40 protein-coding genes and 1 pseudogene are annotated in these 44,252 nt (G+C 64.0%); 20 read left to right on the top strand and 21 right to left on the bottom strand.

The window, feature by feature from the left end; genetic code table 11:
• The first annotated feature begins 263 nt into the window (after positions 1–263).
• From IVA82_RS14440 to IVA82_RS14430, 3 genes are all read left to right on the top strand, one after another.
• Positions 264–1,091, top strand: coding sequence for a TonB-dependent receptor plug domain-containing protein (locus IVA82_RS14440; RefSeq protein ID WP_346658759.1), 828 nt, complete (start codon positions 264–266; stop codon positions 1,089–1,091).
• Positions 1,060–2,118 (top strand): TonB-dependent receptor, encoded by a 1,059-nt coding sequence (locus tag IVA82_RS14435; protein ID WP_247493335.1) that lies wholly within the window; start codon positions 1,060–1,062, stop codon positions 2,116–2,118. The genes IVA82_RS14440 and IVA82_RS14435 overlap by 32 nt, the downstream gene beginning before the upstream one ends.
• Before the next feature lie 158 nt (positions 2,119–2,276).
• A complete protein-coding gene (locus IVA82_RS14430) occupies positions 2,277–3,401 on the top strand; it encodes a PepSY-associated TM helix domain-containing protein (RefSeq protein ID WP_256469647.1) in 1,125 nt (374 codons plus the stop codon).
• A 6-nt stretch (positions 3,402–3,407) separates the two neighbouring features.
• Here IVA82_RS14430 and ppx read toward each other — a convergent pair whose 3' ends face one another.
• From ppx to IVA82_RS14410, 4 genes are all read right to left on the bottom strand, one after another.
• Positions 3,408–4,910 (bottom strand): exopolyphosphatase, encoded by a 1,503-nt coding sequence (gene ppx, locus IVA82_RS14425; protein ID WP_247386920.1) that lies wholly within the window; start codon positions 4,908–4,910, stop codon positions 3,408–3,410.
• 15 nt (positions 4,911–4,925) lie between these two features.
• Positions 4,926–7,115, bottom strand: coding sequence for an RNA degradosome polyphosphate kinase (locus tag IVA82_RS14420; protein ID WP_247386923.1), 2,190 nt, complete (start codon positions 7,113–7,115; stop codon positions 4,926–4,928).
• 141 nt (positions 7,116–7,256) lie between these two features.
• Positions 7,257–7,934, bottom strand: a complete 678-nt coding sequence (locus IVA82_RS14415; protein ID WP_247386919.1) for a DnaA/Hda family protein — start codon at positions 7,932–7,934, stop codon at positions 7,257–7,259.
• A 91-nt stretch (positions 7,935–8,025) separates the two neighbouring features.
• Complete coding sequence (locus tag IVA82_RS14410) at positions 8,026–8,568, bottom strand: CDP-alcohol phosphatidyltransferase family protein (RefSeq protein ID WP_247386918.1); 543 nt, start codon at positions 8,566–8,568, stop codon at positions 8,026–8,028.
• Between the two features lie 154 nt (positions 8,569–8,722).
• Here IVA82_RS14410 and purM point away from each other — a divergent pair, with 154 nt between their 5' ends.
• Both purM and purN read left to right on the top strand, forming a co-directional pair.
• A complete protein-coding gene (purM, locus tag IVA82_RS14405; protein ID WP_247386917.1) occupies positions 8,723–9,796 on the top strand; it encodes a phosphoribosylformylglycinamidine cyclo-ligase in 1,074 nt (357 codons plus the stop codon).
• A gap of 3 nt (positions 9,797–9,799) precedes the next feature.
• Positions 9,800–10,453 (top strand): phosphoribosylglycinamide formyltransferase, encoded by a 654-nt coding sequence (purN, locus tag IVA82_RS14400; RefSeq protein WP_247386916.1) that lies wholly within the window; start codon positions 9,800–9,802, stop codon positions 10,451–10,453.
• Between the two features lie 93 nt (positions 10,454–10,546).
• Here purN and IVA82_RS14395 read toward each other — a convergent pair whose 3' ends face one another.
• Entirely contained in the window at positions 10,547–10,753 is a 207-nt protein-coding gene (locus IVA82_RS14395) for a cold-shock protein (RefSeq protein ID WP_007591938.1), read from the bottom strand.
• 377 nt (positions 10,754–11,130) lie between these two features.
• Between IVA82_RS14395 and IVA82_RS14390 the strand changes: the two genes are divergently transcribed.
• On the top strand, positions 11,131–12,300 hold the full coding sequence (locus IVA82_RS14390) for an autotransporter outer membrane beta-barrel domain-containing protein (protein WP_247386915.1): 1,170 nt from the start codon (positions 11,131–11,133) through the stop codon (positions 12,298–12,300).
• A 13-nt stretch (positions 12,301–12,313) separates the two neighbouring features.
• On the opposite strand, the gene IVA82_RS14385 is transcribed toward IVA82_RS14390, so the two are convergent.
• Complete coding sequence (locus IVA82_RS14385; RefSeq protein WP_247386914.1) at positions 12,314–13,354, bottom strand: LysR family transcriptional regulator; 1,041 nt, start codon at positions 13,352–13,354, stop codon at positions 12,314–12,316.
• Positions 13,355–13,425: 71 nt separating this feature from the next.
• Between IVA82_RS14385 and IVA82_RS14380 the strand changes: the two genes are divergently transcribed.
• The 5 genes from IVA82_RS14380 to IVA82_RS14360 all read left to right on the top strand — a co-directional run bounded on the left by IVA82_RS14380 (position 13,426) and on the right by IVA82_RS14360 (position 16,986).
• Positions 13,426–14,043, top strand: coding sequence for a hypothetical protein (locus IVA82_RS14380; RefSeq protein WP_247386913.1), 618 nt, complete (start codon positions 13,426–13,428; stop codon positions 14,041–14,043).
• Entirely contained in the window at positions 14,030–14,650 is a 621-nt protein-coding gene (locus IVA82_RS14375) for a GNAT family N-acetyltransferase (RefSeq protein ID WP_247386912.1), read from the top strand. Before IVA82_RS14380 ends, IVA82_RS14375 begins: the two co-directional genes overlap by 14 nt.
• A gap of 25 nt (positions 14,651–14,675) precedes the next feature.
• Entirely contained in the window at positions 14,676–15,239 is a 564-nt protein-coding gene (locus tag IVA82_RS14370) for an isochorismatase family protein (protein WP_247386911.1), read from the top strand.
• Positions 15,240–15,291: 52 nt separating this feature from the next.
• On the top strand, positions 15,292–15,444 hold the full coding sequence (locus IVA82_RS14365) for a hypothetical protein (RefSeq protein WP_247386926.1): 153 nt from the start codon (positions 15,292–15,294) through the stop codon (positions 15,442–15,444).
• A gap of 159 nt (positions 15,445–15,603) precedes the next feature.
• Positions 15,604–16,986, top strand: coding sequence for an aspartate aminotransferase family protein (locus tag IVA82_RS14360; protein ID WP_247386910.1), 1,383 nt, complete (start codon positions 15,604–15,606; stop codon positions 16,984–16,986).
• 236 nt (positions 16,987–17,222) lie between these two features.
• On the opposite strand, the gene rnd is transcribed toward IVA82_RS14360, so the two are convergent.
• Positions 17,223–18,371: a ribonuclease D gene (gene rnd, locus IVA82_RS14355; protein ID WP_247386909.1), complete on the bottom strand. Its 1,149-nt coding sequence runs from the start codon at positions 18,369–18,371 to the stop codon at positions 17,223–17,225.
• Positions 18,372–18,728: 357 nt separating this feature from the next.
• A complete protein-coding gene (locus IVA82_RS14350; protein ID WP_247386908.1) occupies positions 18,729–19,628 on the bottom strand; it encodes a LysR family transcriptional regulator in 900 nt (299 codons plus the stop codon).
• 103 nt (positions 19,629–19,731) lie between these two features.
• Between IVA82_RS14350 and IVA82_RS14345 the strand changes: the two genes are divergently transcribed.
• Positions 19,732–20,721 (top strand): zinc-dependent alcohol dehydrogenase family protein, encoded by a 990-nt coding sequence (locus tag IVA82_RS14345; protein ID WP_247386907.1) that lies wholly within the window; start codon positions 19,732–19,734, stop codon positions 20,719–20,721.
• 97 nt (positions 20,722–20,818) lie between these two features.
• Here IVA82_RS14345 and IVA82_RS14340 read toward each other — a convergent pair whose 3' ends face one another.
• The 5 genes from IVA82_RS14340 to IVA82_RS14320 form a co-directional block, all read right to left on the bottom strand.
• Complete coding sequence (locus IVA82_RS14340; RefSeq protein WP_247386906.1) at positions 20,819–22,150, bottom strand: ABC transporter substrate-binding protein; 1,332 nt, start codon at positions 22,148–22,150, stop codon at positions 20,819–20,821.
• A gap of 11 nt (positions 22,151–22,161) precedes the next feature.
• Positions 22,162–23,031, bottom strand: coding sequence for a carbohydrate ABC transporter permease (locus tag IVA82_RS14335; protein ID WP_148740927.1), 870 nt, complete (start codon positions 23,029–23,031; stop codon positions 22,162–22,164).
• Positions 23,028–23,978 carry a sugar ABC transporter permease gene (locus IVA82_RS14330; protein ID WP_247386905.1) on the bottom strand — a complete coding sequence of 317 codons (951 nt, stop codon included), beginning with the start codon at positions 23,976–23,978 and terminating at the stop codon, positions 23,028–23,030. The genes IVA82_RS14335 and IVA82_RS14330 overlap by 4 nt, the downstream gene beginning before the upstream one ends.
• 1 nt (position 23,979) lies before the next feature.
• Positions 23,980–24,828 (bottom strand): phosphodiesterase, encoded by an 849-nt coding sequence (locus IVA82_RS14325; protein ID WP_247386904.1) that lies wholly within the window; start codon positions 24,826–24,828, stop codon positions 23,980–23,982.
• A gap of 216 nt (positions 24,829–25,044) precedes the next feature.
• Positions 25,045–26,520 carry a protein adenylyltransferase SelO gene (locus IVA82_RS14320; RefSeq protein WP_247386903.1) on the bottom strand — a complete coding sequence of 492 codons (1,476 nt, stop codon included), beginning with the start codon at positions 26,518–26,520 and terminating at the stop codon, positions 25,045–25,047.
• Between the two features lie 208 nt (positions 26,521–26,728).
• Between IVA82_RS14320 and aspS the strand changes: the two genes are divergently transcribed.
• A complete protein-coding gene (gene aspS, locus IVA82_RS14315) occupies positions 26,729–28,501 on the top strand; it encodes an aspartate--tRNA ligase (RefSeq protein WP_247386902.1) in 1,773 nt (590 codons plus the stop codon).
• 107 nt (positions 28,502–28,608) lie between these two features.
• Here aspS and IVA82_RS14310 read toward each other — a convergent pair whose 3' ends face one another.
• Positions 28,609–30,582: a hypothetical protein gene (locus IVA82_RS14310; RefSeq protein ID WP_247386901.1), complete on the bottom strand. Its 1,974-nt coding sequence runs from the start codon at positions 30,580–30,582 to the stop codon at positions 28,609–28,611.
• Positions 30,583–30,828: 246 nt separating this feature from the next.
• Between IVA82_RS14310 and IVA82_RS14305 the strand changes: the two genes are divergently transcribed.
• Both IVA82_RS14305 and IVA82_RS14300 read left to right on the top strand, forming a co-directional pair.
• Positions 30,829–33,138, top strand: coding sequence for an NADP-dependent malic enzyme (locus IVA82_RS14305; RefSeq protein ID WP_247386900.1), 2,310 nt, complete (start codon positions 30,829–30,831; stop codon positions 33,136–33,138).
• 301 nt (positions 33,139–33,439) lie between these two features.
• Positions 33,440–33,892, top strand: coding sequence for a DoxX family protein (locus IVA82_RS14300; protein WP_247386899.1), 453 nt, complete (start codon positions 33,440–33,442; stop codon positions 33,890–33,892).
• 109 nt (positions 33,893–34,001) lie between these two features.
• Here IVA82_RS14300 and IVA82_RS14295 read toward each other — a convergent pair.
• The 4 genes and pseudogenes from IVA82_RS14295 to IVA82_RS14280 form a co-directional block, all read right to left on the bottom strand.
• A pseudogene (locus IVA82_RS14295) lies at positions 34,002–34,541 on the bottom strand (dihydrofolate reductase); the annotation flags it as partial.
• Between the two features lie 9 nt (positions 34,542–34,550).
• Complete coding sequence (locus IVA82_RS14290) at positions 34,551–35,552, bottom strand: polysaccharide deacetylase family protein (protein WP_247386898.1); 1,002 nt, start codon at positions 35,550–35,552, stop codon at positions 34,551–34,553.
• A gap of 163 nt (positions 35,553–35,715) precedes the next feature.
• Positions 35,716–36,282 (bottom strand): glutathione peroxidase, encoded by a 567-nt coding sequence (locus tag IVA82_RS14285; protein WP_247386922.1) that lies wholly within the window; start codon positions 36,280–36,282, stop codon positions 35,716–35,718.
• A 91-nt stretch (positions 36,283–36,373) separates the two neighbouring features.
• Positions 36,374–38,047: a L,D-transpeptidase gene (locus tag IVA82_RS14280; protein WP_247386897.1), complete on the bottom strand. Its 1,674-nt coding sequence runs from the start codon at positions 38,045–38,047 to the stop codon at positions 36,374–36,376.
• A 208-nt stretch (positions 38,048–38,255) separates the two neighbouring features.
• Here IVA82_RS14280 and IVA82_RS14275 point away from each other — a divergent pair, with 208 nt between their 5' ends.
• Positions 38,256–38,804, top strand: a complete 549-nt coding sequence (locus IVA82_RS14275) for a CreA family protein (protein WP_247386896.1) — start codon at positions 38,256–38,258, stop codon at positions 38,802–38,804.
• 4 nt (positions 38,805–38,808) lie between these two features.
• Here the strand turns inward: IVA82_RS14275 and IVA82_RS14270 are convergent, their stop codons facing one another.
• Positions 38,809–39,018, bottom strand: coding sequence for a hypothetical protein (locus IVA82_RS14270; protein WP_247386895.1), 210 nt, complete (start codon positions 39,016–39,018; stop codon positions 38,809–38,811).
• A 415-nt stretch (positions 39,019–39,433) separates the two neighbouring features.
• On the opposite strand from IVA82_RS14270, the gene IVA82_RS14265 reads away from it, so the two are divergent.
• Complete coding sequence (locus IVA82_RS14265; protein ID WP_247386894.1) at positions 39,434–39,595, top strand: hypothetical protein; 162 nt, start codon at positions 39,434–39,436, stop codon at positions 39,593–39,595.
• A 34-nt stretch (positions 39,596–39,629) separates the two neighbouring features.
• On the top strand, positions 39,630–40,001 hold the full coding sequence (locus tag IVA82_RS14260; protein ID WP_247386893.1) for a hypothetical protein: 372 nt from the start codon (positions 39,630–39,632) through the stop codon (positions 39,999–40,001).
• Between the two features lie 6 nt (positions 40,002–40,007).
• Here the strand turns inward: IVA82_RS14260 and IVA82_RS14255 are convergent, their stop codons facing one another.
• Together IVA82_RS14255 and IVA82_RS14250 are read right to left on the bottom strand one after the other, a co-directional pair.
• Positions 40,008–40,253, bottom strand: a complete 246-nt coding sequence (locus IVA82_RS14255; RefSeq protein ID WP_247386892.1) for a DUF6719 family protein — start codon at positions 40,251–40,253, stop codon at positions 40,008–40,010.
• A 68-nt stretch (positions 40,254–40,321) separates the two neighbouring features.
• A complete protein-coding gene (locus IVA82_RS14250) occupies positions 40,322–41,794 on the bottom strand; it encodes a PLP-dependent aminotransferase family protein (RefSeq protein ID WP_247386891.1) in 1,473 nt (490 codons plus the stop codon).
• A gap of 75 nt (positions 41,795–41,869) precedes the next feature.
• Between IVA82_RS14250 and IVA82_RS14245 the strand changes: the two genes are divergently transcribed.
• A complete protein-coding gene (locus IVA82_RS14245) occupies positions 41,870–42,595 on the top strand; it encodes a pyridoxamine 5'-phosphate oxidase family protein (protein ID WP_247386890.1) in 726 nt (241 codons plus the stop codon).
• Positions 42,596–42,649: 54 nt separating this feature from the next.
• Positions 42,650–43,927 (top strand): ArgE/DapE family deacylase, encoded by a 1,278-nt coding sequence (locus IVA82_RS14240; protein ID WP_247386889.1) that lies wholly within the window; start codon positions 42,650–42,652, stop codon positions 43,925–43,927.
• The last annotated feature ends 325 nt before the right edge of the window (positions 43,928–44,252 follow it).

The raw sequence follows: 44,252 nt of genomic DNA, 5'->3' as shown, positions 1-44,252 counted from the left end.
CCTTGCCTCGAACAAAGGAACTGCGCGGTATGAGGAGCAGGCGATGACGTAACCCTATCAACAGTTTCCAGCCGAGGTCTGCGAGAGGATAAGTAGAGATGGAGGATCGGTCTTCCGAGCGCATGCGAACACTGGTGACCCGGATGGCCCGTCGAGGCCTGTCCGTTAATGAGGTCGCACGCGCGCTGATATCCATGATGGTCCGGAGCAAAACAGCTCCAACTAGAGACCGGATACATTGATGCAAGACCGCTTACCACCAGATCGACGAACCTCTTGCAACGCACGGCCGGACGGGTCAAACCGGTGGCATTCTCGACTCTTTCTTCATCCGCGGCTTTCCGATCGGGGAGGGAAATGTCGGAGAAATTGCCTTCAACGGTGTCTATGGCGTTGCACCGAACTATCGTGTGTTCACCGATTACGTCGAACGCATCGAAATCATCAAAGGTCCGACTGCGCTGCTTTATGGAATGGCCCCAAACAGCAGCGTCGGGGGCACCATCAACATCGTTCCAAAACGTGCTGGGGATGTCGATCTCACACGGGTTACGACCGACTACGCGACGAACTCCCAGTTCGGCACGCACCTCGACGTGAGTCGACGGTTCGGTGATAACCGCGAATTTGGCATTCGTGTCAATGGCAGCTATCACAATGGCGATACACCGCTGGATAACCAGAGCCGGGAGGCGCATGTCGGCGCCGCGGCGTTCGACTATCGCGGCGAGAAATTCAGAGCTTCGCTCGACTTCATCGATCAGGAAGAAAAGTTCGACGCGCCCACGAGGCCGTTTCTGGTCGCAACAGGCGTAGCTGTCCCGACCGCGCCGGCTGGGAGGCGCAATGTCACGCAGGCCTGGGAATGGGCCACGGTTCATGACAACTCGCTGCTGGCGCGCGCCGAATACGATGTGACGGATTCAGTGACGGTGTTCGCCGACGGCGGCGGTGGCAGGACCCAGGTCGATCGTCTGTTCGGCACGCCGACGATCCTGAACGCGGCCGGCAACACCACGTCGACACCCGGACATTTCAAAATTCGATATCGACAGGAACGTGGCCGACGCCGGCGTACGCGCCCGGTTTGAAACCGGCGCGATCAGTCACGCCGTGAGTTTCCAGGGGAGCTACTACGCAGATCAGATATCACGAGGCTCTTTGTCCGGGACGCCGGTGTTGTCCAACATCTATGCGCCGATCGCCCGTCCCGAGCAGCTCGTTCCCGCTCCCGCGACCGTTCCGAAGCTTTCGGATACAGAATTGACCGGACTGGCGTTGGCCGACACTTTGTCGGTTTTCCAGGAGCGTCTTCAGCTGACCGTTGGCGTGCGGCAGCAGGGGGTCAGATCCAACAATTTCAGCACCACGGGATCGGTCGCTTCCTCCTATGACCAAACGGCGCTCACGCCGATGGTCGGCCTCGTCGTCAAGCCCTGGAGCAACGTTTCGTTGTATGCCAACTATATCGAAGGGCTCAGCAAAGGCGACATCGCACCGACGACTGCGAGCAATCAAGGAGAAGTTCTTGCGCCCTACTTCAGCAGGCAGCAGGAGGCAGGCGTCAAGATCGATTTCGGAATGCTGGCCACCACGATCAGCGTGTTCGAGATCACCAAGCCGTCGGGACAGTCGGGTGTCGACAAGGTCTTCCGGGCCGACGCCGAACAGCGCAATCGCGGCTTGGAGTTCACCGTGTTCGGAGAGGTGCAGCCGGGTATTCGAGTCCTTGGCGGCGTGACGCTGATCGACCCCGAGCTGACAAAGTCGAGCACGCCAGCCAATCTCGGCAAGACGCCGATCGGTGTGCCTCAGGTGCAAGCCAATTTGTCTGCCGAATGGGACACGCCGTTCGCACCTGGACTGACGCTGGTCGCAAACACCGTCTATACGGGACACCAATATCTGGATGCAGCGAACACGCAACTTGTTCCGGCCTGGACGAGGCTCGACCTCGGGGCCCGCTACAACACGCGGTTCAACAACCGGCCGGTCACGCTTAGGGCCCTGGTCCAGAACGTGTTCGATACGAATTATTGGGCGGGCGTGGCGAGCTTCTCTGCATTGTCGCAAGGCGCGCCGCAAGCCCTGCTGTTGTCGATGTCGACCGATTTCTGAACCAGTCGGCTTTGGCGCGTGCAGTGACGAGGTTGGGCGCGCCGAACGTCATCGAGGCCAGCTGCGGAGCTACGATCACGCGCAGACTGCGGGTGCTCTGAATGGACGAAAGAATCAGGGCGCCACGACGAGACGGCTCCGCGCCCGCCCGTTCGGGAATGCTGCCCGGGCGCGCGCGGCACGCGCTCCGATGGGCTCACCGATGGCTCGGATTGATCGGTGGCATCGTCGTGGTGCTGATAGGTCTCACGGGAAGCTTCATCGTGTTCTATCGGGAGATCGATGTTGCTCTGAATCCGGCGCTTTACGCCCCCGCTGACTGGGAACAAAAGGTCACATTGACGGAAGTGATGCGCGCCGCCGCAGCAGCGGATCCCGCGCCGATTGCCACGATCCTGGCGCCGGATCGGATCTGGCCCGTCTGGGTCGTGATACATGCGCACCAAACCGCGACAGGCCGCTACCCCAATCGTTGGACGACCATGGTCGATCCTTCGAACGGGAAGGTGCTCGGGCGGCGTGACTACGTCAACGCGTTCGCCCTCAAGATTTATCGTCTCCACTACACGCTGCTGCTCTATGAGTGGTGGGGCAACGAGCTGGTCGGCGTGGCCGGGTTCATGCTGCTCGGTTTGGCCATGTCGGGCCTATTCCTGTGGTGGCCGAGGCCGGGTCGCTTCTGGCGATCGGTATCGGTGCGCAAGGACGTTTCGCTGCTTCGATTTGCTTTCAACGTTCATGGCGCAGCCGGCTTTTGGGCGCTGTTCGCGCTGTTGATGATCTCAATCACCGGCGTCGGGATCATTTTTCCCGGCATGATACGGCCTGTCGTTGGCCTTCTCTCGCAACCGACGCCTGATCCCTCGCCGCGGATCGAAATGCCGTCTCCGATCGGGACGCCGCTGCTCCCGGCCGATGCGATCGTGCGAATCGCACAAGCGGCCAAGCCTGGCGTGGCCATCGCTATGTTCAACCCGCCAACCGCAACGCGCAGCACCTGGCGCGTGCAGTTCCGTCCCGACGGCGCTGATCCCGCCGTACGGGCACGGGGGGCGATCTGGCTTGATCCATGGAGTGGCGCAGTGGTGCATGACCGCACTCCAGGCACCATGTCGATAGGCGACCGCTATTTGGCCGAACAGCTCTGGCTCCATAACGGCGCGGCGTTCGGACTCGTGGGACGCCTGGTGGTTTTCACAGTCGGCTTCGCGCCTCTCGTCCTGTTCATCAGCGGCGTGATCATGTGGCTTAAGAGACGTCCGGGGAGGATTAGGACCGGATAGTTGTTTTTAGCGCCTCACGACCGAGCCGGCGCGGCCGATCAGGCGGGCGAGCTGGCGGAAGCGGCTGCCGACGCGGTCGGCGACGAGATCGCCGAGGCGGTGCTCGAACACCAGCACCAACTTGCGGCTCCCGCTGCGGAAATGCGTGGCAGGCAAGACGCCCGGCCGCGCCGCCGAGATCAGATGCGCGACGCGGAAGGCCGCCCCCAGCAGACGGGCGCGTTCGAGCTGCGCCGGCGTCAGCAGCTCTTGCATCGCCACCGGCGGCTGGTTTTCCTCGCTCAGCCCCGCATAGCGATAGAACACCGACAGGCCGACAAAGGCGCGCTCGATGTGGGTGATAGCGCCGAAATTGCCGTTGACGACCAGGCTCAGCGTCTGCTCGCCGCGATGGTCGGGATGCACGCGCCAGCCGATGTCGGAGAGCAGGCAGGCGGCGTGGCGTAAGCGGCGGTCCTCTTCGGTCTCACGCAGCTTCACCACGCGCGCGAGACGGTCGGTCCAGGCGATCAGCTCGCGGGCGTGGCGTGCCGAGCGCGACAGCAGCTGATTGAGCTCTTCCGCCGCGCAGATCAATCCGTCCTTGCTGCGCTCGGTCTCCGATAACTTCTCGTGCAGCAGGCCCTCGCGCACGCCGAAGGTCGAGAACACGATGGTCTTCGGTTTTGCCACACGGATGATGTGCTCGAGCACCAGCGCGGCATAGGTGAGGAGAGGGCGGCGCGCGTCGGCGACGATCTCGATGTCGGCCAGCATGTCGGCGGCCGCGAGACGGCGCAGACGGCGCGAAAAGTCGAGCGCCTCGGCGGCCGAAATCGAATAGCCGTGCATCACCTGGAGCGGATAGCCGCTCTGGATGATGTGGATGCGGGCAAGCGCGCGCCAGGTGCCGCCGACCGCATAGAAGGCGCGGCCGCTGCCCGCCTTGAGCTGCGGCACATCGTCGAGCGCCTCGCGGACGATGCGGTCGGCCCGCTTCAGCGATTTGTGGGCGAGGTCCTGGAGTGCCAGGCCGCCCAGCGGCAGCGTCACGCCGCTGCGCACGCTGTTCCTGCGCACGTCGATCAGTTCGAGCGAGCCGCCTCCGAGATCGCCGACGATGCCGTCGGGATAGTGAATCCCCGAGATCACGCCGAGCGCCGACAGCCGCGCCTCGCGCGGCCCGGACAAGATCTCGATCTTGACGGCGCAAATGCGTTCGGCTTTGGCGATGAAGTCGGGGCCGTTGGAGGCGTCACGGCACGCCGCAGTGGCGATTGCGAACACGCGCCCCACCTGCATCACCCGGCACAGCGCGCGGAATCGCTTCAGCGAGGTCAGCGCCTTGTCGACGGCATCCGGCGCAAGCAGGCCCGTGCTCTGCACCTCGCGGCCGAGGCCGCACAGCGTCTTCTCGTTGAAGATCGGAATCAGGCTCCGCGCCAGCGCCTCGTAGACGACGAGACGCACCGAGTTGGAGCCGATATCGATGACAGCGACGCTTGAGCCGCGCTCGCGCGGCCTCGTCACGTCAGAAATCCCCGATCAGGGCTGATGACGTTCGTTCCGGCGCGTGAGACGGCGCGGCGAGGATTCCTTGAGCGACTTTCCACGGCCAGACAGACTCGGATTTGTCATGAAGTAGTTGTGGACGTTGAAAGGCTCCTCGCCCTTCGCGGTCTTCATACGCGTTGAGGACCCGTCCGGCAACAATTGCCAGCTCTGCTCATTGTCCTTCAGGTTCGCGACCATGATCTGTTCGAGAACCTGCTGATGCACCGTGGGATTTTGCAACGGACACAGCACCTCGACGCGGCGGTCGAGGTTGCGCGGCATCATGTCGGCGGACGAGATATACACAGCCGCTTTCGCGCTCGGCAGGCCCTGGCCCATGCCGAAGCAGTAGATTCGGCCGTGTTCCAGGAAGCGTCCGATGATCGACTTGACGCGGATGTTTTCCGACAGGCCCGGAATGCCAGGCCGCAGGCAGCAGATGCCTCGCACCACGAGCTCGACCTGGACGCCGGCCTGTGACGCTTCGTAGAGCGCGTCGATGATGTCGGGGTCGACCAGCGCATTCATCTTCATCCAGACCGCGCCCGGCTTGCCGTGCCGGGCATGCTCGGTCTCGCCCTGGATGTGCTGGATGATGCGCTTGCGCAGGGTCAGCGGCGACACCGCCATCTTTTCGAGATCGCTTGGCGCCGCATAGCCGGTGATGAAGTTGAACACGCGCGCGGCGTCGCGGCCGATGGTCGGCTCCGAGGTGAAGTAGGAGAGGTCGGTGTAGATGCGCGCGGTCACCGGGTGATAGTTGCCGGTGCCGGTATGGACATAGGTGGTGAGGCTGCCACCTTCGCGGCGCACCACCATCGACAGCTTGGCGTGGGTCTTGAGTTCGAGGAAGCCGTAGACCACCTGGACGCCGGCGCGTTCGAGGTCGCGCGCCCAGCGGATGTTGGCCTCTTCGTCGAATCGCGCCTTCAGCTCGATCAGCGCGGTGACCGACTTGCCGGCTTCCGCGGCTTCCGCGAGCGCACGCACGATCGGCGAGTTGTTGGAGGTGCGGTAGAGCGTTTGCTTGATCGCGACGACGTCCGGATCGCGCGTGGCCTGCTGGAGGAACTGCACCACCACATCGAAGGATTCGTAGGGGTGATGGACGACCAAGTCCTTCTGCCGGATCGCGGCAAAAATGTCGCCGCCGTGCTCGCGCACGCGCTCGGGATGGCGTGGCACGTAAGGCGTGAATTCGAGGTCGGGCCGGTCGAGGCGGGTGAGCTGGGACAGCTCGTTCATGGCGAGCACGCCGTCGACCAGAAACACCTCGTCGTCAGCGGCCGACAGCGCGTGCTGCACGAAGCTGCGCAGCTGCTCCGGCATCTTGGCGTCGATCTCGAGCCGGATCACCGAACCGCGGCGACGACGCTTCAGCGCGGTCTCGAACAGGCGGACGAGGTCTTCGGCTTCTTCCTCGATTTCCAGCTCGGAGTCGCGGATGATGCGGAAGGCGCCCTGGCCGTGCAGGTTGTAGCCGGGGAATAGGCGATTGATGAACAGGGCAGTCGCTTGCTCCAGGGTGATTAGCCGCACCGTGCCGTCGGCCGGCAGGCGGATGAAGCGGTCGATCTTGCCGGGCATGCGGATCAGCGCGTTCATTTGCTTGCCGTCGGCGGCGCGCGTGAGCTGGAGCGCGATGGTGAAGCCGAGGCTCGGAATGAACGGGAAGGGATGGGCCGGGTCGATCGCGAGCGGCGTCAGCAGCGGGAACACGTTGGCGAGGAAGTAGTCCTCGATCCAGGTCCGCTCCGCCTTAGTGACCTCCTTGCCGTCCACCAGGACGATGCCGACGTCGGCCAGCGAGCCGCGCAGGCCGCGCCAGATCGCCTGCTGGTCGGAGGCCAGCTTGGAGACAGTCTGGTTGATCAGGGCGAGCTGCTCGGACGGGGTCAAGCCGTCCGGGCTGCGCTCGGCAATACCCTCGCGCACCTGGGCCTTGATGCCGGCGACGCGGACCATGAAGAATTCGTCGAGATTATTCGCCGAAATCGACAGGAATCGCACCCGCTCCAGCACGGGGTGGCTGGGATTGACCGATTCCTCCAGGACGCGCCGGTTGAAATGCAGCCACGATAGCTCGCGGTTGATGAACCGCTCGGGGCTCGAAGCGATCGTCGGCTGGCCTTCGAATTCTTGAGTTTTTTCTTTAATTTCAATGACTTGCGCAGAGTCCATCAGAAGCCGATCCATCCTGTTTCGCCTCACTTTGCGACTTATGCGCAAAACCGGCGCGAGCATGTGTGAGTGCGATGACGTTTCGATGACATTGACGTTCCGCCGGCGCGCCGCGTCAAGCGCTGTGGATGGGGAGCCGACTCAGGCGTCGCGCAGCAGCTCGGCGGCGAGCGCCCGGGTGACGGGACGGCCGAGCCGCAGCGCCTCGCTGTCGAGCAATTCCACAGCCTGGCGGGCGGCTGCTGAGGACCGCTCGAGGCGGGTGGTGAGGTAGCTGACCACGGTCTCGTCAACGGCGAGCTGGCGGTCGGCGCAGAACTTGACGATCAGGCCGCGGAACAGCTGGTCGTCTGGCGGCAACAGCGAGACCACGGGAACAGCCCGCAACCGGGAGCGCAGGTCGCGCAGTTCGATGTCGAGGGCAGCAGGCACCTCGCGTCCGGTGAAGAGGACGTAGGCGCCGTCTTCACGCGCGAGGTTCATCAGATGGAAGACGGCGCGCTCGTCGAATTCCTTTGCCTTGAGATCCTCGACCACCAAGGCGCCGGTCGCGAGCGCGCCGGGCACGCTCGCGGGGATCAGCGCATTCGCCGTGGTCGAGCGGGCGCCGGCGTCCTCGGCCCAGATCGCTCCGAGATGGCTCTTGCCGCTTCCTTCGGGGCCGGCCAGCCACATGATCCGGTTCGGCCATTCCGGCCAACTGTCGATCAGGCCGAGACCGGCCGCATTGGCGGGACCTTCGAGGAAATTGTCCCGGCTCAGGCTTTCCGCATGCGGAAGTGAAAACGCCAATTGTCGGGGATGAACGCGGCCTGCCACGCTTGCTTTGCTCCATGCCGGACGGCCGGCTTCAGTTGAAAGAGTAGACGTATCGAGCGCGAGTTGGCCTTTTGCGGGGGCTTATCCCGGCTCATTTGCCTTCGATGGTGCTCATGTGCCGCAGCCACTCAACGAGATAGAGCGACACGGAGGAGAGCGTGAAGACGGTGACGAGGCTCATTAGAATTATATCATAGGGCTGCGCCTTGAAGCCGAACGCAAGCGCGGCCAATACCAGCGCCGCGAAGGCCACCTGGGCCACAGTGTTGAGCTTGGACACCTTCGACGGCTTCATCTCGACCGGCTTGTCGAATAGCCAGGAGACGATCACGGCCGCCACGATCATGATGTCCCGCGACACCACCAGGATCACGATCCAGCGCGGAATCGCGCCCCAGATGCCGAGCGCCATGTAGATCGAGACCAACAGCGCCTTGTCCGCAAGCGGGTCGAGCAGGGCGCCGAGCTCGCTCGTCATGTTGAACCGCTTGGCGAGGAAGCCGTCGACGGCATCGCTTATGCCGGCGATCAGGAAGACGGCGAACGCCACCTCCATTTGGCTCGACACGATGGCCCAGACAATAATCGGGACCAGCATGATGCGGCCCAGGGTAATGATGTTCGGAATACTCACGCGGCGCTTCCCGGCACCCGGCCTGACCTCGAATCCGGCCCGTTTGAAGGCCGAACCGGTTGATATCTACATAGTATAGGGCAGCGCGCCATGCGAGCCATTGCGTGTCCCCGGAATTCGACGTAACCAGCCGCAAACCCACTGGAAATCGGGCATGACCGACCGCAAAAACGGCCTCACTTACGCCGATTCAGGCGTCGATATCGATGCGGGCAACCGCCTGGTCGACCTGATCAAGCCGATGGTGCGCGCCACCGCACGCGCGGGTGCCGACGCCGAGATCGGCGGCTTTGGCGGCCTGTTCGACCTCAAAGCGGCCGGTTTCAAGGATCCCATCCTGGTCGCCGCGACCGATGGCGTGGGCACCAAGGTCAAGATCGCGATCGAGACCGGCCTTCATGGCGGCATCGGCATCGACCTCGTCGCCATGAGCGTCAACGACCTCGTGGTGCAGGGCGCCGAGCCGCTGTTCTTCCTGGATTATTTTGCCTGCGGCAAGCTCGATCCGGAGGCGACCGCTGCGATCGTCGCGGGCGTTGCCGAGGGATGCCGGGAATCGGGCTGTGCCCTGATCGGCGGCGAGACTGCCGAAATGCCCGGCCTCTACAAGGATGGCGATTATGACCTCGGCGGCTTTGCCGTCGGCGCCGCCGAGCGGGGCACGCTGCTGCCGCGCAGGGACATCGCCGCGGGCGACGCCGTGATCGGGCTGGCCTCGTCGGGCGTGCATTCCAACGGCTTCTCGCTGGTGCGAAAGATCGTCGAGCGGTCCGGCCTCGGCTTCGCCGCACAGGCCCCGTTTGCGCCGGTCATGACGCTCGGCGGTGCGCTGCTGACGCCGACACGGCTCTACGTCAGGTCCTGCCTGCGCGCCATCCGCGAGACCGGTGCGGTCAAGGGCCTCGCCCACATCACCGGCGGCGGCTTCACCGACAACATTCCGCGCGTGCTGCCAAAGCACCTCGGCGTCGGCATCGATCTGTCGCGCCTGCCGGTGCTTCCGGTGTTCAAATGGCTGGCCGCACAGGCCGGCATCGCTGAACTCGAAATGCTGCGCACCTTCAATTGCGGTATCGGCATGATCGCAATCGTCGAGCCGGATAAGGTCGACCAGGTGGTGCAGGTCTTTGCCGACGCGGGCGAGACGGTCGCCGTGCTTGGCCAGGTGGTCCCGGCCGAGGGCGACCATCGCGTCGTCTATAACGGCAACCTCGATCTGGCCCTGTAACCCATGAAGCGCCGCGTCGCCATCCTGATTTCGGGCCGGGGCTCCAACATGGCTGCGCTGATCAAGGGCGCGGCCGCCACGGATTTCCCAGCGGAGATTGCGCTCGTGATCTCGAACAAGGCCGATGCGCCGGGACTCGAAAGGGCCAGGACGAGCGGGGTGAAGACACTGGTGATCGAAAGCAAGCCGTTCAGCAAGGACCGCGCCGCCTTCGAGGCGGTGCTGCAAGCCGCGCTCGATCAGCACGGCATCGAGCTGATTTGCCTGGGCGGCTTCATGCGCCTGTTTACGGCCGAATTCACCAAATCCTGGTACGGCCGGATGCTTAACATCCATCCGTCGCTGTTGCCGTCCTTCCCGGGACTCGACCCGCACGGCCAGGCCTTGCGCGCCGGCGTCAAGCTGTCTGGCGCGACGGTTCACTTCGTCATCCCCGAGACCGATGCCGGCCCAATCGTGATGCAGGGCGCGGTACCGGTCAGCGATAACGACACGGCCGATACGCTCTCGGAGCGCATCCTCGAAGTCGAGCACCGCATCTATCCCGAAGCGCTGCGGCTGCTCGCCACCGGCAAGGTCCGGATCGAGGGCGATGTCTGCAAGATCGCGGGAAGCGGGCCGTCGGAGAACTTTTTGATTTCGCCTGTGGTGAGCTGAGGCGCGCTAGTGCGTGTCGCAGGATCGCACAAACAAAACCCCCGGCAGAGCCGGGGGCAACGTCATGATCTCTCGCGTGTAAGGTGAGAGAAATCAGGAGACCTTGAGGTTTTCCGCGGACGCTTTGCCGCGGTTCTCCACGAGGTCGTATTCAACCACCTGATTTTCATTAAGGGTGGAGAGTCCGGCGCGCTCGACGGCAGAGATGTGGACGAACACGTCCTTGTCGCTGCCGTTCGGCTTGATGAACCCATAGCCCTTGGTCGGGTTGAACCATTTGACGGTGCCCTTTTGCGGCATCCTCAGTCTCCTCCGCTAGATATAAAAAAGACGCGGCCGCTTTTCGCGTGCCACGCCACAAACGGGCTTCCGGAAGTCTGTTCGAGTCTTGAGTCTCAATGTCGCGAAACGCACAGCCGAGCGCCAATTACGATTGTGTCCGATATTGCAACATGAAAATCGCGCGTTAGCAAGCCGTACGCGAATTTCAAGACCAGGTAGCCGCATCGAGCTGCAATTTGCGACCTGTGGCAGCGGAACCACAATCGAGGGCAATCGCCGTTACCTGGGGGCTTCAACCGATTGACGCTCCCTGCCGGTTCAGCACAAATCGCCGCACGCGCCGCTAGCGCGTGTTGCATTTTTGCGCCCCGCCTTTTGCTTCAGGATTTGTCGTCATGTGCTGCCCATCGCAGCCCTCCGGGACACGGCCAACGATCAGGCTGGACCGCGTCCGCCGGATCACGACGGCGGTCGCGATGGCCTTTGCGTTGCCCGTGACGATGTCGGCAGCGACGCCGGGCTTCGCGCAAAGTCCGTTACCGTCCCCCACGCCCACGCCCACGCCGTCACCGACCCCGACCCCGATGCCGACGCCGACCTCGTCCTCGGCCAATTACGACCGGTCGGCCGGTAACGCCACGCTCAATCTCGGTTCGGGATTTTTGGAGCGGCTCGGCAACCAGGCATCGGGCGGCTTCAATCGAGCATTCCGCACCAACCCGGGCGGTGGCGGCGCGTCCGAGAGCACGGAGGATCCGCGCTACCGCACCTGGTTCGAGGGCTACGGCGTCTCGGTCCGGTCCGATGCGCAGGGTGATTTCGTCGGCGACAAGCGCAAGACCTTTGGCGGCGTCGCCGGCTTTGGCGCGCGGCTGGCGCCGGGCGTCAACATCGGCTTTTCCATCGACCAGAGCCGCACCGACATCCACGTGCCGCTCGCGCTCCAGTCGGCAACGCTCGACCTGACCCAGCTCGGCTTCAACGGCTCCGTAGACAAGGGGCCGTGGACCTGGGCTTTCGCGGTGGTGCACGGTTTCGGCAAGGTGCGTTCCAGCCGGGACACCGGCTTTGGTCTGGCGACGGCGGGCTATCGTGCGTCGATCGACGGCGCGCTGACCGAGATCAGCTATTACTGGACCAAGGATCAGATGCGGATCGTGCCAAAGGGAGCGCTCGAATATGTCCGCGCCACCGGCGCGGCATTCCAGGAGACTGGCGGACTTGATCCGTTGAACGTCGGCTCGACTGCGCTCTCTCGTGCGCGCGTCATGATCGGAGCCGAGATCGGGCGTTACTTCATCTTCGACCGGAAGATTCTGGACTTGTCAGCCTATGGCAAGTTCGTCGACAATTTCTATCAGGACCTGGGCGCGATCGAGGTCAGCCTGGGAACCGAGAGCATCGTGGTGCCCGGCATCGGCGAGAGCCGCTACGGCATGGATGCCGGCGCCTCGGCCTCGCTCAGCCTGACCAGCACCGCGCGGCTCTACGTCAATTACGACGCCAAGTTCCGCAACGAGCTGAGGTCGCATCAGGGCACGGTCGGTTTCGAATACCGGTGGTGAGGCGAAGCTCTCCTTACACCGGCGTCGCAGCAACATACCCGGTCAGGCCAAAGCCATCGCGCGCGGCCGTCATCATCGGCACCAGCGCGTCCGGATGGATGAACTCGTCGCGGAAGCAGGGATAGGTCTTGGGATCGAAGATCTTCTTCAGCCACTCGAGCACGATCTTGTGGCGCTCGGAGGCGCGAAACTCCTTGTGATAGGTGAGCCAGAGATCGGCGTGGTGGCTGACGCCGAGATCGACCGCAACGAGCGAGGCGCCGAGCGCGATCGACACCGTTGGCAGGAAGCCAATGCCGGCGCCGCGCTCGACCGCATAGAGTGCGCCCACCGAGGAGTTGGTCTTGATCCCGACGATGCCTTCGAGCGATGTCAGTCCGAGGATGCGGGCATAGGCGGTGTCGTCGACCTGCGGCGCCGTCTGCTTCACGATCCTGTGGTTCTTCAGTTCGGCAAGCGTCGCCGGCACGCCGTAGAGGGTTTCGTACTCCTTGGAGACGAAGGGATAGATGTGGAGACGACCGAGCTTGGCGACGATAAGATCGGGATTGGTGGGCGGCTCGAGCTGGATGGCGATATCTGATTCCAGGCGCGCGACGTCGGCCTGCTCCATGGCGCAGCGCAGATCGACGGCGATCTTGCGGTAGGTCTTCTGGAAGTCGATCAGCCGCGGCAGGATCCAGAAATTGCCGGGGCCTTCCGTCACCGCGATGCGCACGGTGCCGGCCGTATCGTTCGAGGAGCGCGAGGCGCGGCGAAACACGTTGAAGGCGTGACGCTCCATGTGCGCGACGTCGGCAATCATCGCCGTGCCTTCGTCGCTGAGCGTCAGTCCGCTCTGGTCGCGCAGGAACAGCTTGCAGCCGATGCTTTCTTCGAGCCGGTCGATGCGGCGCATCAGGGTGGTGCTGGTCTGTCCGAGCTCCTCGGCGGCGTTGCGGAAACTTTTATATTTTGCGCACGCTAAAAACAGTTTCAAATCGTCCCAGGACGCGCCAAGGGTTTCTTCATGGTGCTGCATCATCGCAGCACCCCGGTGCAATTGTTGCTGCATACTCCTGATCCCCAACCGCTAAGCTCCTCGGCAAAGCGGGGCACGAAAGCGTCAAACGATAGAGGGGCGGCATGGGTATGGAAAGAGGCTGGTTTGCCGCAAGGCATGATTTCGACGCGCTGCCGCTCAGTCCGGACATCGATGTCAGGTGCGCGGCATTTTCCGAAATTGACGCGCTTTCCGAGATGGCCCGCCGCCTGGTGCCGGGGGTGCAGCTCGGGACGGCGGAGCTTGCAAGATACTTCATCTTCGATCCCCAGAGCATCCTGACCTTCAGTCGGAGGGGCGATCTGCTTGGCGGCATGGCCTTTTTGTTTCTGAACGATCGCGGACACGATGCGCTGCTGCTCGACGAGATCTGCCTGACCGCGCCCGAGACCCGCTATCTCGCGTCCGCGACAGAGGAGATTGCCGCTGTTTACATCTGGGCGATCGCGGCGACCGGGCGCGGCGTCGCCGGTCTCGGCAAGGCGGCTGCGCATCTGCGCCAGGCGCGGTTTCGCAGCGCCGATTGCTATGCGCAGCCTTCGACCGCGGCCGGACGCGACATCATGAGGGCGACCGGCTTCGAACCGGTGCCGAGTTTCCAACCCGACCTCTGGTGTTACGAACGGCCCTGGAACCGGCGGCCGATGCGCTTGCCGGGCTCCATCATCCAAGCAAGGAGTTTTGCAGATGCACGGCACTAGAATTCCTCTCGCCAAGCCGGACTCCCGCGCCATCAGCATCAGGATTGCGCGCGATCCCAGCGATCTCATGCTCGTCACCGCCATCCGCTCCGCGGTCTATCTCGCAGAGCAGGATTGTCCGTTCGACGAGGAGTTTGACGGCAACGACATGGTGGCCGCGCATTTCATCGGCTTCGTCGGCAACGAGCCTGCGGGCTGCCTGCGGGTGCGCTTCTTCGGCGATTTCGCCAAGGTGGAGCGGCTCGCGGTGCGCCATCAATATCGGCGCTCGCGCGTCTCGTTCAAGCTGGTGCAGGCGAGCGTCGATTACGTGAAGCGCAAGGGGTTCCGCAAGATTTACGGCCAGGCCCAGGACCGACTGGTCGACTTCTGGGCCCATTTCGGCGCCAAACCGCTCGGCCACAACCGCAAGATCACCTTCTCCGATTTCTCCTACACGGAAATGGTGCTGGAGATCGAGCCGGGACCTGACGCGATCACGCTGGACAGCGATCCCTATGTGATCATCCGCCCCGAGGGCGATTGGGACCGGCCGGGGGTGCTCGATGCCTCGGCGGGACGGGCCGTGACGTCACCGTCGAGGGACGTCGCGCTCGCCGGTCGTTGAAACTGGTGCAGCCGCGCGCAAGATAATGCTGGTTTCCGTTCACGACGATCCGCCAATCCTGGTCTGCGCGGATCTCCAGGTCGAATATCTGACCCAGGGGCGTCGCCACGTCATCCTCGACGGCGACGCCGCCATGTCGCGTTGCCTGGAGCTGCTGACGCTGTGGCGCGACCGTCTCTGGCCGGTCATGCATTTGAAGCGCATCGCGCAGGCGGCGTGGTTCAATCCGGCATCGAGGCTGACCGATTGGATTGCCGAGGCGAAGCCGCGGCCGGGTGAGATGACGTTCGAGCACCCGCTGCCGTCGGCCTACAGCTCGCCGCGGTTCGTGGACTACATGTCCAATATCCGTAACGCGCGCTGCGTGCTGACGGGCTTTTCCCTGGATGAGACCATTCTGGCGACGGTGGTCGAGGGGTTTCACCGCAGCCATCGCTACCAAGTCGTCGGCGACGCCGTGGCGTGCCGGCAGCCCAATGCGGGCGATCCGGCCGCCTACAAGCAGGCAGTGGTGAATGTCATCGGCAATTTTGCTACAATTCATTCCAGCGCCGAACTGATCAAGACCAGCGGCGCCGTCGCGGTGTAGGCGGACGCGATCGGCGGATGGATAGGGTGGTACATTGTCGCGGGGAGAAGAGTTGAAGGAATTGGCGGCCGACCTGTCGCACGCAGTCGAGAGGGCGCGCCGTGTCGGCCTGCCCACGACTGTCTATCTGCTTGCAATGGCACTGGTCGAGGTGAGGGAAGCCGCTGACGCCGCCGACGGCGAGGATGACGACGGCGCAGCCTGAGGCCGAACCCGAGTCTGAACCTCAGTCCTGGCCTCACGAGTGCCGCTTTGTGCAACGCTGCTGGGCGTTTGCTGCCGACGAATTGGCGTTGCAACTTGTCCACTCTCGCAATAGCCAAGTGATGACGCCGGCTACGTGACGACTTAAGGATCCCCGCAAATGTCCATGCTGCCCAATTCGCAAGAGGCCCGGGATGTGGCCTACCAGCTCCATCCCTACACCAACGCGCGCACCCACCAGCAGGCAGGTCCGCTGGTGATCGAGCGCGGCGAAGGGCCCTACGTGTTCGACGCGTCGGGCAAGCGCTATTTCGAGGCGATGGCAGGGCTGTGGAGCGTCGGGCTCGGTTTCAACGAGAAGCGGCTCGTCGAGGCAGCGCACCGGCAGATGCAGGCGCTGCCGTTCTATCATACGTTCTCCGCGAAATCGCACGGCCCCTCGATCGATCTCGCCGAGAAGCTGGTGGCGCTGGCGCCGGTTCCGATGAGCAAGGTGTTCTTCACCAATTCCGGCTCGGAGGCCAACGATACCGTCCTGAAGCTGATCGCCTATCGCTCCAATGCGCTCGGCCAGCCGCAGCGCAAGAAGGTGATCAGCCGCATGCGCGCCTATCATGGCGTCACCATCGCGTCGGCAAGCCTCACCGGCCTGCCGAACAACCACCGCTCGTTCGACCTGCCGCTGCCGAACATCCTGCACACGGGCTCGCCCCATTTCTACAAGGACGGCGCGCCGGGCGAGAGCGAGGAAGCGTTCGCGACTCGGCGGGCCGAGGAGCTCGACGCGCTGATCCAGAAGGAAGGGCCTGACACGATCGCGGCCTTCTTCGGCGAGCCGGTGATGGGCGCGGGCGGCGTCATCGTGCCGCCGGCGACCTATTGGGACAAGATCCAGAAGGTCTTGAACAAGTACGACATTCTGCTGATCGCCGACGAGGTGATCTGCGGCTTCGGCCGCACCGGCAAGATGTTCGGCTGCGAGACCTACGGGATCAGGCCCGATGCGATCGTCGTCTCCAAGCAGATCACGTCGAGCTATTTTCCGCTGTCGGCGATCCTTCTGAACGACCGCATGTTCGAGCCGATCGCGGACGAGAGCAACAAAATCGGTGTGCTCGGCCACGGCTTCACCGCGGGCGGCCATCCCGTCGGCTCGGCCATTGCGCTGGAGAACCTCAAGATCATCGAGGAGCGCGGCCTGGTCGCGCATGCCGCCGAGCTCGGTGCTTACATGCAAGGCAGACTGCGCGATCTCGCCAGCCATCCGCTGGTAGGCGAGGTCCGCGGCGTCGGCATGATCGCAGCCATCGAGCTCGTCCTCGACAAGCAGCGCAAGATCGCGGCGGCGACGCCGGGTGCCGTCGGCGGCATCGCCAGCCGCCTGCTCCAGGAGCGCGGCGTGATCTCGCGCAACATGTTAGATGCCATCGCGATCTGCCCGCCGCTGATCGTCACCAAGGCTCAAGTCGACGACCTCGTCGCCGCGATCGCCGGCGTGCTGGACGATATGAAGGGCGATGTGGCCAAGCTGACCCCGGCGTAAATGCGCGGACCAATTCCACCGTCACCCTGAGGCGTGAGTCAGCGGCGCAAATGCGCCGCTGGGCGAGCCTCGAAGGGCGACGGCCCGACTGGTAGCGACAGAGGCCGTTCATCCTTCGAGGTTCGCCACGCAGCGCTTGGCGCGCTACATGGCTCACACACCTCCAGCGACAGCGGCTTTGCCGCTGCGCGGGGATGACGTGCAACATTGTATTCGCGTTGGCAGTCAGCCGCGCCTTACGCCCGCTCGACCCCGATCACGCGACCCCTTTCGATCGCCAATGCCAGCCCGCCGCGCTTGAGTTTGAGGGCGGCCTCGCCGAAGAGCTCGCGGCGCCAGCCGCGCAGGGCCGGCACATCGGCCTCGTCGTCGGCGGCGATCTCCTCGAGATCGTCGACTGTCGCGATCACCTTGCTCGCCACCGCGTGCTTCTCCGCAGTCATCCGCAGCAGCACTTTCAGCAGCTCGACGATGGCTGCGCCGTTGGAATTGTTGCGCGGCTTGTCCAGCTTTGGCAGCGTGGACAAGTCCCGTGCCAGTCCGCGCTCGACCGCCGCGACGATGTCCGCGCCCCATTTGGACTTCTCGAAACCCTTCGGCACCGAGCGCAGATGGGCAAGCTTCTCGATCGTGTTCGGGGCGTGGGTTGCGATGTCGCTGATGGCTTCGTCGCGCAGCACGCGGCCGCGCGGCACGTCGCGGCTCTGCGCCTCCTGCTCGCGCCAGGCCGCGACCTCCATCAGCACCGCGAGGTCCTTCGGCTTGCGCACCCGCGTCTTCAGCCGTTCCCAGGCACGCTCGGGATGGAAGTCGTAGGTCTTGGGCGAGGTCAGGACCTCCATCTCGATCGAGACCCATTCGCTGCGCCGTCGCTTCTTGAGGTCGGCGTCGAGCGCGGCGAACACGTCGCGCAGATGGGTGACGTCGGACACCGCGTAGTGCATCTGCTCCTTGGTCAGCGGCCGGCGCGACCAGTCGGTGAAGCGGTGGGTCTTGTCCGGCCGGTGGCCGGTGACCTTCTCGACGAGTTGGTCGTAGGCGATGCTGTCGCCATAGCCGAGCACCATGGCGGCGACCTGGGTGTCGAACACCGGATGCGGGATGATGCCCGCCTGGTGCCAGATGATCTCGATGTCCTGGCGGGCGGCGTGGAACACTTTGAGCACGCTCTCATTGGCCATCAGCTCGAAGAACGGCTTCAGGTCGATGCCCGCAGCCAAAGTGTCGATGACGATGGCTTCTTCCGCGCTTGCCATCTGCACCACGCACAACAGCGGGTAATAGGTGGTTTCGCGCAGAAACTCGGTATCGACGGTAATGACGGGGTGCTTGGCCAGCCGGCTGCAGGCAGCCGCCAGGTCAGCGGTGGTGGTAATCAAATCCATGAACGGCCCTTGACACGTCTATCAGCCGTTCTGCCGAAAGCGCTGTGATGTCAAGGGGCTCGATGCAAATTCGAGCCCTGCATTTGGGCCGAAATCGTCCTTTTCCAGCGAAATGCTATTCGTAGCGGACCCGCTGCGAGGGTTTTCGGGCGCAGGGAAGCGCCACCACGATTACGCACATGGCGACCATCGCCAGTCCCAGGAACTCGAAAACCAACAAATCCACGGCAAAATCCCCCGAAAGACCGTTAGACTTGTCGGGGGCGCGTTGAGGGTCTGTTAATTGTCGTGGTTACCGGCGGTGGGACCGGCCGGATGGTGGACAGAGGGTTAACGAGGCCCAAATGACATCCGGCCTTAGGTCATGAGCTTCGGCAATGCTGCCGCCAAGACGTCGACGGCCGCGCGAACCTTTGGCTGCATCCGGGGCGAACGGGGCCAGAGCGCGTGGCAGTCGTAGAGGAATTCGGGCTGTCCTTCGAACAGACTGATGAGCGCACCGCTGCGCAGGCGTTCGCGGATCAGCCAGTAAGGCAGCCGGGCGAGGCCCATGCCCTGCGTTGCGGCGTCCGCGATCGCTTCGAGATCGTCGAGCCTGAGCCTTCCGGTCGGCGTCACCTCGCGCGGAGGCTGGGCCTCTCGCGGGAATAGCCACGGCCGCACGCGCCCGGAGCGGCGGTAGATGATTGCCTGGTGCTCGGCCAAATCGTCGATCGATTTCGGCCTGCCGGTGGCGCGCAAGTAGGACCGCGAGCCGCACACCACCATGCGCTGGCGCACGATGCGCCGCGCGATCAGGCCGGATTGGTCATCGAGATCGCCGGTTCGGATCGCGAGATCGTAGCCGGTCTCGACGAAGTTTGCGATCGGATCGCCGAAGGAGAGATCGAGCTCGAGACGCGGATATTTGCGCGCCAGCTTCATCAACAAGGGGGCGATGCAGTGCCGTCCCAGCAGAGCGGGCATGGTCACGCGCAGCCGGCCGCGCGGCTCGGAAAGCGCGTCGGCCGCGACGGCGTCGGCCGCTTCGGCTTCGCTGAGCACGGCCCGGCAGCGCTCGTAATAGACCCGGCCGGCTTCGGTCAGGCTTTGACGCCGGGTGGTGCGGTTGAGGAGGCGGACGCCGAGGCGCTCTTCGAGGAAACGCACATGCTTGCCGACCATTGGTCCTGACATCTCGAAGGCGTCGGCCGCGGCCGCGAACGAGCCGAGATCGACGGCCTTGACGAACACGGCCATGCTGGTCAGGCGGTCCATAATTAGAAACTCCTAGTTTCGACTGTTCGCTCGTCTAGGCGATTTATCCGCTGCGGTGCCGTTGGCATAGCTCCATTCGGTTCATTTGTTTTGGAGTTTTTCCATGCCTCGTGTCGTTCGTTTCCATCAGCATGGCGGTCCCGAAGTGCTGGGTATCGAGACCGTCGATGTGACACCGCCGGGAGGGGGCGAGGTGCAGATCCGCGTCAAGGCGCTGGGGCTGAACCGGGCGGAGGCCCTGTTGCGCTCGGGCACCTATATCGAAACGGCGGCATTTCCCTCAGGGCTTGGCCTTGAGGCCGCTGGTATCGTCGAGGCGGTCGGTGATGGTATGGCAGGCTTTGCGCCGGGCGATGCCGTCAGCATCGTGCCGCCCGTCTCGATGGTGCGATGGCCGGCCTATGGCGAGCTCGTCACCTTTCCGGCCGAACTCGTCGTGAAGCACCCGCCCGGGCTTGGCTTCGAGGCAGCTGCTGCGGTCTGGATGCAATATCTCACGGCGTACGGCGCGCTGGTCGACATTGCAGGCCTCGCGCGAGGGGAGGTCGTCGTCATCACCGCGGCATCGAGCAGTGTCGGGCTCGCGGCAATTCAGATCGCGAACCGGATCGGCGCGGTCCCGATTGCGGTGACGCGCACCTCGGCCAAGCGCCAGGCGTTACGCGACGCGGGTGCCGCTGACGTCGTCGCGTCGGCCGAAGAAGACATCCGATCGCGGCTGGCGGACGTCGCCGGTTCGAACGGCCCTCGCGTGGTCTTCGACGCGGTGGGCGGACCTGCATTTGAGCCGCTCACCGCCGTCATGGCGCCGGGCGGCGTCCTCATCGAGTACGGCGGGCTAAGCCCCGAGCCGACTCCATTTCCGCTCTTCAATGTCCTGACCAAGAGCCTGACACTGCGCGGCTATCTTGTGCACGAGATCGTTCGCGATCCCGCTCGGCTCGCGAAGGCGAAGGCGTTCATCCTCGATGGGCTGTCAGACGGCACATTGATGCCGATCATTGCCCGAACGTTTCCATTCGAGGAGATCGTCGAGGCGCATCGCTTTCTGGAATCGAACACGCAGTTCGGCAAGATCGTGGTAACGATCTGAGATCGTCGTGACGGTCTGAGCGCGCGCGTTCTCGAGAAACGATTTCGACGCCCCGCATCGCGGAGCGCCGAAGTTCGTTTACCGATGCCGCTGCGCCTCAGGGCAGCTTCAGCGACGTTTCCGCGTTGTACGGCTTGAGCAGTTCGTCGGCGGCCTTCTGGGCGGCGACGAGCGCCTCCTTGGGCTGCTTCTTGCCGTTCAGGACCAGCATCACCTCGTCCTCCAGCGTCTTGCGCACCGGCACGGTCTTGTAGGTCGCGAACCACGGCTTGGCGACGTCGAGCTGCTCGACGGCGGTCTTGGCGTCGGGGTTCTTGCTCAGGAATTCGACCATATCAGGCGTCTTGTAGGCGGCCATGTTCGGCGCGAAATAGCCGGTAGCGCGGCTCCACCAGGCGCTCTTCTCGGGCGAGGTCATCCACTTGATCAGCGTCCAGGCGGCCTTCTGCTTGTCAGCCTCCAAGCCAGCCGGAATGATCAGCGAGGCGCCGCCGATCGGCACGGCGTTCCGGACGTTGCGCGGGATGAAGGCGACCTTGTAGGCGAATTTTGCGTTGTCGCGCACATAGGTCAGCGAGCCCGTCGACAGCATCATCATCGCGGCATTGCCGGAGATGAAGGAGGTGCTGACGGCCGGACCGGGCGTCACGCCGGGCGGATGCACCTTGTGCTTGGCGATGAGGTCGTTCCACCAGGTCAGCGCGCCCTGCATCGAGGGCGTGTCGTAATAGACCTCGCCGCCGAACTCCTCGTTGTAGTAGCGCCCGCCATTGGTCATAGTGAGCGTTTCCATCATCCAGCCGCAATAGTCGTAGGCGCAGGGGATGGCGATGCCCCAGCGCGTGACCTTGTCGCCCTCGCGCTTTGTGAGCTTCTTGGCCCAGTCGGTGAGCTCCGCCCAGGTCTGCGGCGGCCTGTTCGGATCGAGGCCGGCTTCCTTGGCCTGATCGGCGTTGATGTAGAGCAGCGGCGTCGAATTGTGGAAGGGCACGCCATAGACCGAGCGGTTGATCACCGCGTTGCCCTGCAGCGCCGGGAAGAACTGGCCGAGGAACTGGTCCTTGCTGGTGCCGTCGGCGGCGATCAGGGAATCCAGGTTGGTCAGCTCGTTCTCGATCTGCATGTCGAGCAGGAAGTTGGCCGACATGATCACGGCGGCCGGCGGCTTGCCGGCCTTGATCGAGGCGCGCGTCTTGATCAGCGTGTCGTCATAGGAGCCGGTGTAGACGGCGATCGCCTTGATCGCGGGATGGGTCTCGTTGAACTCCTTGATCAGCGTGCCCATGTCGCGGGCGAGCTTGCCGTCGACCGGAACGGGGAAGAACAAATCGATCTCGGTCGGGCCTTCGGCCTGCGCCGGGAAGGCGAGGGCGCCTGCTATAGTGCCTGCGATGGCAAGGCCGAGCATGAGCCTGCGGGAAAACAGCATCGAAGAATCTCCTATTTGATGCCTGAGGTGACGAAAGAGCTGATGAAGCGCTTCTGGAAGATCAGGAAGGTGATGAGTAGCGGCGCGATCACCATGAGCGTGCCGGCGGCGATGGTGCCCCAGGCCTGAGTGCCTTCGGCCGTCTTGGTGAACACGGACAGCCCAACCGTGAGCGGACGCTTGTCCGGCGAATTGATCACCATCAGCGGCCACAGGAAGTCGTTCCAGTGGCTGGTCACGGAGATGATGGCGAAGGCCGAGAAGCTCGGCATCGACAGCGGCACGTAGATGTGGCGGATGCGCTGAAACAGGCTGGCGCCATCGATCAGGGCTGCGTCTTCGAGCTCAGTGGGGATGGCTTCAAAAGCCTGGCGCATCAGGAAGGTGCCGAAGGCAGAGGCGAAAAAGGGCATCATCACCCCGGCGAGCGTGTCGTAGAGGCCGAGTTGCGCCACCAGGCTCAAATTCGGCACGATCAGCAGCACCGGAACCAGCATGAGCTGCATCAGGAACAGATAGAAGATCAGCGTCTTGCCGGCGAAGGCGAGGCGCGCGAACGCAAAACCTGCCAGCGTGATCGTGACGAACTGCACCAGCAGGATGCCTGTGCAGATGATGGTGGTGTTGAGGGTGTAGCGCGGGAAGTCGCCGATCTCCCAGGCATCCCTGATGTTGTCGAGCGTGGGCTTCAGGCTCGGCATCAGCTCGGCCATGGTGTTGATGCCGTCCGAAGCGGGCCGCAGCGTCGCCACGCCCATCCACAGGAACGGGATGAGCCAGACGATCGCGAGCAGCACGGTCAGCGCAAAACCGAGCTTTGGCGTGATCTCGCCGCGGGTGGCGAGCGGCGCATCCTTGAACAGTGCGTCGAACAGCCTCATGCCCCGCCCTCACGGTTCGCCATGGTGCGGAAGGAGAGCGCGGTCAGGCCCATCAGCGCCGCCAGCGTCAGCAGCGTCGCCGCCGAGGCCTTGCCGATGTCGTAATGCTCGACCGCCTGCTGGTAGATGTAGAACAGCACGAGATTGGTAGCGTTCGATGGGCCGCCCTGGGTCAAGACGAAGACGTGGTCGACCTGCGTCACCGCATTGAGGGTGGCGATCACCGTGACGAACAGGAAGGTCGGCTTAAGCTCCGGCAGGATGATGTGGCGCAGCCGCTGGAACGGCCCGGCGCCATCGAGATGCGCCGCTTCCATCACGTCCTCGGGCACGGCCTGAAGGCCGGCGAGGAAGAACAGCATGTAGTAGCCGGCATTCTTCCAGATTGTGATGATCATGATCGCGTAAAGTGCGATGTCGGAATTGCCGAGCCAGTTCGGCAGCACCGGAAGCAGCCGGCCGATGTAGTAGTCGAGCAGCCCGACATTGGGCAGGAAGATGAACAGGAACAGCGCAGAGGCCGCGACCATCGGGATGAGCACCGGCAAAAACAGCGCGGCACGCAGCGCGCTGGTCACGGCGTTGGTGCGCGACAGAGCCAGCGCGAACAATAGCGCAAGCGCGATGCTCGGGATCGCCGTGCCGACGGCGTAGATCAGGTTATTGACGACCGCGCCGGTGAAGGCGGAGTCCGCAAGCACCGCGCCGATGTTGTCGAGGCCGACGAAGCGGACCGGCGCCTTCGGCGTAGCGCGCTGGTAGAGCGCGTCGACGAGCACGCGGCCCATCGCGCCATAGGTGAACAGCGCGAGGAAGAACAGCGAGGGCAGCAGCAGCAGATAGGCCGGCAGCGAGGCTTTGAAGCCGGTGGAGAACCGCTTCAGGATGTGGAGCCGCGGCGATACTGATGTCGTGACCGGGAGCGCCGTGGGTTCGGCGAGGCTCATCTCACCGCGCCGTGAAATTGAGCGCATAGTCGCGATCGTTCATTCCCTCAGGCGCCGCAAAGGGAAATCGCAGGCTGGTGTCGAGGAAGTCGTGGCTGTGCACGACCAGGTTCTCCCGATCGATCAGCACCACCCCATAGGCGGGCGGCTCGTGGCTCGCCAGGTGCGGCGCGCTCGCATCGAGCTCGAACCAGACCTGGTGGTTGGTGCCGCGCAGGGTGGAGAAGGGGATCTTGCCGTAGCTGCCGAAGATCGGCCGGTGCACATGGCCGAAAAAGAGATGACGGATGCGCGCACGATACGGCGCGATCACCTCGGCGAACTCGGCGCTCTGCTTCAGCGCGATCTCGTCCATGGCATGGACGCCGACCGGGAACGGCGGATGATGCATGAACACAACGAACGGCATGTCCGCCGGCGCGGCGGCGAGCGTGCTTGCGAGCCAGCCGAGGCGCTTGGCACACATCTCGCCGGCGTGGCTGGCCTCGTCCAGCGTGTCGAGGAAGACGAACAGGCCGTGCTCGGTGGTGCGCGTGCCCTGCACGAAGCCGCTTGAATCGCGCGGCGCGGCCTTCAGGCCGTCGAGGCAGGCAACGCGGCGGTCGTGATTGCCGACCATGGCGATGTAGGGAATTTTCAGCGCCGCCATCGCCTCGGCGAAATTGGCATAAGCCGCAGGCTCGCCCCAATGGGTGAGGTCGCCGGTCACGACCGCGAAGGCGGCGTCGGCTTGATGTTTGTTGATGTCGGCAATCGCCGCATCCAGCCGGGCGCGCGGATCGAGGCCATAGAGCTTTTGTCCGGGGCCTGCGAGATGCGTGTCGGTGAGGTGGATGAATTTGAAGGGCATGGCGCGCTTTGTCGTTGGAGGATGGGCGCCTCCGGCAAGACGGCCCTGACAGGCCGTTAGAGCGCGAGTGTTTCAGTTTGATGACAGCGGTTCCAAGAGCGAAGCGCGTCCACATCTAGTCAGCAGGACGCAGATCGGCCGATCTCGCGGCGACGGCGTAGTCTACCACCGCGAGATCCACCTCGCGTTGTGCCGCTTTCCTCAGCTGAAGCTAGTTCACGTCCCGCAGAACGTCTGCAACACACGCTGATCCGGCAGCGGCGGATCGGCGTAGGCGGCATAGTCCGGCTGGTCGGCGTAGGGCTTGGCCAGCACCTTCACCAATTCCTCGAACGGTGCATAGTCGTCGTTGTTGACGGCTGCCTGGATCACGGCTTCGACGCGGTGGTTGCGCGGGATGAAGATCGGGTTGACGGCGTTCATCGCAGTCCGCCGCTCGGCTGCGGTCTGCGGCTCCAAAGCCGTGCGCTCGCGCCAGCGCTTGGCCCATTCATCGAAGGCTGCCGGGTCCATGAATTGCGCGCGCGCGTCATCCGCAGCCGGATCGCCGGCGGCAGCGCCGAGCCTGCGGAAGGTGAGAGTAAAATCGGCCTGGTTCTTCGCCATCGCGTCGAGCAGGTCCTGGATCAGCGCCTCGTCGCCGTCGCGTTCGGTGAACAGGCCGATCTTGCGACGCAGGCCGGCCTGATAGGCCTTGCTGAAAATGTCCGGAAACGCGCCGAGAATCTCTTGCGCCTGCTCGATCGCCTTTTCCTGCTCTTCGCCGAACAGCGGCAGCAGGCACTCTGCGAGCCGGGTCAGATTCCACAGCGCGATGCGCGGCTGGTTGGCATAGGCGTAGCGGCCCATCTCGTCGATCGAGGAAAACACCTGCGCGGGATTGTAGGTATCCATGAAGGCGCAGGGGCCGTAGTCGATGGTCTCGCCGGAGATCGAAGAGTTGTCTGTATTCATCACGCCATGGATGAAGCCGACCAGCAGCCAGCGCGCGACGAGATCGGCCTGCCGCGCGACGACGCCCGCGAGCAGTGCGTGATAGGCCCGCTCGACGCCGAGCAGCTCCGGGTAATGGCGAGCGATGACATGGTCGGCGAGCTGGCGGATCGCGTCGGTGTCGCGGCGAACCGCAAAAAACTGGAAGGTACCGACGCGGATGTGGCTCGCGGCGACGCGGGTCAGCACCGCGCCGGGCAGCGCGGTCTCGCGGATGACGTGCTCGCCAGTGACGACGGCGGCGAGCGAGCGCGTGGTCGGGATGCCCAGCGCAAACATCGCTTCGCTGACGATATATTCGCGCAAGACCGGGCCGAGCGCGGCGCGCCCGTCGCCACGGCGGGAGAACGGGGTAGGGCCGCTTCCCTTGAGCTGGATGTCGCGGCGGACGCCGTCCTTGTCGATGACCTCGCCGAGCAGGATCGCCCTTCCGTCGCCGAGCTGGGGAACAAACTGCCCGAATTGGTGGCCGGCATAGGCCATGGCGATGGGGTCGGCGCCTGCGGGGACGCGCTTCCCGGCCAGAATTTCCGCGCCTTCCGGGGTCTCCAAAAGGTCCGGCTCGAGCCCGAGCTGGACCGCCAGCGGCCGGTTCAGCTTGATGAGCCGGGGGGCCGCCACCGGGGTCGGCGCGACGCGGGCAAAGAAGCTGTCCGGCAGCGCCGAATAGGAGTTCTGGAAGGGGAAATGGACCGTCATGGCCTAAAGATAGGCGCGGAATGCCTAATGGCAAAGGCTTGGGTCCTGTTGGGCCAAAAATGGGCGGTTAGGACCCAAAACAGGGCGTTCCCTTGGTTGCCGCCTTGGGTTGCCGCTTTGGGCCTCGTCGGCTAAACCCTGCCGCAACTTCGGACCGGCCACCTCAGTCGTCCGATTCGCCTCCTCCGACATTGAATTTGGGACGACCATGCATCGCTACCGGTCACATAAATGCGGCGATCTCCGCGAGAGCAATATCGGCGAGACAGTTCGCCTCTCGGGCTGGGTCCATCGCGTTCGCGACCATGGCGGCGTGCTGTTCATCGACCTGCGCGACCATTACGGCCTGACCCAGTGCGTGGTCGATCCGGACTCGCCGGCGTTCTCGCAGGCGGAGAAACTGCGCTCGGAATTCGTGGTGCGGATGGACGGCAAGGCCCGCCGCCGCCCCGAAGGCACCGACAATGACGATCTGCCGACCGGCAAGGTCGAGGTCTATGTCAGCGAGATCGAGGTGCTGGGACCTGCCGGCGATCTGCCGCTGCCGGTGTTCGGCGACCAGGAATATCCTGAAGACATCCGCCTGAAGTACCGCTTCCTCGATTTGCGCCGCGAGAAGCTGCACCAGAACATCATGACGCGCGTCGCGATCATCGATTCCATGCGCAGCCGCATGAAGGGGCAGGGCTTCTTCGAGTTCAACACCCCGATCCTGACCGCGTCCTCGCCGGAAGGCGCGCGCGACTTCCTGGTGCCCTCGCGGATCCATCCCGGCAAGTTCTATGCGCTGCCGCAGGCGCCGCAGCAGTATAAGCAGCTGCTGATGATGAGTGGCTTCGACCGCTACTTCCAGATCGCGCCCTGTTTCCGCGACGAGGACCCGCGCGCGGACCGTCTGCCGGGCGAATTCTACCAGCTCGACGTCGAGATGAGTTTTGTCACTCAAGAGGACGTCTTCGCAGCGATGGAGCCGGTGATCACCGGCGTGTTCGAGGAGTTCGCCAAGGGCAAGCCGGTCACGAAGGCCTGGCGCCGGATTCCGTTCGCGGAAGCCTTGCGCAAATACGGCAGCGACAAGCCGGACCTGCGCAATCCCATCGAGATGCAGGACGTTTCCGAGCACTTCCGCGGCTCCGGCTTCAAGGTGTTCGCGCGCATGCTCGAAGACCCCAAGAACCAGGTCTGGGCGATCCCGGCGCCTGGCGGCGGTTCGCGCGCCTTCTGCGACCGCATGAACTCGTGGGCGCAAGGTGAAGGCCAGCCTGGGCTCGGCTACATCATGTGGCGCGAAGGCGGCGAGGGTGCAGGTCCGCTTGCGAACAACATCGGACCTGAGCGCACCGCTGCGATCCGCGCGCAGATCGGTGTGAAGGAGGGCGATGCCGCCTTCTTCGTCGCCGGCGATCCCGACAAGTTTTGGAAGTTCTCTGGCCTCGCCCGCAACAAGGTTGGCGAGGAGCTGAACCTCACCGACAAGGAGCGGTTCGAGCTCGCCTGGATCGTCGACTTCCCGATGTACGAGTACAACGAGGAGGACAAGAAGGTCGACTTCTCGCACAACCCGTTCTCGATGCCGCAAGGCGGCCTTGATGCGTTGAAGGGCCAGGACCCGCTGACCATCAAGGCGTTCCAGTACGACATCACCTGTAACGGCTACGAGATTGCCTCGGGCGGCATCCGCAACCATGTGCCGGAAGCCATGGTGAAGGCGTTCGAGATCGCAGGCTATGGCGAGCAGGAAGTGGTCGAGCGTTTCGGCGGCATGTACCGCGCCTTCCAGTACGGCGCGCCGCCACACGGCGGCATGGCCGCGGGCGTCGACCGCATCGTGATGCTTCTGTGCGGGACCAACAATTTGCGCGAGATCTCGCTGTTCCCGATGAATCAGCAGGCCATGGACCTGCTGATGGGCGCACCATCGGAAGCAACGACCAAGCAGCTCCGCGAGCTGCATGTGCGGGTGAACCTGCCGCAGAAGTAAAGGGCTTGTGCCTATCCCCGCGCTTGTCCCACCGAAGCAATAGCGAAGGCGGATGCGGGGAGGGATTTTCGCTAGTTCAATTGCCACCCCTTGCGCAGGGATACGCCTTACAGCCCCGTCGATGCCTCGATCTTGAACTGCGCCAGCGTGCCCTCCGGGTCGGCATTGAAGAGCTGCATCAATTGCATCAGCGGCACGTTGGCTCGCGGTGTGACCTTGATGACGAGCGTCTGGCCCGGCGTCTCGACAAAGCTTGCGATCGCATCCACGGCCGTGCCCGCCTCCGGATTGGCGGCGGCGACGTCCGCTCGGTACACCCTGACGCTGTCGACGAGGGTCTGGCGCGCGGCGTCACGGCTCACGTTTCGTCCCCGTGCATTCTGCGTCACGGCGGAATCGACGAAACCATTGTCGCGCACTGAGAACTCGAGCGCGACAGCTTCAATCCGGGCCGCCTGGCCCATGAGCTGGGCGGGATCGGACGAAAACACCTCGCGCGGCACGTTGTCGAGTGCGATGCGCAATTTCGCTGTTGCGATCCCTCCGATGTCGAGGGTCGCCGGCGCCAGCACGAAGCTGTTGGACGACTCGGTCCACCCCGCGCCGAGATCAAGGGCGATCGGGAGCGTGTCGATGCCGCCGGCGACCAATGGAAGCTGCTTCGGATCGGATGAATCGGTTGGCATTACCAGTTTGGCGACGATACGCGCCTTGGTCGGGATCGAGCCGACCATTTGCCCCCAGTTCACACTCAACGTGTCGATCGTGACCAGCTTCTTGGTGTTCTTGAAAGGCGCGACTACACCCTTGATCTCGGCGCCGTCGAGCACCCGAAACAGGCCTAGCATCTGATCGGGCGAGAGCCGCTGGCCGGGATCGAAGAAGCCTGCCGCCCAACGCAGCAGGTTCGCCACGCTGAACGATTTGAGGGCGAAGCGCTTCATCTTGATCTGGCCTTGTGGCGTGGGCGCATCGAGGCCTTCGAGGGCGAGTTCGCCCTGCCGGTAGCTGATCGCCTTCAGCTTCGGCGTCCCGTGCGGGGTCGTCATCGACAGATTGCCGATGTCGATCCTGCCGACGCGAATGCCCTCGTAGAATCGTGCGAGTTTCTCCATCATCTCGCGCGATTGCGCCGGCGTCGGAAGTGACGTGCGATCGGTGGCCGGCAGCACCGCGAGGACCTCGGCCAGCCGGAATTTCGACGGCTGGAGCGCAATGTCGTCGATTGCGATCCCGTCGACCTGCACCCGTATGCCCAGGGTCGATGTCGCCACATATGGTCCGGTCGAGATCTGCCCGTAGGCTCGGTGATAGCTGTCGTCGTCGGCCTTCTGCGGATCGAGCGCGGCGGTGATCGCGGTCACGTCGATATCATTGATGGCGATGGCGGAGATTTCGCCGGTCAGCTTGTCCGCCTTGCCCGCCGACTGCACGTTGATCGTGAAGGTGACGCGGTCTGCCTTCATGGCGTCGATCTTGCCCCGCTTCAGATTCTGGATCGCCAGCCCGGAATAGGAGACCTCGCCGCTGCCGGCGGCACCGCCGCCTCCATCGAACGTGAAGGTCAGCGTCGGGGCCGTGACAGAAGATGCCGTCACACTGGCATATTGTTCGAGTGCATAGCGGTACATGTCGATCAGTGAACCGCCTGCCGGCGCGTTCAAAGCGCGGATGGGGCCGGTATAGTCCCGCATGGTCATCTGCTGAATCTTGTACGAGCCTTTCAGCTTCGCCGGGCCAATTTCGCCCAGCGCAAGTTCGAGCCCCGCGATGTCGATGCTGTCGGCCGAAACGCGCGTCTCTTCGAGGAAGTGGACGCCCGTGGCCTTGATGCCGGCGATCTTGATCTGCGCTTGCGACTCGCTGCCGGGAGTGACCGCGATGTCCTCAACTGTTAGCGTCCGGCTGATCACATCGAACGCGATCTTGCCGTGGCTCGCCTTGCCGCCTTGCTTGCGGATCTGCTCGAACGCTGCCTCGACCTCGGCGGTGGCGCGATGTTTTGCGTAGAGATTGAAGCCGAACCATCCGCCCGCTCCGAGCACTGCGAGTAAGATCAGGCCGATCAGTATCCGCTTCATTCCCAGCTCCAGTTGCTCGTTTTGCACTGCGCAACCTGCCATATTCGCGAAACGCCGTGCGGTCCAGGGAAAGCTATGGTTTTCAAATATTTGACTGCCCGCCCTGTTGATGGGGCCGCAATCGGATGTTGCCACCGGGGCGCCGGCCGTGCTTCATCCCGTTTCCATGACCCGGAATACCGCGACCCGCGACAGGCCGGTCAGGACAACGTAATTTGAGGCCGGTAACGCGAGGCGAGGGACCGCATGTCGTCTTATTCTGATGATCTTCACCAGGCGGCGCTGGCCTATCATCGTCTGCCGCGCCCTGGAAAGCTCGAGATCCAGGCGAGCAAGCCGCTTGCCAACCAGCGCGACCTCGCGCTCGCCTATTCTCCGGGTGTCGCCGCCGCCTGCATGGAGATCGCCAAGAACCCGGCGGAAGCTGCCTCATTGACGATCCGCTCCAACCTCGTCGCGGTGGTCTCTAACGGCACCGCGGTGCTCGGCCTCGGCAATATCGGTCCGCTCGCGTCGAAGCCTGTCATGGAAGGCAAGGCGGTCCTGTTCAAGAAATTCGCCGGTATCGACGTGTTCGACATCGAGATCGCGGCCGACACCATCGACCGCGTGGTCGAGACGGTGGCGGCGCTCGAGCCGACCTTCGGCGGCATCAATCTCGAGGACATCCGCGGACCGGAATGCTTTGAGATCGAGGCGCAGCTGAAGGAACGCATGAAGATCCCGGTCTTCCATGACGACCAGCACGGCACCGCGATCATCGTTGCAGCCGCCATCACCAACGGTCTGCGGCTGAACGGCAAGAAGCTGTCGGACGTCAAGATCGTGGCGTCCGGGGCAGGGGCCGCAGCGATCGCAACCCTGAACCTCCTGGTGTCGATGGGCGCACAGCGCAAGAACATCTGGGTCTGCGACATCGACGGCCTCGTGCATGAGGGCCGCAACACCACGATGGATCGCTGGAAGGCCGTCTATGCGCAGAAGACCGACAAGCGCACGCTTGCCGACGTGATCGGCGGCGCCGACATCTTCATCGGCCTCTCGGCTCCGGGCGTGCTCAAGCCCGAGATGGCGAAGGCGATGGGCGACAAGCCTTTGATCATGGCGCTCGCGAACCCGACGCCGGAGATCATGCCGGAGGAGGCGCGCAAGGCGCGCCCGGACGCCATGATCTGCACCGGGCGCTCCGACTTTCCCAACCAGGTCAACAACGTCCTCTGCTTTCCCTTTATCTTCCGCGGGGCGCTCGACGTCGGCGCCACTGCGATCAACGAGGAGATGAAGCACGCCGCCGTCGAGGCCATTGCCCAGCTTGCACGCGAGGCGCCGTCGGATGCGGTGGCGCAGGGTTTTGATACCGGCGAGATGCAAGGGTTCGGCCCGGGCTCGTTGATCCCGAGCCCCTTTGATCCACGGTTGATTTTACGCATCGCGCCGGCCGTGGCCAAGGCCGCGATGGAGTCGGGCGTCGCGACGCGGCCCATTACCAATTTCGACGAATACACCGCGCTGCTCGAACGCTTCGCCTTCCGCTCCGGCCTTGTCATGAAGCCGATGTTCGCCAAGGCCAAGACCCAGCCGGTGCGGGTGATCTACGCCGAAGGCGAGGACGAGCGCGTGCTGCGCGCCACGCAGGTGGTGCTGGAGGAGAACGTGGCGCGGCCGATCCTGGTCGGCCGTCCGTCGGTGGTGGAGGCCCGCATCAAGCGCTTCGGTCTCTCGATCCGGGCTGGCAAAGACTTCGATCTCATCAATCCCGAGGACGATCCGCGCTATCGCTCCTATGTGCAGTCCTATGGCGAGGTCGCGGGCCGCTGCGGCGTGACGCCGGATGCGGCGCGCACGGTGGTGCGTACCAACAATACGGTGATCGCGGCGCTCGCAGTGGTGCGCGGGGAAGCGGACGCCATGCTCTGCGGCGTCGAGGGCCGCTACATGAGCCATCTGCGCCATGTCCGCGAGATCATCGGCTTTTTCCCGGGCGTCAGCGACTACGCCGCGCTGGCACTGCTGATCACCAGCAAGGGCGCCTTTTTCATCGCCGACACGCAGGTGCGCCCCAATCCGAGCGCGGAGGAGCTTGCCGAGATCGCCTCGCTGGCAGCGGTCCACGTTCAGCGTTTCAACATCAAGCCGAAGATCGCTTTCGTCTCGCATTCGGATTTCGGCAGCTACGACACCGAGTCCTCGCGCAAGATGCGCCGGGCGACTCAGCTGTTGAAGGACAAGCATCCGGAGATCGAGGCCGACGGCGAGATGCAGGGGGACACAGCGCTCTCGGCCGCCGCCCGAAAAATGGTGCTGCCGCACTCCAAGCTCGAGGGCGAGGCCAATATCCTGCTCATGCCGAGCCTCGACACGGCCAACGTCGCCTATCAGATGATCAAGTCGCTCGCGGACGCGCTGCCCGTCGGTCCGATCCTGATCGGCCCCGCGCGTCCGGCCCACATCCTCACCCCGTCCGTTACGGCACGTGGCATCCTCAACATGACAGCGGTTGCGGTGGTGGAAGCGCAGGAGCGCGCAGCGCGGCAGCAGCCGACGTTGTTTACGTAGCGAGCCGCTGCCGCGCGGGTGGTGCAAATCCTTCTCCCCTTGTGGGAGAAGGTGGCGCGAAGCGCCGGATGAGGGGTTGTTTCCGCGAGTCGAAATCTTGCGAGCTTTCCGTGCCGAAAGATACCCCCCACCCGTCTCGCCGCTGCGCGGCGAGCCACCCTCTCCCACAAGGGGAGAGGGGAAGAACGCGGCCGACTTTGAATAACTTGCAGTTCTCCATTTCCCCGTTTGTAAACCGCGAGCGGACTCTTCATAATCCCCTGAAGCGTCTCGCGCTCAGAGTTTTGCCAAGAGGCCGATCATGCCAGCGTTCGTGACTTTCGGGCGGATCCTGTTCGCCGTGCTGTTTATCTACACGGGCGCGACCAAGCTGCTCGATATTCCCGGCACCGCCGAGATCATCGCCAGCAAGATCACGGTGCCCGACATCGTCGCATCCTATGCCCAGCAAGCCGAGCAGGCGACCGGCAAGACCACATCGCAGCTGCTGGCGATCGCGGTCGGCGCGCTCGAGATCATCGCAGGCCTGATGATCGCGCTGAATTTCGGCGCGCGCTTCTTCGCGATGCTGCTGATCGTCTACGTCGCGGTCGCGACCGTGCTGTTCTATGATTTCTGGAACCAGGTGCCGCCTGACAACGGCAAGGTGCTGGTCGACGCGCTCAAGAACCTCTCGATCATCGGCGCGCTATTCATGATCATGGGCTACGGCCGTGCCACGCGCCCGGCCGAAGCGGCGTATGGGGACGTGTAGAGGTCTATAGGCGCCGCTCAAGGCATCCTGGCCGGCGGCCCGTTCTACTTTGCATGGGGTTGTTTCGCAATTTTGAGAAGGCGGGCCGGGTGGCGAGGTTCAACCGGCTCCATGGCGTGACGGTCACCTCATGCGTCGCGTCAAGCAGGAACGGCGCGCCCGGCTTCATGCCGTGTGAAGCAAGAACCTGGTGCGGCGTCCGTGCCGGCACGCCGACAAAGCAGCCTTCGCCGCCGGGCAGGCGGACGTGCGGGGCCTCCGACAGCCAGAACGTATCGTAGCGGTCCATGAACATGTCGAACACGAAGGGGCCGCCGATGATCGCGACGGTACCGGAGGCGACATCGGCGAAGGCGCAGGCCTTCTCGAAGCTCGCATGATCCGGATTCCATAGCGTCGCGTTCGGCGTCTCCGGATCGAGGGTGAGGGCCTTGATCTTGCGGGTTGCGATCAGCCGTTTGCGCTTCGGCGAGTTCGGCTGCTGCTCGTGCGAATGCCGGCCGTGCACGATCAATGCGGCGCGATCGAGCGCCTGCTCGAAGAACAGCTTGTCGCCTTCGAACTTGAGACTGTCGGGCATGACATGATCCGCGTCAGCGAGCATGCCGTCGGCGGAGACGATGACGTAGCCTTCGATGCGCAAGGACAATGGCAGCGGCTATTCGGAGACTGTCGTCACGACGCTGTTGACCGGCCGGTTGCTGACCGTCGGCAGCTTGACGTCCTTGAGCAGCTCCTGGTCATACTCGGGCAGCGTCGTGGCCGGGAACTTGGCGCGCATCGCCACCACCTTGAAGCCACCGGCCTTCAGGCGGTTCAGAAGTTCGGGAAGAGCCTCGGCCGTGTGCTTCTGGAAGTCGTGCATCAGGATGATGCCCTTGCCGAGCTTGTCGAGCTTTTTCATCACGGTGTCGATCACCTTCTCGGGCTTGGAGGCCTTGAAGTCGAAGGAGTCGAGGTCGCAAGAGAAGATCGCGATATTGCGGTTGCCGAGATAGGTGACCATCTCCGGCGGATGCTGGAGCGCCGGGAAGCGGAAGAACGGCGAGGGCGAGATGCCGCCGAGTGCCCATTTCACCGCGGAAAAGCCCTTCTCGATCTCATCCTTCTTCTGCTGCTCGGTGAGCTTCTTGTTGTTGAGATTGGCATGCGACCAGGTGTGTGCGCCGATGGTGTGGCCGGCCGCATAGACCTGCTTCAGGATCTCCGGCTCATAGGTCGAGTGCTTGCCGATCGGGAAGAAGATGCCGGTGGTGCACTGTTCGGCGAGCGCCTTGAGCACCGCCGGCGTGTTGCGCGGCCACGGACCGTCGTCGAAGGTCAACACCACCTCGTGGTCGCGGAGGAAGTCGAGCTCCTTGAAATGCTCGAAGCCGAAGCCGGGGCCGCCGGTGGTATCAATCTCGACGGTGCGGGCAACGCCTAGCGCGTTCGGATTGTTGCAGGCAGCGCGAGCCGGCTGCGGCGCTTGTTGCGGCGGGATCGGTTTTGCCGCAGCCTGGGGTGCGGGCGCTGCTGCCGGAACCGGACCTGTCGGCGTCGCGGCCGGTACCGCCTGCGTTGCGGCTGTGGGCTTCGCGGCCGGGGTCTGCGACCATGCTGCGCCTGTCATGCCTAAAGACATCGCGCTTGCCAAAATCAGTCCTGCCGCCACACGCATGGTGTTGTCCTCGAGATTGATCCCGTTGTTCCGCCGCGGCTTTTCGCCTCCGGCAAAACCATCCGCCCCTTGTGATACTAGCCTAGATGGTGGCCCATCGCCATGGCAACGGCTGTTTGGGACTTCGCCCACAATTGTGCCCAACGGTGTTGGGGGCGACACGTCAACTGTCAGCCAGCGCCTTGGCGATCGCCGTCTTGATCCGCGTGTCGGTCGGCTCGACGGCCGATGCAAACACCTCGGCGATATAGCCGTCGCGGCCGATCAGATATTTGTGGAAGTTCCAGCGCGGAACGTCCCGGGGCCGCGCTTCCGCCGCCCATTTGTAGAAAGGATGCGCCTTCGGTCCCACCACGGCAGCCTTGGCCGCGATCGGGAAGGTAACGCCGTATTGGTGGTGAGCGGTCTGTGAGATCTCGCTGCTGCCGCCGGGCTCCTGGCTACCGAAATCGTTGGAGGGCACGCCGATGACTGTAAGCCCGCGCTCCTGAAATTCGCTCCAGAGCTCTTGCAGGCCCACATATTGTGGCGTGTAGCCGCAAAGCGAGGCGGTGTTGACCACCAGCAGCGGCCGGCCGGTGAAGGCCGCGAGGCGGATGTCGTCGCCGGACAATGCGGGGAAAGAGAAGGCGTAAGCCGAGATCCGGCTCATGCCGCCGTCGGCCAGCACGCGTGTTGAAGACGCGGCCGTCGCGAGAAGCGCGGCAAGCATGGTCCTGCGGTTCAGCATGGCGACGTCCCCGACGTGATCCGCCACGCACTCTACTCCGTCAATGCGTTCGGCCTGCTCAACACCGCGTTATCTGGCGCGGCGACGCGCGCTAGCGCAGGCGGACGATGAAGTCGGTGCCTTCGCCGGTCTCGCCCTGGTTGAGGCCCTGGTCGGACACGATGATCGAGCCGCCGCTGGTCAGCATCTCGTTGACCTGGGCCATGGTGTCGGCAGGGATCGAGATCCGGTCGAGCGCCTCAGTCGGGCTGTCCGGTATGACGACGGGCTTTGCCGCAACGGGGATCACGGCGGCCGTACGCTGGCGGCGCGTCATGCGGCCGTCGTCCTCGCGCTCGGCGGAGCGGATGGAGACGGGCAGGGATACCACCGACCAACGCAGCGCATTGGCGTCGGTCTTGTCGACCACGGCGGTAAAGACGTGCGTGCCGAGCGGCCGGTCGCTGGCCGCGATCGTGACGGGCACCTCGAACAGCGGCGCAAAGTTCTGCCGCACGTAAAGCTTGGAGTCCTTGCGGCTGATGAAAACCGCAATCTGGCCGGCCCGCTTCGGCACGTCCGGCTTCGCGGCGGGCGCGGGATCGGCGGCCCGGGTCTGATCCTTCCTCGCCTCAGGCAAGGCCGCCTGCGTGGGCGTCGTTGCCGTCAACGTCGCGTCAGGCTGCTTCGCGGGCTCGGACTTTGTAGTTTCAGCGGCTTCGGTCTTCAGGGCTTCGGCCTGCTCGGTCTTGGCGGCTTCGGCCGTCTCGACCGGCTTTTCGTCGGCGGTCATCGCCCTGGGCGACTTCGCAGCATCGATGGGATGCGCTTCTGCGTTCGCGATGTTGGCGGACTTGGCGGCTTCTTCGGCTTGAGGCTTCGCAGTCTGGGCAGTATCGGTCTTGACATCGGACTTAACGTCGGACTTGGCCGCATCGTTGTGCGCCGACGCGTTGCCGGTCGTCGCATCCGACATCACAGCGTGGCCGACCGTCGAGCGCAGCTCCAGCATGGCCTCCGCGCTGGCGGACTTGGTCTCCACTGGCTCGGCTTCAGCGACCTTGGCGTCAGTCGCGCCCTTGTCCGCCTTGTCGCCGACCGTGGTCGTCGGTTCGAGGCTCGCAGCGGGCTGCGGCGGCACGCGCGCGGCGGCGAGCAGGGGATGTGAGAAGTCTTGCGGGGTCATCTGGCCCGGCGTGACGATCACGCGCGCACCCATTCTGGTCCAATTCCACATCTTCACCGCGAACGCCATCGGCATGCGGATGCAGCCGTGCGACGCCGGATAGCCCGGCAGCACGCCGGCATGCATGGCGATGCCGGACCAGGTGATCCGCTGCATGTACGGCATCGGCGCGCCGCTGTAGATGTTGGAGTGGTGAAATTTGTGCTTCTGGATGACGCTGAACACGCCCATCGGCGTCGAATGGCCCTTCATGCCGGTGGACACCGGGGATTCCGCAAACACGCCATGGGTGTCGTAGACGGTGACCTTTTGACGGTCGATCGAGACGACGATGACGAGCGGCCCTTGCGGCTTCGCGCCGGCTTCCTTTTCGGCGGCGACCTCCTTCTTGCCGGTCGCACCGCGCTTCTGCGGCTTTTGCCGCGGCTCCTCGGGATGGCGCTCCTGCCGGCCGTAAGACCCGTCGGAATAATCCGTCCAATAATAAAACGCTGCTTCGGCCTGGCTTGCCGTACCGATCGCACCCGCCGCCGTCAAAATGGCGACCTGCCAGAGCCGCGCTGGCTTGGCCGAACGACCAGACCCGTTCACGCTATTCATCCTCGAATCCATAATCCAAATCAGATGTTAGTCTCACAGGGGGGATACGCGTTCACCAGCACGGCAGTTCTGCCATCAGCTACTTTTGTCCAAACCGTAGCAAAAAAGCCTCACGGAGCGGTAAACGGTGGCCATGATAGGGCGCTTGTCGCCTTCCTGGCCGGCGTTCGCGTGCCTACATTGCGGGGAGTTGCTACCGGAGAACTTCATGTCATCCCGTTTCCCCGCTCTTTCCGACATCCGTTTGAAAGATATCGCTTTATTGCTCGTGCTGCTGGTCGTGCCTGTGGCGTCCGCGTCCGCTGCGGACGAGCCGGATCTGATCTTCCGCCGCTCTACCGTGTTCAAATGGGTCAGCCCGAACGACAAGCTCGCGACCTATGGTCTCGACGACCCCGAGGTCGAGGGCGTGGCCTGTCATTTCACCGTGCCGGAGAAGGGCGGCTTCAAGGGTTGGCTGGGCCTGGCCGAGGAGGTCTCGGACGTCTCGCTTGCCTGCCGCCAGGTTGGGCCCATCAAGTTCAAGGACAAGATGGAGCAGGGCGACGATATGTTCCGCAAGCGACGCTCGCTATTCTTCAAGAAGATGCAGATCGTGCGCGGCTGTGACGCCAAGCGCAACGTGCTCGTCTACATGGTCTATTCGGACAAGCTGATCGAGGGATCGCCGAAGAATTCGACTTCGACCGTGCCGATCATGCCGTGGGGACCGGCTGACGCCAACATCCAGAAGTGCGGCGAGTTCTTCACTCAGTGACGCTTCACTCAGTGACGCGTTGGCGGCTGACGCGGGATTTCGCGAGATGCGAGCCGGTCAGCCGCACGAACGCCTGTGGCGCGGCCTCAAAGCCGCGGCTCGATTGCACTGCCATGTCGCCAGCCGAAGTCGTGCCGTCGCGAACGGGGCGTTGATCTGTGCGCTCGGTCCGCTGGCCCGCGTCGCGCGCCGTTGCGCGATCTCTCGCCATCATGATGGCCTTCCCTCACGTGAACCCACCCGGTGGTGATCCGGGCTTGTCGGTTTCGATGGCTTGGGTCGCGCCCGACGCGCTCCCGGTTCGACCAGCCCAGCCTCGTTCGGATCTCTTCAGCAGAAAAACGTAAAATGCATGTGAAACGTGGAAGGCATGAATGTGACCGTGCTCCGGCGCAGCACGCTTCCGGGGCCTGAGCGGCGCTTGCCGGACCGCTTTGAGCCACCGCGCGACCCATCTGAAATGATTGAAGTTTCCCGCCGAATGTTTCGTCGTCCGGGAGCGACGAAACAATTCTCACGAACACGAAACCATTTTCCGCCTTTGGCGCATCACGCGCGAAACCGCGCATGGTTATCAACCTCCCAACGACGACGGCTCACCGCCGGCGACGGAACCTGGAGACAAGTCCATGCGCGCGCTCAGCTTCATCCTTGCTTTTGGGTTCGTGTTGGGCGGCTCCTCGCTCGCAGGATCGCCCGACGGCAATCTGCCGGGCGTCGGCACATTCCAGTACAGCGGCTCGCCGGTCACCACGGCGCCGCAGGCAATCGTGGTCGCCGCGCGCTTCTGATCTCCAACAAGAAAATCAGCCGGTAAAGGCCATCATGCTTGTTCGTCTCTGCGCCGCAGCATTCATTTCCTTTTTGACGATCAGTTCCGTCCAGGCGCAGGTGCGCTCTCCCAGCCGACTACCCGATCCCCGCATCGAGTTCGTGCGCCAATGCGCGCCGCGCATGCTCGGGCGCTGGGAACATCCCGAGGAAGTCTGCGGTTGCCTGCATGATCATGCCGCCGCAGTCGTCGAGGATCGCGACCTGCGCGAGGCGCTGCTGCGCGGCATCAGCGAGACCGGAGTGCCGACGATCGAGACCGATTGGGTGCCGACGTCGAAGCAGAGCGAGATCGGCCCGACCTTCACCAAGATCGCCAAGCCGACTTTGCAGTGCATGTTCGATCCGGCGAAGCAGGGCTCTTAAGCGCAGCTATTTCGATTTCGGACCGAACCGCGGCACGCAGGTGCTGGTTCGCGAGACCCCCTTGTCGGTCATCTTCGCACCGCGCACCTCCTTGACCTGCCCGGCGGGGCAGGTTCCGTCATCCACCTGCACACGCTGGCCGAGCTTGAGATCAACGATGTCCTGCTCGCGCCCGACGCTGCCTGCGCGTGCCGTCGTGGCGAACGCGAGGCAGATCAGGAGCGAGAGGCAGGTCGCGCGGCGCTTCAGCATGGTGTGAGATCCCGGCATCGGTGCTGCAGTTGTAGGGAGTGGCACGCGATTCTGACAGGAAAGCCTCGTCACGCCCGCCGAGCCGATTGGCCTCTCGCGCGCAGGGCGGCGCGCGATTCGCGCGCGAGGCGCCCGGCCGATGCCACCAGTTGCGGAACCGTATGACCGGAAAATCCCAGCACGAATCCAGGCAAGGGACGTGCCCGCGCGTAGGTGTCGGCCAGCAGCCAACCTTCCACGCCGGCGGCCCGTTTTGCCTCTGCCGCAACCGCGGGGGCCACCGAGGGATCGAACCGCGCGACCAGATGCAGGCCCTGCGACGGCACCGGCACTGACAGCGCGCCATCGGAAGCCGCTTCCAGCGTTTCCGCCAGCGCGTTGCGCGCCTCGCGATAGAGCTTTCGCACCCGCTTCAGGTTTGCGGCGAAGGCACCGGAATTGAGCATGTCGGCAACCGCGCCTTCCATCAGCGTGCCGGGAAAGCGGTCGAGTGCGGCCCGCGCGGCGGTGACCTCCGCGATCAGGCCTTCGGGCAGGGCGCAATAGCCGATGCGCAGGCCCGGAAACAGCGTCTTGGCGAACGTGCCCATGTAGATCACCCGCTGGAGATGATCGATGCCGGCAAGCGACATCAGCGGCGCGCCGTCATAGCGAAACTCGCTGTCGTAATCGTCCTCGAACACGAAGGCGCCGGCCTGCTTCGCCCAGTCGAGAAGCTCGAGCCGCCGCGGCATCGACATCTGCACGCCCAGCGGAAACTGATGCGACGGCGTCACGTAGGCCGCACGCGCGGATGGTGCCGCGGCCCGACCCTCGGCGACGTGCAGCCCATGCGGATCAACGGGAATGGGGACGGTGCGATAGCCGCATTGCGCGATGGTCCCGCGTGCAATGGGATAGCCGGGATCCTCGCACCAGACCTGATCCTTTGCCTTTAGGATCGTGCCAAGCACGATCCGCAACGTGTGCAGCGTGCCTGACGTGAGCATGATCTGGTCGGGGTCGCAGCGCAGTCCCCGCGCCGACAACAGATGATCGGCGATCGCAACCCGCAGCTCGCGGCTGCCGCGCGGATCGCCGTAATGCAGATGCTCGGCGCCGAAGGCGCGCATGCGCCGGCCGACGATGGCGCGAAAGCGCTGCACCGCGCACTCGTCGATATGGGTGCAGCCGAGCGAGAGCGCGCCCTGCCGCGGCAATTCGACCACGGCCTTCGTTTTCTTTGGCGTTGCGGCTCGGGCCGGGATGCGCGCAGCGACGAAGGTGCCGGAGCCGACGGTGGCTTGCGCGAAGCCGTCGGCGATCAGGCGCTCATAGGCGCTCACGACGGCGTTGCGGCGGAAGCCCGTCTGCGCCGCAAGCGTACGCGACGGCGGCAGCGGCTCGCCGGGCTTCACCAGCCCGCCGACGATCATCTCGCGCAGCGCCTGGTAGAGGCGATGCGCCGAGGATGCGCCTGCCGTGATGTGGGGCCCCGTCAGGTCAAGCGGCAGCTCGGCCTTGCCCGGCGAGAGCGTAGAATTGGTCGGAATTTTTTGCATGGAATTGGCACTATCGCAGACCAAATCCGCGGCTACAACCGTGATGGAATTCTTTCAACACCTACAGGAGCGGCCGTGAGCCAAGCTGAGATTCAAAATTCCTATCCGACGTCAGCGCGCAATCAGGTGAAGCGACGTCACGACCGCGGCTTCTACGACCACGACACGGTTCATCGCATCCTTGATTCCTCGATGCTCTGCCACGTCTCCTATGTGATCGACGGCCAGCCCTATTGCACGCCGACCTTCTTCTGGCGCGAGGGGACGCGTCTCTACTGGCACGGCTCGAGCGCCAGCCGCATGCTGCGCAACCAGACCAAAGGCGAGCGGGTGTGCCTGACGGTCGCCCATCTCGACAGCCTGGTGCTGGCGCGCTGCGGCTTTAATCACTCGGCTGACTACCGCGCCGTAATGGCGTTCGGCACGGCCTATCTCGTCACCGACCCCGCGGAGAAGGAGCGCGCGGTGGTCGCGATGGTCGACCGCTTCTTCCCGGATCGCACCGCGAGCCTGCGCCAGAGCAACGCGCAGGAGATCAAGGCGACCTCCTTCATCGCGATGGAGATCGAGGAAGCCTCGGCAAAAGTCCGCGCCAAGGGTGTTGCCGATGACGACGAGGACTATGCGTTGCCGATCTATGCTGAGCGCATTCCGGTGCGCACCGTGCTCGGCGCGCCGGAGCCATGCCCGCGCCTGCTTGGCGGCGTGACACGGCCTGCGACGTTGAATGGCTATTCGGAAGGCCGCCCGCTCGAAGATGCATTGCGGGATGCCTATTTTGCAGAGTACCCGAACGGCTGAAATCGGCTAGCTTGCGCTCCTTCGATGAACTGAATGCCCGATTGGAGTTGCCTGATGAATGCCGAAACGCAGCAGAGGATTCTTGACGCCGTCGATGCCGGCTTTGAAGCCCAGCTTGCGACCACAAGCGACTTCGTCGCGATCCCCTCGACCCGCGGTGCGGAGGGACCGTGTCAGGACATGATCAGCGACCTCTTGCGCGCGCGCGGCTATGAGGTCGACGACTGGCATATCAGTGTCGAGGACTTGAAGGATCTGCGCGGTTTCGGCCCGATCGAGCACGACTTCTCCAAGGCGCGCTCCGTGGTGGGCACCTACCGCCCGCAAACCAACGGCGGCAAATCGCTGATCCTCCAGGGCCATTGCGACGTGGTGCCGGCGGGTCCATTGGAATTGTGGGACACGCCGCCATTCTCGCCGGTCATCAAGGACGGCAAGATGTTCGGGCGCGGCGCCTGCGATATGAAGTCCGGCACCATTGGCGCGCTCTATGCGCTGGACGCGATCAAGACTGCGGGCTTCGGGCCGACGGCACGGATCCATTTCCAGTCGGTGATCGAGGAGGAGAGCACCGGCGTCGGTGCGCTCTCGACGCTTCAGCGCGGCTATCGCGCCGATGCCTGTTTCATCCCCGAGCCGACGGGCGGCAAGATGGTGCGCTCGCAGGTCGGCGTGATCTGGTTTCGCCTGCGGGTGAAGGGCCATCCGACTCACGTCGCCTTTGCCGGCTCCGGGGCGAATGCGATCATGGCGGCGTATCATTTGATCCAGGCGATCCAGAAGCTGGAGATCGAATGGAACGAGCGCGCGAAAGCTGATCGCCATTTCAAGACGCTCAACCATCCCATCAACTTCAATCCCGGCATCATCAAGGGCGGCGACTGGGCCTCCAGCGTGCCGGCCTGGTGCGACGTCGATTGCCGCATCGCGGTCCTGCCGGGCTGGTCGGTCGCCGATCACCAGAAGGAGATTCTCGCCTGCGTCGCCGCCGCCGCGCGCAACCACCGCTTCCTTGCCAACAATCCGCCGGAGATTGAATGGTCGGGCTTCCTGTCGGAAGGCTATGAACTGACCGACGCCGCCGCGCCGGAAGCAGCGTTCGGCAAGGCCTTCAATGCCGTCTACGGCGGAGCGGTCGAAGACCTGGTCTTTACGGCGCTTACCGACACGCGCTTCTACGGCCTCAACTACGGCATTCCCAGCCTCTGCTTTGGTGCCAGCGGCGGCGAGATGCATGGCTTCAATGAATATGTCGACCTGGAGTCGCTGAAGAAGTCGACGAAAGCGATGGCGCTGTTCATCGCGGAATGGTGCGGGGTGGAGAAGGGGTAGCGAGAGGCTCCGCTTTTTCCACCGTCATTGCGAGGAGCCCTTGCGACGAAGCAATCCAGACTACCGCCGCGGAAAGACTCTGGATTGCTTGTGCGCCAGGCAAGCTGGCGCGGTCCAACCGGTGGAAGTCCGGTCCGGGTAAGCCGTAGCGGGCGCCCGGTAGTGAGTGTTGCGGTGTCGTCGGCGACGGCGGCAGCGAAGCGTACACAACGATGCTGTGGGGTGGGCTATTGAGCCGCGAAAGACAGAAACTCGCAGAGGCCGAGGCGGTAAGCAACGTCGAAGGCAACATGTGCGGTTCCGTTATGCCGAGGGGCTGACGCTC

The sequence above is a fragment of the Bradyrhizobium sp. 142 genome (assembly GCF_023074015.1).
GTDB lineage: Bacteria > Pseudomonadota > Alphaproteobacteria > Rhizobiales > Xanthobacteraceae > Bradyrhizobium.
This window is presented reverse-complemented; position numbering and strand designations above follow the sequence as displayed.

What these genes read in the sequence shown, in the direction of transcription:
- IVA82_RS14430 (WP_256469647.1), top strand. Translation starts at nt 2,277, where the DNA reads ATGCTGCCCGGGCGCGCGCGGCACGCGCTCCGATGGGCTCACCGATGG.
- IVA82_RS14420 (WP_247386923.1), bottom strand. Translation starts at nt 7,115, where the DNA reads ATGGACTCTGCGCAAGTCATTGAAATTAAAGAAAAAACTCAAGAATTC.
- purM (WP_247386917.1), top strand. Translation starts at nt 8,723, where the DNA reads ATGACCGACCGCAAAAACGGCCTCACTTACGCCGATTCAGGCGTCGAT.
- purN (WP_247386916.1), top strand. Translation starts at nt 9,800, where the DNA reads ATGAAGCGCCGCGTCGCCATCCTGATTTCGGGCCGGGGCTCCAACATG.
- IVA82_RS14395 (WP_007591938.1), bottom strand. Translation starts at nt 10,753, where the DNA reads ATGCCGCAAAAGGGCACCGTCAAATGGTTCAACCCGACCAAGGGCTAT.
- IVA82_RS14390 (WP_247386915.1), top strand. Translation starts at nt 11,131, where the DNA reads ATGTGCTGCCCATCGCAGCCCTCCGGGACACGGCCAACGATCAGGCTG.
- IVA82_RS14385 (WP_247386914.1), bottom strand. Translation starts at nt 13,354, where the DNA reads ATGCAGCAACAATTGCACCGGGGTGCTGCGATGATGCAGCACCATGAA.
- IVA82_RS14380 (WP_247386913.1), top strand. Translation starts at nt 13,426, where the DNA reads ATGGGTATGGAAAGAGGCTGGTTTGCCGCAAGGCATGATTTCGACGCG.
- IVA82_RS14375 (WP_247386912.1), top strand. Translation starts at nt 14,030, where the DNA reads ATGCACGGCACTAGAATTCCTCTCGCCAAGCCGGACTCCCGCGCCATC.
- IVA82_RS14370 (WP_247386911.1), top strand. Translation starts at nt 14,676, where the DNA reads ATGCTGGTTTCCGTTCACGACGATCCGCCAATCCTGGTCTGCGCGGAT.
- IVA82_RS14360 (WP_247386910.1), top strand. Translation starts at nt 15,604, where the DNA reads ATGTCCATGCTGCCCAATTCGCAAGAGGCCCGGGATGTGGCCTACCAG.
- rnd (WP_247386909.1), bottom strand. Translation starts at nt 18,371, where the DNA reads ATGGATTTGATTACCACCACCGCTGACCTGGCGGCTGCCTGCAGCCGG.
- IVA82_RS14350 (WP_247386908.1), bottom strand. Translation starts at nt 19,628, where the DNA reads ATGGACCGCCTGACCAGCATGGCCGTGTTCGTCAAGGCCGTCGATCTC.
- IVA82_RS14345 (WP_247386907.1), top strand. Translation starts at nt 19,732, where the DNA reads ATGCCTCGTGTCGTTCGTTTCCATCAGCATGGCGGTCCCGAAGTGCTG.
- IVA82_RS14340 (WP_247386906.1), bottom strand. Translation starts at nt 22,150, where the DNA reads ATGCTGTTTTCCCGCAGGCTCATGCTCGGCCTTGCCATCGCAGGCACT.
- IVA82_RS14335 (WP_148740927.1), bottom strand. Translation starts at nt 23,031, where the DNA reads ATGAGGCTGTTCGACGCACTGTTCAAGGATGCGCCGCTCGCCACCCGC.
- IVA82_RS14330 (WP_247386905.1), bottom strand. Translation starts at nt 23,978, where the DNA reads ATGAGCCTCGCCGAACCCACGGCGCTCCCGGTCACGACATCAGTATCG.
- IVA82_RS14325 (WP_247386904.1), bottom strand. Translation starts at nt 24,828, where the DNA reads ATGCCCTTCAAATTCATCCACCTCACCGACACGCATCTCGCAGGCCCC.
- IVA82_RS14320 (WP_247386903.1), bottom strand. Translation starts at nt 26,520, where the DNA reads ATGACGGTCCATTTCCCCTTCCAGAACTCCTATTCGGCGCTGCCGGAC.
- aspS (WP_247386902.1), top strand. Translation starts at nt 26,729, where the DNA reads ATGCATCGCTACCGGTCACATAAATGCGGCGATCTCCGCGAGAGCAAT.
- IVA82_RS14310 (WP_247386901.1), bottom strand. Translation starts at nt 30,582, where the DNA reads ATGAAGCGGATACTGATCGGCCTGATCTTACTCGCAGTGCTCGGAGCG.
- IVA82_RS14305 (WP_247386900.1), top strand. Translation starts at nt 30,829, where the DNA reads ATGTCGTCTTATTCTGATGATCTTCACCAGGCGGCGCTGGCCTATCAT.
- IVA82_RS14300 (WP_247386899.1), top strand. Translation starts at nt 33,440, where the DNA reads ATGCCAGCGTTCGTGACTTTCGGGCGGATCCTGTTCGCCGTGCTGTTT.
- IVA82_RS14290 (WP_247386898.1), bottom strand. Translation starts at nt 35,552, where the DNA reads ATGCGTGTGGCGGCAGGACTGATTTTGGCAAGCGCGATGTCTTTAGGC.
- IVA82_RS14285 (WP_247386922.1), bottom strand. Translation starts at nt 36,282, where the DNA reads ATGCTGAACCGCAGGACCATGCTTGCCGCGCTTCTCGCGACGGCCGCG.
- IVA82_RS14280 (WP_247386897.1), bottom strand. Translation starts at nt 38,047, where the DNA reads ATGAATAGCGTGAACGGGTCTGGTCGTTCGGCCAAGCCAGCGCGGCTC.
- IVA82_RS14275 (WP_247386896.1), top strand. Translation starts at nt 38,256, where the DNA reads ATGTCATCCCGTTTCCCCGCTCTTTCCGACATCCGTTTGAAAGATATC.
- IVA82_RS14270 (WP_247386895.1), bottom strand. Translation starts at nt 39,018, where the DNA reads ATGATGGCGAGAGATCGCGCAACGGCGCGCGACGCGGGCCAGCGGACC.
- IVA82_RS14265 (WP_247386894.1), top strand. Translation starts at nt 39,434, where the DNA reads ATGCGCGCGCTCAGCTTCATCCTTGCTTTTGGGTTCGTGTTGGGCGGC.
- IVA82_RS14260 (WP_247386893.1), top strand. Translation starts at nt 39,630, where the DNA reads ATGCTTGTTCGTCTCTGCGCCGCAGCATTCATTTCCTTTTTGACGATC.
- IVA82_RS14255 (WP_247386892.1), bottom strand. Translation starts at nt 40,253, where the DNA reads ATGCTGAAGCGCCGCGCGACCTGCCTCTCGCTCCTGATCTGCCTCGCG.
- IVA82_RS14250 (WP_247386891.1), bottom strand. Translation starts at nt 41,794, where the DNA reads ATGCAAAAAATTCCGACCAATTCTACGCTCTCGCCGGGCAAGGCCGAG.
- IVA82_RS14240 (WP_247386889.1), top strand. Translation starts at nt 42,650, where the DNA reads ATGAATGCCGAAACGCAGCAGAGGATTCTTGACGCCGTCGATGCCGGC.